Origin of the sequence: Pseudomonas benzenivorans, assembly GCF_024397895.1 — a bacterium.
Lineage (GTDB): Bacteria > Pseudomonadota > Gammaproteobacteria > Pseudomonadales > Pseudomonadaceae > Aquipseudomonas > Aquipseudomonas benzenivorans_A.
Genome location: NZ_CP073346.1, coordinates 288358 through 346028 on the forward strand (window position 1 = coordinate 288358; position 57671 = coordinate 346028).

At 55.5% G+C, this 57671-nt stretch carries 48 protein-coding genes and 3 pseudogenes (2 of these 51 only partly in view); 27 read left to right on the plus strand and 24 right to left on the minus strand.

All coding sequences use genetic code 11. The features are described 5' to 3' along the window. The 5 genes and pseudogenes from KDW96_RS01235 to KDW96_RS01255 form a co-directional block, all read left to right on the plus strand. On the plus strand, positions 1–597 hold the 3' portion of the coding sequence (locus tag KDW96_RS01235) for a site-specific integrase (RefSeq protein WP_255838583.1). Its footprint begins 615 nt before the window's first position; only the last 597 of its 1212 coding nucleotides appear in the window; its start codon lies off the left edge, out of view; the stop codon is at positions 595–597. Continuing rightward, positions 594–2258: a site-specific integrase gene (locus KDW96_RS01240; protein WP_255838584.1), complete on the plus strand. Its 1665-nt coding sequence runs from the start codon at positions 594–596 to the stop codon at positions 2256–2258. The genes KDW96_RS01235 and KDW96_RS01240 overlap by 4 nt, the downstream gene beginning before the upstream one ends. A 4-nt stretch (positions 2259–2262) precedes the next feature. Next, positions 2263–4323: an integrase gene (locus KDW96_RS01245; RefSeq protein WP_255838585.1), complete on the plus strand. Its 2061-nt coding sequence runs from the start codon at positions 2263–2265 to the stop codon at positions 4321–4323. Next, positions 4316–4756: a hypothetical protein gene (locus tag KDW96_RS01250; RefSeq protein WP_255838586.1), complete on the plus strand. Its 441-nt coding sequence runs from the start codon at positions 4316–4318 to the stop codon at positions 4754–4756. Before KDW96_RS01245 ends, KDW96_RS01250 begins: the two co-directional genes overlap by 8 nt. A gap of 45 nt (positions 4757–4801) precedes the next feature. Beyond that, positions 4802–5241, plus strand: a pseudogene (locus KDW96_RS01255) (hypothetical protein). A gap of 48 nt (positions 5242–5289) precedes the next feature. On the opposite strand, the gene KDW96_RS01260 reads toward KDW96_RS01255, so the two are convergent. After that, positions 5290–5595, minus strand: coding sequence for a helix-turn-helix domain-containing protein (locus KDW96_RS01260; protein WP_255838587.1), 306 nt, complete (start codon positions 5593–5595; stop codon positions 5290–5292). 926 nt (positions 5596–6521) lie between these two features. Here KDW96_RS01260 and KDW96_RS01265 point away from each other — a divergent pair. Both KDW96_RS01265 and KDW96_RS01270 read left to right on the plus strand, forming a co-directional pair. Continuing rightward, entirely contained in the window at positions 6522–6785 is a 264-nt protein-coding gene (locus KDW96_RS01265) for a BPSL0761 family protein (protein ID WP_255838588.1), read from the plus strand. A gap of 14 nt (positions 6786–6799) precedes the next feature. Further along, positions 6800–7504 (plus strand): DUF6088 family protein, encoded by a 705-nt coding sequence (locus tag KDW96_RS01270; RefSeq protein WP_255838589.1) that lies wholly within the window; start codon positions 6800–6802, stop codon positions 7502–7504. 72 nt (positions 7505–7576) lie between these two features. Here the strand turns inward: KDW96_RS01270 and KDW96_RS01275 are convergent, their stop codons facing one another. Next, entirely contained in the window at positions 7577–8059 is a 483-nt protein-coding gene (locus tag KDW96_RS01275) for a hypothetical protein (RefSeq protein WP_255838590.1), read from the minus strand. Positions 8060–8300: 241 nt separating this feature from the next. Here KDW96_RS01275 and KDW96_RS01280 point away from each other — a divergent pair, with 241 nt between their 5' ends. The 9 genes from KDW96_RS01280 to KDW96_RS01325 all read left to right on the plus strand — a co-directional run bounded on the left by KDW96_RS01280 (position 8301) and on the right by KDW96_RS01325 (position 18296). Beyond that, the gene (locus KDW96_RS01280; protein ID WP_255838591.1) at positions 8301–9809 is read left to right on the plus strand and encodes a DddA-like double-stranded DNA deaminase toxin; all 1509 of its coding nucleotides are present in this window, start codon (positions 8301–8303) and stop codon (positions 9807–9809) included. After that, on the plus strand, positions 9806–10291 hold the full coding sequence (locus tag KDW96_RS01285) for a hypothetical protein (RefSeq protein WP_255838592.1): 486 nt from the start codon (positions 9806–9808) through the stop codon (positions 10289–10291). The genes KDW96_RS01280 and KDW96_RS01285 overlap by 4 nt, the downstream gene beginning before the upstream one ends. Positions 10292–10863: 572 nt before the next feature. After that, on the plus strand, positions 10864–11103 hold the full coding sequence (locus KDW96_RS01290) for a carbon storage regulator (RefSeq protein WP_255838593.1): 240 nt from the start codon (positions 10864–10866) through the stop codon (positions 11101–11103). A gap of 57 nt (positions 11104–11160) precedes the next feature. Beyond that, positions 11161–11598 (plus strand): S24 family peptidase, encoded by a 438-nt coding sequence (locus tag KDW96_RS01295; protein WP_255838594.1) that lies wholly within the window; start codon positions 11161–11163, stop codon positions 11596–11598. Between the two features lie 14 nt (positions 11599–11612). Further along, the gene (umuC, locus tag KDW96_RS01300; RefSeq protein ID WP_255838596.1) at positions 11613–12869 is read left to right on the plus strand and encodes a translesion error-prone DNA polymerase V subunit UmuC; all 1257 of its coding nucleotides are present in this window, start codon (positions 11613–11615) and stop codon (positions 12867–12869) included. A 517-nt stretch (positions 12870–13386) separates the two neighbouring features. Next, the gene (locus tag KDW96_RS01305; protein ID WP_255838597.1) at positions 13387–14556 is read left to right on the plus strand and encodes a restriction endonuclease; all 1170 of its coding nucleotides are present in this window, start codon (positions 13387–13389) and stop codon (positions 14554–14556) included. 490 nt (positions 14557–15046) lie between these two features. After that, entirely contained in the window at positions 15047–15706 is a 660-nt protein-coding gene (locus KDW96_RS01310; RefSeq protein WP_255838598.1) for a P-loop NTPase family protein, read from the plus strand. Between the two features lie 445 nt (positions 15707–16151). Then, positions 16152–16703 carry a hypothetical protein gene (locus KDW96_RS01315; RefSeq protein WP_255838599.1) on the plus strand — a complete coding sequence of 184 codons (552 nt, stop codon included), beginning with the start codon at positions 16152–16154 and terminating at the stop codon, positions 16701–16703. A gap of 1095 nt (positions 16704–17798) precedes the next feature. Continuing rightward, entirely contained in the window at positions 17799–18296 is a 498-nt protein-coding gene (locus KDW96_RS01325) for a topoisomerase DNA-binding C4 zinc finger domain-containing protein (RefSeq protein WP_255838600.1), read from the plus strand. 39 nt (positions 18297–18335) lie between these two features. Here the strand turns inward: KDW96_RS01325 and KDW96_RS01330 are convergent, their stop codons facing one another. Continuing rightward, on the minus strand, positions 18336–21047 hold the full coding sequence (locus KDW96_RS01330) for a UvrD-helicase domain-containing protein (RefSeq protein WP_255838601.1): 2712 nt from the start codon (positions 21045–21047) through the stop codon (positions 18336–18338). A 385-nt stretch (positions 21048–21432) separates the two neighbouring features. Between KDW96_RS01330 and KDW96_RS01335 the strand changes: the two are divergent. Then, positions 21433–22862 (plus strand): annotated as a pseudogene (locus tag KDW96_RS01335) (IS1182 family transposase). 302 nt (positions 22863–23164) lie between these two features. Here KDW96_RS01335 and KDW96_RS01340 read toward each other — a convergent pair. From KDW96_RS01340 to epsC, 10 genes are all read right to left on the minus strand, one after another. Next, on the minus strand, positions 23165–24550 hold the full coding sequence (locus tag KDW96_RS01340; protein WP_255838602.1) for an FAD-binding oxidoreductase: 1386 nt from the start codon (positions 24548–24550) through the stop codon (positions 23165–23167). 619 nt (positions 24551–25169) lie between these two features. Beyond that, positions 25170–25790 carry a tyrosine-type recombinase/integrase gene (locus KDW96_RS01345; RefSeq protein WP_255838603.1) on the minus strand — a complete coding sequence of 207 codons (621 nt, stop codon included), beginning with the start codon at positions 25788–25790 and terminating at the stop codon, positions 25170–25172. Between the two features lie 285 nt (positions 25791–26075). Further along, entirely contained in the window at positions 26076–27371 is a 1296-nt protein-coding gene (locus KDW96_RS01350; protein WP_255838604.1) for a TRAP transporter large permease, read from the minus strand. 5 nt (positions 27372–27376) lie between these two features. Beyond that, positions 27377–27910 carry a TRAP transporter small permease gene (locus tag KDW96_RS01355; RefSeq protein ID WP_255838605.1) on the minus strand — a complete coding sequence of 178 codons (534 nt, stop codon included), beginning with the start codon at positions 27908–27910 and terminating at the stop codon, positions 27377–27379. A 67-nt stretch (positions 27911–27977) separates the two neighbouring features. Further along, positions 27978–29003, minus strand: coding sequence for a TRAP transporter substrate-binding protein DctP (gene dctP, locus KDW96_RS01360; RefSeq protein WP_255838606.1), 1026 nt, complete (start codon positions 29001–29003; stop codon positions 27978–27980). 378 nt (positions 29004–29381) lie between these two features. Beyond that, positions 29382–30536 (minus strand): M20 aminoacylase family protein, encoded by a 1155-nt coding sequence (locus KDW96_RS01365; RefSeq protein ID WP_255838607.1) that lies wholly within the window; start codon positions 30534–30536, stop codon positions 29382–29384. Between the two features lie 4 nt (positions 30537–30540). Then, positions 30541–32058 (minus strand): aldehyde dehydrogenase family protein, encoded by a 1518-nt coding sequence (locus KDW96_RS01370; protein WP_255838608.1) that lies wholly within the window; start codon positions 32056–32058, stop codon positions 30541–30543. Positions 32059–32062: 4 nt separating this feature from the next. After that, complete coding sequence (locus KDW96_RS01375) at positions 32063–32953, minus strand: NAD(P)-dependent oxidoreductase (RefSeq protein ID WP_255838609.1); 891 nt, start codon at positions 32951–32953, stop codon at positions 32063–32065. Positions 32954–32966: 13 nt separating this feature from the next. After that, positions 32967–33854, minus strand: coding sequence for a VOC family protein (locus tag KDW96_RS01380; RefSeq protein WP_255838610.1), 888 nt, complete (start codon positions 33852–33854; stop codon positions 32967–32969). Between the two features lie 13 nt (positions 33855–33867). After that, a complete protein-coding gene (epsC, locus tag KDW96_RS01385; protein WP_255838611.1) occupies positions 33868–34635 on the minus strand; it encodes a serine O-acetyltransferase EpsC in 768 nt (255 codons plus the stop codon). 106 nt (positions 34636–34741) lie between these two features. Here epsC and KDW96_RS01390 point away from each other — a divergent pair, with 106 nt between their 5' ends. Both KDW96_RS01390 and KDW96_RS01395 read left to right on the plus strand, forming a co-directional pair. Further along, entirely contained in the window at positions 34742–35650 is a 909-nt protein-coding gene (locus tag KDW96_RS01390; RefSeq protein ID WP_255838612.1) for a LysR family transcriptional regulator, read from the plus strand. Between the two features lie 76 nt (positions 35651–35726). Continuing rightward, a complete protein-coding gene (locus KDW96_RS01395) occupies positions 35727–35825 on the plus strand; it encodes a helix-turn-helix transcriptional regulator (protein WP_370295486.1) in 99 nt (32 codons plus the stop codon). A gap of 581 nt (positions 35826–36406) precedes the next feature. On the opposite strand, the gene KDW96_RS01400 is transcribed toward KDW96_RS01395, so the two are convergent. The 4 genes from KDW96_RS01400 to KDW96_RS01415 form a co-directional block, all read right to left on the minus strand. Then, on the minus strand, positions 36407–38119 hold the full coding sequence (locus KDW96_RS01400; RefSeq protein WP_255838613.1) for a hypothetical protein: 1713 nt from the start codon (positions 38117–38119) through the stop codon (positions 36407–36409). 29 nt (positions 38120–38148) lie between these two features. After that, positions 38149–39099, minus strand: coding sequence for an abortive infection family protein (locus tag KDW96_RS01405; RefSeq protein WP_255838614.1), 951 nt, complete (start codon positions 39097–39099; stop codon positions 38149–38151). A gap of 277 nt (positions 39100–39376) precedes the next feature. Beyond that, positions 39377–39949, minus strand: a complete 573-nt coding sequence (locus tag KDW96_RS01410; RefSeq protein WP_255838615.1) for a CFI-box-CTERM domain-containing protein — start codon at positions 39947–39949, stop codon at positions 39377–39379. Then, positions 39942–40763, minus strand: coding sequence for a CFI-box-CTERM domain-containing protein (locus tag KDW96_RS01415; RefSeq protein ID WP_255838616.1), 822 nt, complete (start codon positions 40761–40763; stop codon positions 39942–39944). The genes KDW96_RS01410 and KDW96_RS01415 overlap by 8 nt, the downstream gene beginning before the upstream one ends. A gap of 285 nt (positions 40764–41048) precedes the next feature. Between KDW96_RS01415 and KDW96_RS22120 the strand changes: the two genes are divergently transcribed. From KDW96_RS22120 to KDW96_RS01430, 3 genes and pseudogenes are all read left to right on the plus strand, one after another. Next, entirely contained in the window at positions 41049–41648 is a 600-nt protein-coding gene (locus KDW96_RS22120; RefSeq protein WP_370295487.1) for a thermonuclease family protein, read from the plus strand. Positions 41649–41679: 31 nt separating this feature from the next. Further along, positions 41680–41784 (plus strand): annotated as a pseudogene (locus KDW96_RS01425) (NADPH:quinone oxidoreductase); the annotation flags it as partial. Between the two features lie 178 nt (positions 41785–41962). After that, entirely contained in the window at positions 41963–42328 is a 366-nt protein-coding gene (locus KDW96_RS01430) for a hypothetical protein (RefSeq protein ID WP_255838617.1), read from the plus strand. Positions 42329–42706: 378 nt separating this feature from the next. On the opposite strand, the gene KDW96_RS01435 is transcribed toward KDW96_RS01430, so the two are convergent. The 3 genes from KDW96_RS01435 to KDW96_RS01445 all read right to left on the minus strand — a co-directional run bounded on the left by KDW96_RS01435 (position 42707) and on the right by KDW96_RS01445 (position 47503). Beyond that, positions 42707–43669 carry a hypothetical protein gene (locus KDW96_RS01435; protein ID WP_255838618.1) on the minus strand — a complete coding sequence of 321 codons (963 nt, stop codon included), beginning with the start codon at positions 43667–43669 and terminating at the stop codon, positions 42707–42709. 790 nt (positions 43670–44459) lie between these two features. Continuing rightward, positions 44460–45719, minus strand: a complete 1260-nt coding sequence (locus KDW96_RS01440) for an ATP-binding domain-containing protein (protein WP_255838619.1) — start codon at positions 45717–45719, stop codon at positions 44460–44462. Continuing rightward, on the minus strand, positions 45716–47503 hold the full coding sequence (locus tag KDW96_RS01445) for an ATP-dependent nuclease (protein ID WP_255838620.1): 1788 nt from the start codon (positions 47501–47503) through the stop codon (positions 45716–45718). The genes KDW96_RS01440 and KDW96_RS01445 overlap by 4 nt, the downstream gene beginning before the upstream one ends. 362 nt (positions 47504–47865) lie before the next feature. On the opposite strand from KDW96_RS01445, the gene KDW96_RS01450 reads away from it, so the two are divergent. Both KDW96_RS01450 and KDW96_RS01455 read left to right on the plus strand, forming a co-directional pair. Continuing rightward, the gene (locus tag KDW96_RS01450; protein WP_255838621.1) at positions 47866–49350 is read left to right on the plus strand and encodes a hypothetical protein; all 1485 of its coding nucleotides are present in this window, start codon (positions 47866–47868) and stop codon (positions 49348–49350) included. 122 nt (positions 49351–49472) lie between these two features. After that, a complete protein-coding gene (locus KDW96_RS01455; protein WP_255838622.1) occupies positions 49473–50345 on the plus strand; it encodes a hypothetical protein in 873 nt (290 codons plus the stop codon). 460 nt (positions 50346–50805) lie between these two features. On the opposite strand, the gene KDW96_RS01460 is transcribed toward KDW96_RS01455, so the two are convergent. From KDW96_RS01460 to KDW96_RS01470, 3 genes are all read right to left on the minus strand, one after another. Then, on the minus strand, positions 50806–51048 hold the full coding sequence (locus KDW96_RS01460) for an AbrB/MazE/SpoVT family DNA-binding domain-containing protein (protein WP_255838623.1): 243 nt from the start codon (positions 51046–51048) through the stop codon (positions 50806–50808). A gap of 443 nt (positions 51049–51491) precedes the next feature. Next, positions 51492–51944 carry a ribonuclease HI gene (rnhA, locus tag KDW96_RS01465; protein ID WP_370295279.1) on the minus strand — a complete coding sequence of 151 codons (453 nt, stop codon included), beginning with the start codon at positions 51942–51944 and terminating at the stop codon, positions 51492–51494. A 180-nt stretch (positions 51945–52124) separates the two neighbouring features. Then, positions 52125–52886: a class I SAM-dependent methyltransferase gene (locus KDW96_RS01470; RefSeq protein WP_255838624.1), complete on the minus strand. Its 762-nt coding sequence runs from the start codon at positions 52884–52886 to the stop codon at positions 52125–52127. A 75-nt stretch (positions 52887–52961) separates the two neighbouring features. Here KDW96_RS01470 and gloB point away from each other — a divergent pair, with 75 nt between their 5' ends. Beyond that, complete coding sequence (gene gloB / locus KDW96_RS01475; protein ID WP_255838625.1) at positions 52962–53735, plus strand: hydroxyacylglutathione hydrolase; 774 nt, start codon at positions 52962–52964, stop codon at positions 53733–53735. A gap of 100 nt (positions 53736–53835) precedes the next feature. Next, positions 53836–55392, plus strand: coding sequence for a lytic transglycosylase domain-containing protein (locus KDW96_RS01480; protein WP_255838626.1), 1557 nt, complete (start codon positions 53836–53838; stop codon positions 55390–55392). Here KDW96_RS01480 and KDW96_RS01485 read toward each other — a convergent pair whose 3' ends face one another. Then, positions 55393–56832, minus strand: coding sequence for an HDOD domain-containing protein (locus KDW96_RS01485; protein WP_370295489.1), 1440 nt, complete (start codon positions 56830–56832; stop codon positions 55393–55395). Positions 56833–56984: 152 nt separating this feature from the next. Between KDW96_RS01485 and KDW96_RS01490 the strand changes: the two genes are divergently transcribed. Continuing rightward, positions 56985–57671, plus strand: partial view of an extracellular solute-binding protein gene (locus tag KDW96_RS01490; RefSeq protein ID WP_255840608.1) — the 5' end (the start) only. 1143 nt of this gene lie beyond the right edge of the window; 687 of the gene's 1830 nt are visible here — the first part of the coding sequence; its start codon is at positions 56985–56987; its stop codon lies beyond the right edge, outside the window.

Consider the following 57671-nt stretch of genomic DNA (forward strand, 5'->3'; position numbering starts at 1 on the left):
CGTGTTCTTTACGAAACTGGCATGCGGGCCGGCGAGCTACTCAGCCTGAAACTCAGGAACATCATCGAAGCCGGCGGCGGTGACAGCGCCTATCTGGACATCGAGCGCAACCATCATGACGCGATCGATACCCGCCTGCATCAACCGGTCGCCAAAACGCTGGGACGTAAGGTTCCGATATCGGAACACCTTGAGGAGCAACTGCGGAACTACCGAGACAACTGGCGAGCAGATATTCCAATGGCCGGATTCTCCGATGAGAACTTCATTTTCATCGTCCATCGTGGAGGACGGAGCCAAGGTCGAGCTCTTCCCATAACGGCATTTGGTAGCGGGCTTGCCAACCTCAGGCAATCCTTTTGCGCCCTATCGCAAGTACGCCCTCACCTGCTGCGACACGACTGGAATTATCGCTTCTCGATAATTGCAGATCGAGAAGACATGTCCTTTGAGGACGAGTGCACGCTAAGGGAACAACTGATGGGCTGGGTGCCAGGCTCACCTATGTCAAGACGCTACAACCTACGACATATTGAAGAAAAATCGCAGGAAATCGGCCGAAAAATTGCTACCGATACAGCGAGGATCACGAAATGAATAAAAAGGACTCCTTTCCAAGCAACGCAATATCGCAAGATATTGATCTCAAGCGAACTGAGCGACCCCACCCAAAAGGTGAGAACACTTATTGGGATGGAGATACTCTTGTTTATGTAGGCATTAAACCAATAAGAATGAACAGAGCTCTGTCGCATTTCAGCCCCACCATGAAGGAGTCATTCAAACAGAACACCTCCTCTTTCTTAAAACAAGGAAAATACTCACTCTACAGCCATATTGCGTACTTCGAAAGACTGAGAACACAACTAAACACATACCCAACCACTACTTTTAATGCCAAATGGATAGCTCTGGCGCTGACCAACTCTTCGTTCCTTAGAGTCAAGAGCGGAATCCTGCAATTTTTTCTCTACTGGCACGAGCGTGACAGTGCCGCTATCAGCAAGGACGCCTTACGCTTACTGGATGATAGTGCTTCAACTAAAATGAAGCGGCGCAGTGTACTCTCGGATGACCCGGAGAAAAGTTGGCTCTCCGATGAAGAATACGAGCACTTATTGCGAGCAACCTGGAATAACTATGACTGCGGGGCCTGCTCCACACAAGTGACACTAATTAGACTGATGTCAATGCAATATGCTCGCAGGCCAGTACAGATTGCATATCTTAAGGTCGGCGATGTTCATGAAAATGATGATTCAGATACCCAAGGACTCATCGGGCGCGTCGTAAACTTTCCTGGTGTCAAGGATAGAACCACCGAGCACGACTTTCGTGACAGCAAGTTCGAAACTCACCCCCTAGCCGATCACTTGTGGGATCTATGTACTATCCAACGCAGAGAAGTCAAGGCGCTGTATGAGCACACTTTGGGTCTAGTGCTAACAGACGACCAACTGAAACAAATGCCTCTTTTTTGCAGCAAAACGCAAATCAAGGCAGCACAACAACTCATTAATGAGCATTATCAGATTAATCTCCTTGAAAACTTGGACAGCAGACTATTTCATATCAAAAGAACCCGTATTACTCGGATTCTCACATGGAGTGAGAACACTCCGAATTGCAATTTTATTGCGGACAAGCCTCTAGGGTGGTTACGAACGAAGCCACCAATTACCCACCGTACCGGCCGGACAATGATTGTCAACGCGACACGGATGCGCCATACCCGGATACGCCAGTTAGCCCGACAGGGCGTGCCCAAGCACATGCTATCTCACTGGCTCGGCCATACATCTGAGAGGTCGCTGGAGTCCTATTACAACGATCCCCCCGAGATTGCGCGCCAACTCGACGATGCAATGGCTCCAGCATTGCTACCACTGGCCATGGCTTTTGCCGGAACGCTGATTGATTCAGAGGATCAAGCCAGTAGGGCCAACGATCCGAACAGCAAGCTAGAGTTCGCTAGGGGCAGTGAACTCAGGAGTGTCGGTCGCTGTGGTAAGCATAGTTTTTGCGCCATAACCTCAGTACCTATTCCCTGCTATCGCTGCAAGCATTTCGAACCACTGGTCGATGCACCACATCAGGAGGTACTGGAAGCACTGGTGCAGCGTCAGGCCGCGGAGAAACAGCCGCTCAAGATTGGCGGCCAACGAAACCTGCTGATGCCTATTGATCTCTCGGCTGACATTCGCGCCGTCGAAAATTGCATTGCTCGCTGCAACGCCCGCAAAGCTGAACGGGAATGACCTCATGAGCCATGTTATCCAGTTCACTCCTAAGCGTGAGTTGTCTTCCCAGCAAAACCTCAACGACTTCATTGTTCTTGCCCGAGACAACCTGACTCTATGGTCTGATCTTGAGGGTTTTTCCTGGGACGCGGCCAAATGGGTTACGACGCACAAAAACATTCGATTTACCAACTTTGAGCACGTCGTTGTGGCCTCGAGGACGGCCCCCAATACTAATCAACTCATGCACCCTGCCTTTGCCGAGTCTGCCAAGGCCTACCTGCGCTACCAGCACACGCTGCGCCCAAACAAGAGAATCGCAAGGGAAATGACCGCGCTACGGGCGATGGAGTTTGCCTTGCGCCAAGATATGGCAGTGCCGGATATCACCAAATTCGAACATCGGCACTGGTGTACGGCCGTCAGCGCCATGGAGCCTGCCACTTCCCGCCAATTAGTTTGCGAAGTAATGCTGGGCATACTGAAAAGGCTAGCGGACCTTGGCATCCTCACCGTCGATCCTTGGTTCTGGCGACATCCCTACGTGGGCCGACATGGCTACGACGCTACAAATGGTGCCGGGGCACCGGCTGAAGTCAAGGCAAAGAAAGCCCCTGACCAAGACGCGCTACTCGCCGTTGCCGACGTGTTTTCACGAGGCGAGAGTGAAACGCTGGATGACTCAGATATCATGGTGACCTGCATCACTGCGCTGTTGCTGAGCGCACCTATGCGTATTGGCGAGTTCCTGCGCTTTCGCCTCGATTGTCTGCGGGAAGACACCGACAGGAATGGAGAACTCCAGTGTTACTTAGCGTATTGGGTACCAAAGACCCATCAGTTCGAGCGCAAACCCATTCCCATGACCATGGGTGATGTTGCAAAAGAAGCGATCAAGCGGCTAGGCGCAATCACCGAAGAGGGTCGTCGCCTCGCATGCTACATGGAAACCAATCCTACAAAGTTTTACCGCCACGCGAATTGCCCTTCGATTCCTGACGACCAAGAACTGACACCTGATCAGGTGGTGCAAGCATTAGGGTTCGCCAACCGAGAAAGTTGCGCAAGCTTCGTCAGGAAACACACCAGCAGTTATGCGATGACGGGTTTTACGCTGAACGCTCTGTGGCAACTGGTGCTGACCGAACACCTCGCACGTAACCCGCATTTCCCCTACCAAGAAGCGCCAGAGAGCTCGACGCAAGCACCGTTGAAAATGTCTGATTCCCTTCTTTGTTTTCGTCGTCTTCAACTAGCAACGACGCTGAGCACAAGCCCTGTACTATTGGCACCTTTCAACGGGCACTATTACTCCGGGCGCTTGAAAATAGGTAAAAGACTGGAAGCCATGAACTTCTTCACCCGGCACGCCTTCGAGACCAACAAGCTTAAATCCCACAGCCTTCGTCACCTGCTCAACAGGCAAGCACGCAGTAGCGGCGTCTCCTTGGAAATGCTAACCGAATGGAGCAGTCGCACCACTACTCGGCAGACTCGTACTTACCTGCACGACGACCCAGCAAAAGCGGCCGCTAAGGGAGCATTAGCGCTCGGGACAACCCAGGAACAAGAACATCAAAAGCCGGTGACAAATGAAGAAGCAGCCCTTTACGGTCATGGCCCGTTCCACCGCAGCCGCTACGGCATTTGCCGCCGTAGCTGGCGAGCCGGACCGTGCAACAAGTTCGCCGCCTGCCTCAATTGCTCTGAACTGCTGATGTGCAAGGGCGACAAGCTCGCTGCCGAGATCATCCAGCAGGATCGGGACGATCTCGTGCGGACGTATAACGCTGCTCAACAGGAAATAGCGAATGGTGAACGAGCAGCATCACTTTGGACCGAAAAAGCAGGTCCACAGATCGAGCGTCTCGATCAACTGCTGGACATCTTGCACAACCCCGACATTCCGGACGGGAGTCCTATCGAAATGGCGGGAGCAGACTTCAGCCATGAAAAGGTAATTGTATCCGAGAAGGCCAAAGCGGCCGGGGTGCAGTTGTTGGATCGAAAAGAACTTGGCCTCTCCTACGGCGAAGAGCTACTCGCCTGCCTGGATCTACTGCGGGAACCAGACGATGCCTAAAGTGATCACCGATCAGCATGAACGCAAAATAGCCCAGATGATCCGAAACTGGCCGGTCGAGCATGCGCTGGACTGGAATGCGGCCTGCATCGGCGCGCAAAGCATTCTGGGGTGGGACAAGCCGCCGACGCGCCAGGCTCTCGACAAGAAGGTAGCGGTAAAGGTCGCTTATAAGGCCAAGAAAGAGCAGCTAAAACTTGAGAAACAGAAGCTGCAGGGCATGCCAAAGCCCCGAAGTACACTGGATGCCATGAAGAGAATCAATCGGCTCCAGGCAGAAAATGACGCTTTGAGAGCGGAGCTGAGCAAAATGGCAGAGATGGCAAACCGGCTGATCTACAACGCAACCCTGGCTGGTCTCTCCCGTGAGCGACTGATGTCCCCTCTTCTGACTGTTCGTGAGCCGCAGAAAAGGCCCGCAAAGGTTAGGTAAACAATCAGATTCAGTTTGGCAGCGTAGATTTCATGCAGGCCCCTTATGTTGAACTTGGTTTTTTTGCACGTACTCAGAGCCCCGGTATTGTCTAAAGATCAGGCCAACGCTGTCTTGAGGACCGCGCTCAACATTCTGATGAGATGGACCGCTTCAACAGAGCAATCATGCAAAATCTTGCGAGTTTCTCGCTGCACTATTACTCGCGCACTTCGGGGCAAGAGAGTGGATCTGGACATTGATCAACTGCAGCGGGCCAGCATCATTCTGAACTGCCATGCTGCTCTGCGATTGATGTTCGATTCCCCGAAGAACGTCTATGGTTTCCCCAGCATGAAAAACCACAACGACTTCTTCAATGGTGCACGCCACTGGAAATCATGGCACAAGGCAACCTCATGTCTCTGTTAGAGGCATACAAGCGCATCGATGCCTTGCTGGAGATGGTGAATCCCCCTCTGCCCATTCTGACGAATGGTTGCTGATCTTCAAGTTGCCGAGCCAAGCAAACCTGCCCTGTGATCCCCCTACACTCACTTCGCTTTGCATTCTGGTGTCGTTTTTTTCAGAGCTTTCAGCTCAGTACCAATCCGCTTAATGAGCTCCTGGTAGCTCTCTTCGCAGTCTTTGGTTAGGTAGGCTGAGATGAGGATAGTTGCTGGATGCACATCCAGCACGCTCGCTAGCTGCTCAAGCTTCTCAATCGTCGCCCCCTTCATTCCCCGCTCTAAGGTGCTCAGATACGTCCGGCTGCTGACACTTGAGAAGTCTTCCTGCTTGAGCCCCTTCTGCTGGCGAAGCTCTTTGAGTGCTAGCCCGAATGCTGTATTCAGTTCCATTTGCCAATCTCGCAAAAGGAACGATAAGACCTTTACGCGTCCTATAGGGCTACAATCTATAGGACTCATTTTCGGTACTAATTAATGTTTACTACCTACCGCGGTGCTGAGATACATCTCGCAGTGGCAGAACCCACTGGAACGCAGCTATGGAGCCACGTCGAGCAGGAGCTTGCCTGGCCATGGTTCTATCTGCAGATCGTCCGACGGCATGGTCGGAAGGCGTATCGAAGCATGCTAATGGTTCACCACGCTCACGACCTACGAAAGATTGTCGATGATCAATCGAACCTGGCCTGGGTGGAGCAAGTACAACTGGTAACTCCGCCTCATTTAAATGGCCAGCCCAGGTGGCTCATGGAGCCTCTAGAAGAGGTCTGTGTGGTTCGAGATGGTCCGGATGGCAATCCTGGTTATTTGTATAAGGTCGCTAACGGAGTTAGCTATTCAATGCATTGCTCAGACAACAGAGAGTCGTTGGTCGAAACCAACGTGGTCTTTTCAGCTGAATTACACCTTCGGCACGACTGATCAGGGGCCCAAGAAAAGAGCGATCGGATGCAAACTGGAGATGGAGAGGCCTTATGTCAGGTTCGATGGGCCTATTCGCTCATCAGCAGCAGAAGTCACTGCTGTCCTCATCCATTTTGGCATCCAGCAAGCACGAAGCTCTTCCCTGAGCTGGACACCGAAAAAACTGCCAGGATGGTTCCCAGCATCACCAAACTCTTGCCGGAAGATTATCGCGATTGAAATGATCAGCGAAGGCACGGACATCCCCCGCCTCCAGGTGTGCTTCTACCTCAATCGCATCCGCTCCGATTTAAGCACTACCGGCAGCAGCTGTTGGCTTGCTTTTGATGTTTGTATGGAGATCAGAGCTCAGACGTCAGCTGACGTGGCTGAGTGAATCAGGAGGTAACGCATTGACCCTTCCACGCGAAAGAACCCGCAGCGTCATCAAGACCGAAGAATTCCTGCGAGAGCTCGCTCGCAACACTGAGCTGCCACAGGATATCCGCAGCTATGCGAAAAGCCTGCTCAGGCACTACCCCTCGTCCGACCAGATTTACTCACTGGGCCGCCTCGAAGAGTGCCTGGCAAGCGATGCGCCAGATGATGAATATCGACGGAGGGTGATCGCTTTCCATCAGCCGCTGTTCAGCTCGTCATTGGACTTCACACAATAGACGTTGGAGCCGCAATGTTCCGCAATGATCAAGCCCTGTCGGTATCCACCCGCATTGCGCAACAGGTCAAGCACCTACCCAAAGGTCAGCCCTTCAGCATCAGACGCTTCGCGGAACTTGGAACGAGAAACGCCGTATCCAAGGCAATAGCGCGACTGATCAACCGAGGCGAACTTGAGCGTGTGTATCGAGGGATTTACATGCGCCGGAAAGCCGGGCAGTACGTTGCACGGATTCGCCCAAGCGCATGGGAAGTGGTGAGCCTGATTGCCAGGCAGAGCCGTCAGGTTCTGCAGCCCCAAGGTGCCGATGCAGTCAGAAGGTTTGGGCTGAGCACCCAAATGCCGCTTATCCCGATCTATTACACCAGCGGCCACAGCCGATCACTATTTATCGGTAGGGCTGAGGTCCGGCTGATACATGCGGCCCCAGTGGTCATGCAGCATGCCGGGACCGAGGTAGGACTGGCTATCAGCGCACTATTTTATCTCGGTAAAGACGGCTCTACCCCGGAATGCACTGCAGCAATCAAGAAGGCGCTCAAGCACAGCTCCGTAGCGAGAACTGCCTTTTTCCGAGCCGGCAAATATCTCAGACCATCTATCCACTCGTCTCCTTTCCGCTTCAAGCACCGCTCGCGCTCTATCAGCACGCTCACCGCGCAGCTTGAGGCCGAAAAGCTGCGCGGGAGAAGGGGTATGAAGTATGGGTCGTGTTAGGTATTAGGCAGGTTTCAACATAGCGATGCCTGAATAGATTCCGGTCAGCGTGACTCGAACGGCGTACCTCATCTAAACCGGATCGCCTACCAGGACAGCCGCGGTCATATCCCCCTCGCAGTCTTCGCCGGGCAACCATTTCATGGTCGCGCCCTGCCCTACCAGGTCGATGTAAAGCGCACGGTCACATCCGGCCATGGCGCCCTTGGCCACCGCCTCCAATTGCGTTTCGCTCCAGGAAATCACTTCGTAGCTGAACACTTCGGCCACAAGATCCAAGCCGGTATCGTGTTGCAGGAGCGAGGCATAGGCCTCGGTGCATGTGTTTTGCGTGCGTACGCAGCGAATCTCCACAGCGTTGGTGCCGGGCGGCTCGTAGCCGGCCACTGTTCGCCAGCCGCCCCACAGCAGCAAACCGTCAGGCTGCTCAAGTACCGACAAAGGCGGCAGCGTGACTGTGTTTTCGAGGGGCGTTGGATGGATGAACCAAAGAACCGCGTAGGTCGCGACCAGGGCGGAGGCGAGAGAGACAACTGCATAGTTGAGGTAACGCATGATCGAATCCTTTCGAAGTGGGCCATCTTGGCAAAACCAAGGATAGCCAACAGTGCGTACATGTCGAGTTGACCTACTTGATCAGGCCCCGAGCATTTTTTCGTGCACCGTTCACAAAGTCCACGCGCAGTTCTGTACTGCGCAAGACTTAGCACAGGGGTTGTTGGTTATGATCGCGACTCAGACCATGGAGCCGGTCGCCGCCTAGACATCAGAGGCTGTCCGGCAAGGATCACGGACGATGAGCGGCTACGTACCCAACAACCGCAATGAACGCATCCCGCCCCCGAAAGAACCCTACAACGGCGATTTCAGCAACCAGCAGACCCGCGCCGTGGAAGGTACCACCGTCCAGCCGGTCAACAGCCTGGTCGGCCTACGCTTTATGTGGGACAACGGCGAATGCCTCGGCGCTAACATCCCCTACAGCCTTACCCCCGCCGGCGCCAACGTTATTCGTGGCGGCCTGGACGCCCGCGGCTGCCTGACCCAAACGATTCAGGGCCGCGAATACGACGCCCAACTGCTGGCCGACGCCGATGTCGACAACGACGTCGCCAAGGCCCGCACCGAACTGCAAAGCGCGCTGGACGAGATCCTCAGCGCCGAACGCGCCGAGGCCGCAGAGCTGCAAACCATCCAGGATCAGCGCAGCAGCTTTATGAATGGCGTGCACAAAAGCCTGGCCTTCGGCAAAGGCCTGTTTATGGCGGGTGTGGGCCTGGTCGACTCGGCCAAGCAACTCAACGACCTGATCAGCCCACACACCTACCTGAGCAACGCACTGCGCGCCGCCTGGAACGCCAAACCGGCTGGCGGCAGCCGCTGGGTCGACTCCTTCCTGGAAAACTTCAGCGACGAACAACACCGAGAACTGGTCGAGGCCCTGGGCTTCGATCCGAGCAGCATCACCCGTGAGCAGCTCGCCGACGCCTATGAGATCGCCAACTTCATCTACGACGACGGCCCTAGCAAAGGCATGCTCGGCCGCTTCGCCGTCGACTACGCCCAGGCGCAGAACATCGAAGAAATGGCCGAATTCGGCGGCGGCGCGGCTTTCGAAATTATCCTTACCGCCATCCTCGCGGTATTTACCGGTGGCGTATTTATCGGCATCAAAGCCGCTACTTCCATGCGCCACCTCGCCAAACTGAAACGCCTGGGCAACGCCCTAACCAAGCTCAGCGCAGCCCTGAAACGTGCCAGAATCAAAGCCAAGGGTAGGGTCAGGGGAGCTGGAACTGGAGCGCAAACGGTAGAGGTGCCGAGACCAGCAGGAGTCAAAGCGGAAAAGATTGAAGCGCCGAAGGATCCAGCAAATGACCAGGTGCCTAAAGCCGAGGCACCGAAAAAGCGAGTTCACCAAGATCCCAATACAACCTGGAACCCCCAGGATTACCCTGAGACGCCAGCTAATCAGCTCCCTGACTATGACGGCAAGAACACGCTAGGGAAAATGGAAATTGATGGCGAGACCTATTACGTTAAAAATGGCAAAGGTCAGCCGGGTGAAACTTTAAAAACCGATCCATCTGTCAAAGCCGGCGCAGTGTCCCCTACCCATGCCGAAGGCCATGCCGTTGCGATCATGAGAGAAACGGGAACCAAAGAAGCAGTGCTGGACATTAACCATCCCACCGGGCCATGCGGCTTCTGCGACAAAGTCATGGAAAATATGCTGCCAGAAGGATCGAAGCTAACCGTCAACTGGCCGAACGGCAGTCAAATTTTCACAGGGAACTCAAAATGATTTCGTTGACACTATTTCCCAAACTGGGCGGCACTCGCTTCGTCGAGCTAGAGATCAAGAGCCTGAAGCAAGGCATTGATTTTCTGCTTTTCTCGATGGAAAACTTGTCGGGCTCGGACAGCGAAGGGGTGTCGCTTGCTATTACCGAACGAGGTAATGAGCAGTTTCCGAGCATTCATTTCCAGCAGGTGGGTGCCCACTACTTTTTTCAGCTGTATGTCGGCGATCAAACAGAGGGGACCGATGAGGGTTGGCATTGCTTGGTGGATCAACAACCTGAGCAGGAGGTTGATGATTTGATCTCTACTGTCTGGGATGAGCCAGGGAGCAGCTTCTTTCAAGCCCGATTTGCCGATGGCTTGATGCTTCACGAGTCGCTTCTGGTTTCCAGAGGGAACCTTACCCAATTTCTTTCCCAATTTTCGGAAAACTTCAGCAAGTGGCACCAACAGGGGAAGTGGGTAAATCTGGGTACGGTCTGAACGCCCTTTGCGGAGTTGAGCCTGCCCTACCTGGCCAATACCAAATGAGGCCACCGGTCATGAATCCACGCGTACTCTGCTGGCGGATCGGTGGTCACTACATAGACTTGCCGTGCGTCACCCTCCCCAAGCACCAAGCATTCCAGGGCATACCCCTCCGGTACGTCGAACCAGTGTGATTGCCGGTGTTTGTCACCCCTGCTGCCCTCCTTTTCCATGTAGCGCTGCACCATGCCGAAGCCGCGGCGCGGGTGAAATCTCTCCCAGCCACCGGCCTGCACTGTGGCGAGTCTGGCCCAGCCGCCTATCGGCCCACCACCAGGTTGATGCTCGCGACGCCCCCAAGCAATCCAGTCAATCTGACCCGTATCTTCAAGCATGACTGGGAAAGCCGCCTTGTCGTATGGGAAGAAGATCTTCCAGACTTTGTCCGCCTCTCGGGCCTCTACGCCTCCACACATGCTGTGACCTCTGTTGCTGCTGTCTATGCGACTTCGCGCCCAAGCCGCGTCGAATAGTATGGTCTAGACTACGGCCTGCAGGATGCAACCCACCACGAAAGGAGTTCGACCATGGGCTACCTGAGCCTAACTCGCCAAGAAGGCGACCTAGTTCACCTGACGATTGATCCCGCCGTTAACACCGAGGCACTGCTGCACCACCTACTGCGCGACGGCATTACTGTGCATGTAGGCGAAATCCAGAATGGCCGGGTTCGTGTGAGCATTGATGCACCGAAGCAGGTTCTGATCCTGCGGGGGGAGCTGGCCGATAGGCCGCCTCCTGTCGGTGCTGCCGTGATTGCCGATTGACCGGCAGCAGGCTTTCTAAAATACTGTAAAGATATACAGTATTACGGAAGTGTTCTGATGTCTCTTTCCATCCTTGCTCGAGGCGCCCGCCTGCGCGAGCGCATGCTCACCGAAATCGCTGATCTGCGCATCACCGGCTTTCAGTCACCCGCGGAGGATGAAAAGGAGGATGGGCTTTCCCTCGATCGTCTGACCGGGTTGGGCGCGCCACACATCTGGGGCGTGCGTGTGCTGGATGACACGCTGCTGGGCTTCGGTATCTTCCCAGGCGACCGGCTGATCGTCGATCGCTCCGCCGGTATTCAGTCCAACCGGCTGGTTGTGGTGGACCTTGGTGGTGAGGGTTACCGCGTGCGCCTGGTGGCAACTGATCTGTTCAATGGGCTGTGGCTGAAGGCACCTGACCCCATCGTGCCGGACGTGCAGCTGGATGGCAGTGAGCCGGTTGAGGTGTGGGGCGTAGTGAGCTGGGTAGTCAGCCAGGTGTTGCGGTGAGCAGATCCCGACCTGTGTTCGCGCTAATCGATTGCAACTCCTTCTATTGCAGCTGCGAGCGCATCTGCCAGCCGGCGTTAAAGCGTGTGCCGGTGGTCGTGCTATCGAACAACGATGGCTGTGTTATCGCCCGCACCGCCGAAGCCAAATCCTTGGGCATTCCCATGGGGGCCGCTTACTATCAGGTGCGCGAACAACTCAAGCGGCATGGCGTGGTGGCGCGTTCGAGCAACTACACCCTTTACGCGGATATCAGCAATCGGGTGATGCGGGTGATGGCCGAAATGCTGCCGGGAATCGAGGTGTATTCCATCGATGAAGCCTGGGGCGACATGACCGGTGTCCCGGATGTGGAAGCCCTTGGACGTCGCATTCGTGCGCGCCTGGCGCGTGACGTGGGTATGCCAGTTGCAGTGGGCATCAGCACGACCAAGACCCTGGCCAAATTGGCGAACTGGGCGGCGAAAAAGTGGAAAGGAACCGGCGGTGTACTGGACCTCACCGATCCTGTGAGGCAGGAAAAGCTGCTGCGCCTTGCTCCGGTGAACGAGGTATGGGGGATTGGCCATCGATCCGCGGCCAAACTGTCGGCACTGAACATCTCGACCGCCTGGGAGCTGGCTCAATTCGATATTGGCACCTTGCGTAAGACTTTCGGCGTGACCATGGAGCGCACCGCCCGTGAACTGCGAGGCATCAGTTGCCTGGGTTACAGCGAAGGGCCTCCTCCGAAGCAGGCCATCTGTACGAGCAAAATGTTTGGCGTGCGCCAAACAGAGCTGCCGCCAATCCGCGAGGCGCTAGCCACCTATGTGAGCAGAGCGGCCGAGAAGCTGCGTGGTCAGGATTCAGTGTGCAGCACTATTCAGGTGGGCCTGCAGACACAGCTGGCAGACCGAGAGGGAGCGCGCTATGCCAATTCGATAACCCTGGCCCTGCTAACCCCGACCGACGACACCCGCGAAATCTTGGCGCTTGCCCAGCGAGGGCTCGGGCGGATCTATAGACCTGGGTACCGCTATTCGAAGTGCAGCATTCTGCTGATGGATCTGAGCCTGCGTGGCGAGGTGACGTCAGATTTATTTGCGCCGGCGCCTCGACGGGGCGCCGACCGGCTTATGACCGTGATGGACGCGATCAACAAACGGGAGGGTCGCGGCACTGTCCGTCTAGGACGGGTACCGGTGACACCGGCCTGGGGCACGCGGAGGGAGATGCTCAGTCCCTGCTACACCACACGCTGGCAAGAGGTGATTGAGGTGCGAGGTTGACTTAGGCCGCTTTCGGCCGATTCTGTTGAAAAAGTCAGCCTTGGTTTCCGCGGCGGAAAAGTTGGCGCCTGAGATTGAAATCGTAAAATTCGGCAGAGGTTTGTGGGTTCAGATTTCACGTAGCGACGTACAGAAAAGGGCTTTTCATTGGTCACTATTGAGACAATTCGGGAAAAGCGACTTTTTCAACAGAATCGGCCGATGGCTGTCGGTGGCAAGCGCTCCCTCAGGCCAAGAGCAGCAAGTCGTAGGTAGGTGAGTGTCTGGCAACGCTTACAGCTCGAAATGAACCCAATCGAAGGCGTCCGTTGCAACGGAGGTAGACCTTCTATTTCAGATGGCTGCTGCTCACCTGCCATAGCCAGGCAGTTCAATAGACGCAGCAGTGGCTCTAGGCTATCGTCCGACTTTCTGTTCTGGCGTCTTCCGTGGAGGTGCGCCGTCACTTGTCACGCCGACCAGGGCCTCCTTACGATTCGGTGGTCGTACGACTTATCCTCATCTGGAAAGGACATCCATGATCTATCAATGCAGCGGATGTAACAGGACAACCTTCGAGACAGCTTGCCCATGGTGTAACAGTTCCCAGGCCCCGTCCTCAGTGGAACTACACGCTCAGCACCTTACGCCCCTCGATCCATCTTTCTATCCGGATTTCCAGTACCAATCCAAAGGCCTTATCAAGGACTTTCTAGGCAAGAAGAAAGAGCAGGCGCAGTTGAATGACCTGCTAAACAACGTGCTAAGAAAGTACGCACAGCTCAAGCAACCATATTTCACGAACTTCATTCACACCACTCGCGAGACCGCCTCCAGCAGTAGCGATGTTGGGGTGCCAGGGCCAAGACACGACGGGGTGTACACGGAGCGTGAGCTATTTCGGGAGGTGCTAATTCGTAGGGGGTTTGATGAGCTTGAAGGCCTGCCCTCATTGCTAGATAAGCTGCTCCTGACCACCGCTTTCAATTCGGTTTATCTGGGTTTTTCACGGGAGCTAAGCAGGCACATCAAAGCTGATCTGGCTGAGACACTGCGCTCATGGATCGAAGAGGCAGGAACCACGTTTCGCTCTGACTTGGCCCTGTTCTACTTCTACTTGTGGGAGAACGATATCTCGTTCCCAGACATCCAATTCAATTCGCAAGCTCCTTCCACAGCAGGTGCTCCACTACTGCCATTACCTGCCTTTCGCAGCGGGCTCAGCCTCTGCGAGGGAATCTATTTCGACATACTGGTGCAGCGCCTCGGGAGCCAGCTGGAGCATTTCAACCCAAACCGGTTCATCACTATGTACTTAGTCGATGCCATGGACGGCTTCCAATTCGAAGCCTTCCTAGTCGAAATATTCCAGACCATCGGCTTTGACGTGAGAGAAACCGCGAAGACTGCCGACCAAGGAGCCGATCTTTTCGTCAGCAGATTCGGAAAAAATATGGTCATCCAGGCCAAAAACTACACAGGGTCGGTGGGCAACGCTGCCGTGCAGCAGGCTATCTCAGCCAAAGCATTTTATGGCTGTGATGAGGCCATGGTGGTAACCAATTCGTACTACACGAAGTCCGCTAAGGAGCTCGCTACAACGGCAGGCGTGAGGCTTGTGGATCGAGAGGGACTTCAGAGTTATCTGGATGACTACAATCAGAAGCTCATCGAGGTGTTTCAGGCTGAAGCTGATGAAGAGGCCTAAGCGGATTTTTTGTTAATCGAGTTCTACCCCGTTACCACAGACTCCTGAGAGTAAGCTTGTATCGAGTTGACGGCATCGCCGGGAGTGCAATGGGTCTGTAGCTGCCGGTCACGAAGACCGGAACCGGCCACAAGCGGGCATTCAATACGGTTAAGTCACGCGCAGGGGTGAGGTCTAATTTGTCGTTCGTGCCAGCGTCCACATCACGCCCTGAGGAGGTCAGTCAACCTAAGCCGAGGGACTTGAGCAGCAGTGACCGGCCTACGATGGGGTGACTTCAGCTATACCGTAGCCATCTCGACCTTCAAATAGCTAGCGCATCGCAATTTCAAGAATGTACTATCGACTCACGCGCACATCGACGCGTGCTGCCCACCTACGGCTCACCTGGTTCGCCGGGACGATGAAGCTTCACCTTTGCGTTGATTCCATAGTTAGCGGAATTCAGCAGTGGGCACTGGATTGATCCGCTGCAACTTTTGGAGCACGCATGGACCACCCTCAGATCACCGCTACCGCTGTCGAGAAACTCAAGCGCGCAGCAAAGTCTCTTCGAAACGCCTCTGGTTGCAATCTAGCAACCGCGCTCGACCACGTTGCAGCGCAGGCGGGTTACTCGAACTGGAAGCGGGTCACCGAACTCGCTGTTAAGCCTTCCCTCCCAGATAGCCAATTGCTGCCGGCCAAACACCGGGGTCGGCTTACTTGGGTGTGTACCAGGGACCAGAAGCTAAAGAAGGTACATACCGTTTCTGAACTCTGCGAAGCGTTAGGTGGCGCGACCCCATTTTTTATTCGTCAGCCCTGCGAATGGTCCACTCCGGAAAACCCTTGCTTCTGCCAGCTGGACCCGTTCGCCACCGCAATGCAGGCGGGAGTAAAACTAGACATCGGTGACAAGCACGACTTTTGGAACTACTTGCTTGATCTGAACAAGCCTGCTCGCGAATTCCCCGCTTGGGAAAAGCGCGTGGTTGTCGGCCTGGCGACCTGGGACCATTACCCCAACGAGCATCTGACAACGCAGAGCAATGATGATCGGAGCAATACGCTCAACCCCAATAACTCTGCGTACACAGCAACAGCCAACAACCGGGCCACTCAGCTGAACCCAAACAACTCTAGATATCAGGGCCACAAGCATGACTGACAGCGATGAGGGGGTGGTCCTTCAGCTGGGAGTTGGCATAAGCCCCATTGCCCCGGTGTGACGGCTCTTGGCCAGTTTCTACCTACCTCGACCGGCAGCTATGGGTCCAGGCTGTATGAAAACGCGCTAAATACGTCGGAAACTGAGAGTCGCGAAGATTGCCTGTGGAATCAGCGGGTGGAAGCGCGAATCACCTTAGTCAGCTACATAGACGTTCGTAATACCGTTTGGGCCGCGTCAGCGGCCCAAACGGCTACTAACGGGCGAGCCGGTAATCCCCCCATTTTTAGCACTCGCCAAAAGTAGGGGGCAGGCCGCCCAGATTCGCGCCATGGAGGTTACAAACCTGCGTGCGAACAGACGGGGGCTCATGCCATAGTGCGTACGAATCGCAGGCTTACTCACATAGGGCTGACTTTCACGCCCAGTTTCAAGGAGAGAACATATGTTCGCAGGAGCTACGCCCGGGGAAGTCTATAAGAAAACCTTTGAGCTGCTGTCTGAAGAGAATGATCGAGGTGCAGTGCTGCTCAGCGGAGTGATAACCGACGGAATTTTGGATGAGATGATCAAACGAAGACTCATTGACTTGCCCGTAGCTCGTAAGGGAAGGCTCAGATTCCAGTATGCAGCCAAGATAGACATAGCTTTCTCACTAGGCTCGATTTCGTTGGAAACGCTAACCCTGCTGCATAGCCTGCGTGATGCAAGAAATACCTTCGCCCATGAGGTAGTGAACAGTCTCAACGACACTGCTATCTCTGGAGCTATCAAATCAGTGTTTGATGCGGTACCCAGCCTCTATGAAGGCTTCATGAGTGAATGGATTGCCAATCTACAACACACTCTACGAGACGTGGGCGTTGTAGACGAGTCGTTGATAGCTCAGGTCTCTCCCGGTGCCAGGGCCAGGTTCAACAACTATTTGGCATTGGTCGCAGCTCGACTTCATGAAGCATCAACCAAGATCGAAAAGCTCAGTTTCTCCGGTATTTAACTTAGCCCTGACCTCGTAACAGCCGGGGCGAACGAGTCACGCCATGGCAGTTGCGAACCTTGTATGCGAACCACCTACGCGAACTGGCCCAGCACAAGTACCAGAATGCGTACGGGCAGCGCGTACCTGGCTGCGTCCCCCTACAAGGTTGCGCACTGCGCCTGCGTGACGATCGTGAAGTAAAGGGGGGATTTCCTATCGAGGAACGAAGAACCTGAGGGTAGTCCAACTACTGCTCTGCCATGCGAAGTTTGAAAGCACTGTCAGATGCCTGGGAATTGAAGTTGATGATGCCCTAGATATGGCGGAGCCGACCGAGGTCTAACCACGCATAGCGGCGGTCGGTGCTAGACCGTCGCTATGCGGCCAGGAGGGGACGTTCGCAGTCTTTTTGAAGGCAGAATTCAGTTGAATCCGGAATGCGCTAATGACAAGAGTGATCGCGATAGGGCATATTCGATATGTTAACGTCGGAAATCATATTATTGAACAGGTGTGAGTCCGTGAGTGCCACCCGACCGATATGATACAGTGAAGTAGTACATGCATCTTTCTATTTAAAATTGCGCAGAAGCGGAGTGAGCCGCATGAATACCCCCCCCTTGGCAATCGCAGCATGTGTATGCCTAGTATCATTTTCAGCGTTCGCAGAAAAGACAGATGAAATTACCAAAAAAAGCAGAAATGCCTACTGCCATTACAAAACAAGCAGTTATTATGAAAAAGTAAAAAACTTCCAGGCATTCAAGACTCTGCAAAGCTGCTTAAATTCTGGCGGGACGATACCCCCGGGACCTGATTCAAAATTTTCGGCGCCACCTAGAGTCAAATTCAGCAGATCAGGCATCTGCCACGACGAGTCTAGTGAATGGTTTACCAAGACAAATACATTTGTCCCTATGAATTCCATGGATGACTGCCTCGAGCAAGGCGGGCGAAAGCCTTTAGCGCCCAGCAATTAAGACCCTAACCAAATGGGCTTTGCCACACCATAATAGATCATCTCTTAACTTTAATTAGTCCTTGAGCTGAGCGCAGGCGCCTAGTGCCTCCTTACAGAAAAATAAATAAATTACTTGCTCTAAGACCATAAATATGCCGATGAAAATTGTTAAAATATTAATCGCAAATGCTAAGGGTTTCTTGGCCGCTTGGGCTGTGGTGGTAATTGCCAACCAGCTTTTTATCTTCGGGGCCTGCTTTGCTCCTTATTGTTTAATCGCTGCCATTCCTCATACTTTTGTGATTACTGCAATAGGGATGTATTATTATATTAAGGCAAACACAAGCGAAGAAAAAGGAGAGCTTGCAAGCAAGCAAATCAGTCGTGATCTTGCAGATTTAAGAAATTTATCTTATGAGGGCGAGCATGAACCAAGTAACCTGAAGCCTGACATCATAAAAAAATCACCTCGTTTCTTGGACTTAAGCTCGACAGATACATTAGGTACTGTAAACACGGAAATAGTGCGCTGCCCGAAGTGCGCTTCTGGAATGACTCTAAGGACGGCCAAGAAAGGACGATATTCCGGCCAAAAATTCTGGGGATGCACCAAGTACCCAGAGTGTAACGGAATAATAAATATAGACTAATAGCAGTCTCGCCAGGTCAGGTTTAGTCGCCAACAGGCATCACACAAGGTGCAATCTCTCTATGTTCTCCTTCCAATCGCATTTCGGGTACAGCGAGCATCCGTAAAAGGGGCCGTACTGGCTGTTCCTTTGGGTCTTCATCCCAGCTCCACACTTAGGACACGGAATCAACTCGAGCGTCTCGCCGCTGGCGTCCTGAATGGAGATCGCGCCGGTCTGCTGGAGTTCTGTAAGGAAGATTGAGGGCCTGCCGGCGACGGTGTAGATGAAAACGCCCCGCTTCGCCCTGGTCAGGGCTACGTAGAACAACCGGCGCTCCTCGGCAAAGGGGTAAGCCTCCGGCTCAGGCATTGCGATCTGCAAGATAGGGTCATCTTGTATCTCGCTCGGGAAGCCCTTCACTCCCTTGATTACATTGACCAGCAGTACATAGTCAGCTTCAGCACCTTTGCTGCTGTGCACGGTCGCGTATAGCAGATCCACAACGCCCTTGCACATCGCCTGAAGCATGCCCCAGTTTTCTGGACGATCACTGCGATACCGCCCGAGCACCATAATTGTTGGCAGTACCTTTCCCTTCCAATGGGCGGCCATCTTATTAACGATGCGGCCGATATCGCGCTCGACCAGTCCGGGGATTTCATCCAGGCGCTTGGCGGCAAAGCACTGGATGGCCTTGCCCTCAACCGTCGACGTGGTCTCGACTTCTTTTGGCAGCTGCATTGGGTTGGCCTGAACGAACGAGCTGGAGACGGTGCAAATCTGTTGCGGACAACGAAATGTACGGCTCAGATATTTGATCGTGCCGCCGTCGAAAAAGTAGCTGAACTTGCGCATGACGCCGATATCGGCGCCGGCGAATCGGTTGATGCTCTGCCAGTCATCTCCCACCACGCACAGATACACGTCAGGTTCCTTAACGACGGCCCTCAGCAAACGCGCACGTGCGAATGACGAGTCCTGGTACTCATCTGCAATCACCAGCTTGTATGGACTTTGGTAGGCCCCCTCCTCCGTGTAGCGAATGGCCAAGTTAATCATGTCGTCGAAGTCGACAGTCTTGGTCTCGCGCAGCTCGTTTTCCCACTGTTCGAGCACCATCTCGTAGATGTCGACGAATAAGGGACCACGCAGCGCATCCTGCTGGCGGGCGTTGACCCGCAGACGTTCCACGGAGAGCTGATTGCTCTTGGCATGCTGCATCAAGCTACGCAGGATGCTGGCCACCGCATCAGTTTCCATCATTGGGAAGTCGACCAGGTCTTCCTCACGCCTGGGCTTTAGTGTCACGCCTCGGCTGGTGAGCGCCTCTGCTAGATCCAAGAGCCCCTGCCCAGATCGCAGGGTGTGACTCGTGGTCTCGAACATCTCAGTTTTCTTCTCAGCGTGCAGGACCCGCTTCCACTTCACACCCGCTGCATAGTCTTTGAAATGTTCTGGCGGGTTGCCGTGTTGATCGAGGGCGAAATGCTCGTGATAAAGGTCAATGTCCGGGTAGTAGAAGTCCGGATGGTACTGAGTCTTACCTCGGGTTGCCGTATTGTGCTTATACCGGGGCTCGTACTGGTATCTGACCCCATGGAAGAAGAGCCAATTGGCGATGAGCAACTCTTCCTGGCTTTTCACTACCTCACCGTTGAGAGTCCGAAAGCCGCGACTTGTAGGATCATCCTCGAAGGTTGGGGCCGGCTCCTTCACGCCGAATTTAGCCAACGGCTTACCGAAGACCGCGCGCAAAAGCGTTAGGTTGGCGTGAAACTGCGGGGCGGATTCGGACAGACTGCGCATGATCGAAAGTACCTTCTCGACATCCTTGCCACCTTCTAGCCATGACGCCGGCCGTGGTTTTTCACCGGCGGCCTGACCGATGACATCGAGTCCGAACTTGTGGAACGTCCAACTTACGACTTTCTCGTATCCGGGCATGTGGGCCAGACGCTTATCGAGGCGCTCTCGCAGCTCCTCAGCCGCAGCGCTGTTGAATGCCAGCATCAGGATTTCGTGTGGCTCCACGAGCCCGCTCTCAATGGCATAGGCCGCTTTGGCGACCATGGTGGCCGTCTTGCCCGACCCAGCAGCAGCGACCAGCATCAGGCGGTGATCGAAACAGACCACACCTTGGCGCTGCTCATCGGTCAGAGGTGATGACTCGAGTGTGTCGAACAGCGGTCGCTTGACCTCAGCCTCCAGGAAGGTTTGGTTCAACGGGGCCAACTTCTGGAGAAAGGCCGCTTCCGCAGTGGGCAGTAGCCTGGGCAATAGTAATGGATGCGAGGCTGCCGCAGCTGCTATCGCCGGGTGGCTAGCGATCTGATCGTACTCGTGCCCGGTACTGGCCCGAGGTGGCGAAGCTTCCTTCAGATGCAGGCGCGGGAGCCAATTCGAATGCCATTTTCTGGGGAACTGCTCGACTACGTGCTCTAGCCAGCGGCCAAAGTCCTGCTGAACGCTTGAGGCTACCCCGGCTAGGCGCAGCGTGTGCGCATCTTGAAAGCGTTTTGACCAGGCGCGGACGTGACTTGGGTCAGCACCTCCAAGGGTTATTTTCGTGCCCTCCAGAGTCTTAACGAGAAGCGACGACCAAATCAGACCTTCGTTCACGGTTATCGAACCGATGTCGATTAGGTCCCATTCACTGGTACTGCCGTCACGCATCCTGACCTTCAGGCGCTCTTCGTCCATGATAGCCAGAAACTTGCGCCCCCTGGCCCAAAGTCCACCCCAGATGGTGGATCGCAGCGTATGAATCAAATCCGCTCCTAGAGATGCCTGAATTCGAAAGAACCTTTAAGGTTATGCCTGCGGGTGATGGTGCGCCCTGGGGCGTAGCTTGGTGCGATAGATGATCAACCCGACCGAGGCAGCACAACAACTGCCGGTCAATCATGCGTACTTCCCACCCTAGAAGCCATTGCATATTGCCAGGCTTGGGATAATTAGGCCCTTCAGATCAATGACTTGTTGGAGCAACCCATGCAGATCACGACCGAAAAGATCTGTCCCAAGGCTTCAGTGAGTGGCCGCAAGGGCTCGACAGTTGCCGGTCGCAGTCGACCGGTTTCGGCCCAGACTGTGTAAAAACGTTAGCATCGACCTTGCTGTGATTTGATGGATTCAAATCAGCGTGGGGGCGCCAATGAAGCGTTTTATCCAGGGAGAGCACCGAGGGCAAAGCACACTGCTTCCCGAGAGCTTGGATGACTATGTGGCGGACACCAACCCGGTGCGGGTGGTCGATGTTTTCGTCGATGAACTCGACCTTGGCCAACTGGGTTTCGAGGGTGTCGTCCCGGCTGAAACAGGTCGGCCCGCCTACCATCCTGCTGACCTCCTGAAGATCTACATCTACGGTTACCTCAATCGTATCCAGTCCAGTCGTCGTCTCGAGCGTGAGGCTCAACGCAACGTCGAGTTGATGTGGCTGACCGGACGTTTGATGCCGGACTTCAAGACCATCGCCAACTTCCGCAAGGACAACGGCAAGGCAATCCGCGGCGTCTGTCGGCAGTTCGTGGTGCTGTGTCAGCAGCTTGGCCTGTTCTCGGAAGCGCTGGTGGCCATCGACGGCAGCAAGTTCAAGGCGGTCAACAATCGCGACCGCAACTTCACCAGCGCCAAGCTTCAGCGGCGAATGGAGGAGATCGAGTCCAGCATCAACCGCTACCTGACTGCGCTCGATACCGCAGATCGTCAGGAACCTGCCGTAGCGCAGGTCAAATCCGAACGCCTCCACGAAAAGATCGCGACCTTGAAAACTAAGCTGCAAGAACTCAAGGAAATCGAGGTTCAGCTCAACGAAACACCGGATAAACAGATCTCGCTGACCGATCCCGATGCCCGCTCAATGAAGACCCGGGGCAGCGGCATGGTCGGCTACAACGTGCAGGCGGCGGTCGATGCGAAGCACCACCTGATCGTCACGCACGAGGTCACCAACAATGGAGTTGATCGAGATCAGCTGAGTTCGATGGCCAAGCAGGCGCGAGAGGCCATGGGTGTTGAGGAACTCTCGGCGGCCGCAGACAGAGGGTATTTCAAAGGTGAAGAAATCCTGGCGTGCCATGAGGCTGAACCACTGTTTTCGTGCCCAAGACGCTGACCTCGGGAGCGACAGCGGCTGGCCGCTTCGGCAAAGGTGATTTCATCTATGACCCAGCTAAGAACGAGTACCGATGCCCTGCTGGGCAAAGTCTGATCTGGCGGTACTCAAGCGTCGAGAAAGGGCTAAAGCTGCATCGCTACTGGAGTTCGCACTGCCAAGGTTGTGCGTTGAAAGAGCAGTGCACACCGAGCCCACAGCGCCGGGTGAGCCGCTGGGAGCATGAGGCAGTGCTTGAGGCGATGCAGAGTCGCTTGGATCAAGCGCCCGAGATGATGCGGATCCGCCGCCAAACGGTTGAACACCCGTTCGGCACGCTGAAGTCTTGGATGGGCGCCACCCACTTCCTCACCAAGACTCTCGATCGGGTAAGCACCGAGATGAGCCTGCATGTACTCGCCTACAATCTCAAACGCGTGTTGAACTTGCTGGGCAGCAGTGCCCTGATGGCAGCGATGAAGGCCTGAGGCCTGTTTTACGACTCTTGCCGCCCTCCAGCAGGCGCGCCGAAGCCGAAAGTGCCATAGCAACCAGAATCACCGAATGCGCCTGATTGGGCCTGATTGGGCCTCTTACGGCCTCCTGGACACTGAGAAAACTCCCCGGCAGTTGATTGCCATCGCTTGCTGCGTTTTTACACGGCCTGGGCCAGGAGCAGTCGTTGGCTAGCACACTGCTTCACCTGCCGCCTCGGGCCAGCAGCCCGAGAGAACCACAAGCTCGCTTGCAGCAGTCAGGTGCATGCGGTTGTTAGGCCTATGGCCTCGACTCAGACCGGCTTGATGTTTTGGTTCATCCGGAAGAGGTTCGTCGGGTCGTATTTTTTCTTGAGCTCCACCAGCCGTGTGTACGTCTCACCGTAGGCGAACGCAATGCGCTCCGTCTCATCTTGGGTGAGGAAATTTATGTACGCGCCCGCGCTGGCGAACGGCTGCGACTTGGCGAAGAACTCGCGCGCCCAGGCAATGCAGCGCTCGTCCTCGGCGGCCGATTCCCAGCGGCCGTGTACGTTCATTACATAGTTTGCGTCTCGGCTCGAGTAGGCCATGGCATCGGGCGCTATGCGGGCCGTCTGGCCGCCGATCGTGCCGACGAAGATCTCGCACTGGGGAGACGGGAGCTTACCGGCATATTCGATGATGGCGTCGATCGCACCGTCGCTGAGTCGCGAGAAATTGTGCGACTTCCAGTAGTTACGAGCACCCTTCGTCAAGAGGGGGTCGAAGGCCTGCTGCCAAGCAGTGTAGGGCTGTACGCCGATGTGCTCACCAAGCGCCGTACCGAAACCGCGGAGAGGCTCGATGAGCTTTTGGCCCTGCGTGGGATCGCCCGCATAACACAGGGCAAGTGCGACCATCTCTTTACCGTGGGCGTCCGCGGACAGGAAGGGTAGCGGGGGTGCTTTCCGAGTGACTGCCCAGACGTTGAGGTCATCCGGCATTGTCTCGGTGAAACGAGCGAACTGAGTGAGCACCGATTTTGCTTGGTCGAATGGAAAGACGATGAGCCCGCTCAGCACATCCGGCCCGACGGGATGAAGTCGAAACTCGAAGCGGGTGACGATACCGAAGTTCCCACCGCCACCACGCAGCCCCCAGAAGAGGTCTGCATTTTCCGTTTCGCTGGCATGCACCTGACCGCCATCTGCCGTAACAACATCAGCGGAGAGCAGGTTGTCGATGGTCATGCCGTACTTCCGGCTCAGCCAGCCGAAACCGCCACCGAGGGTTAGACCAGCCACACCCGTGGTCGAGTTGATGCCCAGCGGCGTGGCGAGGCCATGCGCTTGTAGGGCCGCGTCGAACTCACCGAGGGTACAACCTGGCTCGACGGTTGCCCGGCGGGCATTCGCGTCCACCTGGACGCCCTTCATCAGCGCGAGGTCGATCATGAGGCCGTCGTCGCAAACGGCATTGCCAGCGATGTTGTGCCCGCCTCCTCGGATTGAGACGAGTAGGTTTTGCGTGCGTGCGAGCTTGACGGCCTGGACGACATCTTCTGGCGACGTGCAGCGGGCGATCAGCGCAGGCCTACGGTCGATCGTGGCATTCCAGATTTGCCGCACCTCGTCGTAGTCCCCGTCGCCAGGGAAGAGTACATCCCCTCGGAAGTCCACTTTGAACTGGTCGATCATCGACTTTTCTAACTGCTTCATGCTTGCCTCCTAGGCTACAGGCTATGTAGACGACATACCTGTCGCACAACATCCGTGCCTATGCCGGACAACATTCCTTGCAGGTATCTAGGAGACTGCTGCTTTAGAGACGCTTTCGGAAACTACGACATGAAAGAAGACTAGACCGGAAACTACGGCTAGCCGAATGACGAGGCAGAAGAACTAACACCGCAGGTCGGAAATAGGTCGACTGCTGCCGGTCGTGACAGGCCAATGGAGGGGCGGAGTTGACTCTGCCAATCGGGTAATCAGCCATACTCAGTTTCCGACCTTTCATAGAGGTGCAGATCGATGGACCAGGAGAAAGACCAGGAACAAGAAAGCGCTGCCGCTTGGGATAGAAAAGTCCGGGTGGACAAAATCCACTGCCGCGAGTGCCAGCAGTGCATCTCATATGAAGACAGAAGGATTTATTCCAGAACTGGGAAGTGCGGCTTTTGTGCACATCTCGCGGAACGAAAACGCTGAGTGAAGCCTGCGATCTACATCGTAGAGCAAACTCGCTGTGAATCGCCCACGGTTCGGTAGTTATCGTTAAGCGGCTGCTTCAGGCCGGTTAGCGACGGCCTGGCCTCGACCGTCGCTATGCATTGCATGGTCAAACTTCGGTCTGTTCCGCCATCTCCAAGGCGTCATCGACCTCAATCCCGAGGTATCGAACGGTGCTCTCCAGCTTCGTATGGCCTAGCAGCAGTTGAACCGCCCGCAGGTTCTTCGTCCTGCGATAGATCAGTGATGCCTTTGTTCGCCTCATTGTGTGAGTGCCATACATGGCTGGATCAAGGCCAATGACTTTCACCCAGCCTTTGACGATACGAGCGTATTGACGAGTGGATAGATGGTCTGAGGTATGCTGCCGGCTCGGAAAAAGGCAATCCTCGCCGTGGAGCTGGGCTTGATGTATCCAGGCCGCGAGAGCAAACCGAGTTTGCTCAGTGATCTCGAACTGTACTGGTCGCTGCGTCTTTTGCTGCATCACCATGGCTCGTGATGACACCTGCTCGCCATGGGCAACGTCGCGCACACGGAGCTTGGTTAAGTCGCAGGCTCGAAGTTTGCTGTCGATGGCCAGATCGAAGAGAGCCAGATCCCGGGTTCTTTCTGCAATTTGAAGCCTTACTCGGATGGCCCAGATATCTCTCAGTCGGAGCGGGGTTTTCTGCCCGACCAATTTTCCTTTGTTCCACGGCTGACGGCTGCAGGTAGCGATGATGTTCATGGCAAGTCCTCCACGTGTGGGAGGACAAGGATGGCTAGCCAGAGGAGTGGTTGCTAACCGGCCAAAAGCTGCCATTCGCCCCATCATCTGACTCAGGGCAAAGAAAACAAATGGGCGTTCCCTTACCTCATAAACAAAAGGCAAGACCTGTCCCCCAGACCATCTAGAAACCCAAGGCGACTGACTCGTAGTTGTCCACCGGTAGTAGGGGGCGATTGATTGAGTCAGGGCCAATGGCCACCCGGCAGCCCTCTTTTTCAATAGCATTTTGGATTCCGCCCCCTGCTACATGAGCAACCTCGGAAGAAACAGTGCCAAATCCGGGATAAATGTTACGGCAAACACTATTGGCAAGTGACCGAGCAGGATGAATCTTAGTGTTGGAGCCATATATTCATTGAATGTTGATTTGCCGACCGACCCGGCCATATAGAGAAGCGGCGCGCACGGGGGAGTAATATTGCCCAGCCCCAAGTTAGTTCCGACGATTGCCGCAAAATGAATAGGGTCCACACCCAAATTCGTAGCCACGGGCATCAGAATAATAGAGGCTAGGATACTGCCGGACACATCATCAACGAGCATGCCGATACCGATAAGAATCACGTTAATCAGTAGCAGCAGAACAATCTTGTTGTCTGAAAGGCCAGTCATGAAGTTTGACAAGTTTTGCGGTACTTGTTCCATGATCATGACCCGGCTCATGACGAACAGAAAAAAGATCATTGCGATAATTGAGCCCGTGCTTACAGCACCACTAATGATCGCGTGACCAGCGGCTCGCAGATTAAGCCCTTTATATACCAAGAAACCGACCGGAAGAGTATAAGCGAGGGCAACAGCTGCTGCTTCAGTAGGGGTAAAAATCCCACCATAGATACCGCCAAGCATAATAATCGGCATCAAAATCGCCCAACTCGCATCCTTAGTTGCCTTGGCGATAACCTTAGTACGCTCTGGAAATGAAATCTTTTCTTCCACCTGCAAGAATTTTACATTTCGCAAATACACATAGTTAATAACACAATAAATCGCCGCAATTAAAACGCCGGGGACAATGGTTGAAAGAAAAGCCGCCGCAACCGAGATCCCACTGGTCAGGGAAAATATAATCATCGGGACACTAGGTGGGATTAACAAGGCGAGAACGGATGAGCAACCAACCAATGCTGTGGCGTACCCACGCGGGTAGCCATTTTGGAGCATCTTCGGAATCATTATTGAGCCAATGGCCGCAATTGCCGACGCGCCTGACCCGGCAATTGCACCGAATATCGCGCATGTAACAATCGTTACCGCCCCCAAACCACCGCGGACAGGTCCAACAAAAGCATTAACAAAGCGTACCAAGCGATCAGAGATGCCACTCGCCCCCATCAAGGAGCCAGCAATAATAAACAAAGGCAAGGACAGCAGTGTAAAACTACTGAGTTGCCAGAATGCGTGTGGCACCAAGTAGCTCATGCTCTTACCCGTGAGGAGAACAAAGCCGAGGGCACTGGCACCGAATACATAAGCAACGGGCATACCAATCAACAAAAAAATAATAATCAGCAGCATCGCAACAGTTATCGCAGTCATAATACCTACCCCTTAACTTCGGAACCCACAGGCCGACTCAAACCGTCGCATTCCGCGACCGCATTCTCACAAAAAAATAGATCGCGAATCTTATATGCAAACATAAAGAAAAACCCAACAACCGCAGCTGCCACCCAAACCGTAGTTGATAGATTCATGTTCGTGCTTTTCCGGCCGATCTTATACACAAACAGCAAGTATTCTATTGTGTAAAACAAAAAAACGCCCATAACGAGCAAACCGATAAGGTCATTAATAAACCGGATAGCCCGACGTCCGCCATTGCCAATATCAAGTAACTCCAGGACACCACCAGTAAGGTGACCACGATCACGTGTAACAACAATCATTGAAATAAAATAAATCCACACCCCCAGTAAAATACTGACCTCCTCCACCGCCGGCAAAGACTGATCAGTGAAATACCGGAGAAATGCAGCCGCGACCATAACTGCGCTCAGAACTAATGCCAGCAACACCAAACAGAAACGGAAAACCGCATTGAGACGCCGATCAAAGCGCACCAGTAAGTCTTTCATGGGGGAATGTCCCTTCAACGATTGAAAGGCCGCAACACATATGTTGCAGCCTTTACTTGAGGTGAATTTATTTGGATTTAGTGGTGGCGCGAATTTGATCAACTAGATCCTTACCAACAGTAGCTTCCATCCAGCTCCACTCTTTTTCTTGAATGATACTGCTCATCTTTTCTTGTTGGGCTGGATTCAACTCAACGACATTAATGCCATGGTTCTTAATATTCGCGATCAGCCCGCTACTGATCGACTCCGCTTCCTTCCAAGCCCAGGCCGCGGCCTCGTCAGCAGCACCTTGGACTTTTGCCTGCTGATCGGCATCGAGGCCTTCCCACCAGTCTTTATTAACCAAGAATGCACCTTGCTCGAAATAATCGCGGGTAAATACGTAGGTTTCCAACACATCACGCATTTGCCAGATTTCCGAAGGCGGGCCAAAGGAACGTCCGTCCACCGCACCCAGTTGTAATGCGGTATAAAGTTCCGAGAATGGCATCGGCACGGGATTAAAGCCCAGGTATTCGAACCGCTTAATTGCTGTTTGCATCGGCGGCACACGTACCTTAATACCTGCACCGTCTTCAGGGAAATTAACGGGTACTTTGCCAGAGCCCTTACGCATTGCAACTCCGCCGAAATCGATTGGCAGAATGGCAAGAAGCTTCATGTTGAGGCCGCTGTAGATTTCGTCATAAACCTTGACCATTGAACCGCCAGGTCCATAAATATTTGCAGCTTCTTCCCAGGAGTTGGCCACCATACCCATGATGGATATATTCAAGCGCGGGTCAAAGTCTGTGGCGGGAAAGGTCATTGTCATGCCTATCTCACCAGATATTGTCTGCTCAAACTGCGAAGTCCAGTCGCCTAGATCACCGCCCGGATGATATTCCACGTCGAATTGCCCAGGAGCATTCTTGTCGAGCGACGCCAGAAATTTATCGGCCACCTGGTTGAAAATATGTTCTTTAGACATGGCGTGAGCCAGAACAACTTTCTCACTCGCGACCGCCGAAGGAGCAATGACGGCAGCAGCCATTAGAACTGCACCGGCAATTGCCAAAGTAGACTTCTCAATTGAGCGTGTTATTTTCATTTGCAAAGCTCCATTTATTTTTAGATCGCTTGCTTAAAATTCACCGCTAAAAATACCGAACTAAATACCGATCAGACCATTACCACCTCCTTACCTCGTAAAACACCTGCCAACTTCGCTGCGCACGCACAAAATCAATTACGCATATACAGCTCCCGCTATGTAAGCGTTGCAAACAGCCAAGCCAATTTGAAAATAAACAGTCAAAATCACAAAATTCAAGCCAGTAGAGATTTAGCGCTTCTAATTAGAGTCAAGCGCTAACGGGCTCACTATATATTTAGGCTTAAATTACCAGTTCCCTGCGCACGCCATGTCCACGTTAAAAACCATTTCGATGAAAACCTAGGCTCAGGCGGTTCGCTAAGTGCCTCTTATTTACTTCGCCAGTTCCATTTCCACCAACGCCGTCCACAGACGAACAGCCGGCTCGATTACGTGGTCGTTGAAGTCGTAGTAAGGGTTGTGCAACGCCGCAGAAGGCTTCTCGCCGTCGACCCCCATCCATAAATAGGCACCAGGGCACGCTTGCAGCATGAAAGAAAAGTCTTCTGAGGCCATCGAGGGGCTGCAGCCCCATTGAACATTGGACTCGCCCACAGCACGCACCGCAGCACGACGAACAACTTCTGCCGCCTGATGGTTGTTTAGGGTCACCGGATAGCTTTTTTGGTAGGCAAGCTTCCCGCTCACCCCAAATGCCTTGGGCAATTGCTCGACAAACTCGCCGATGAGGCATTCAACCTTGTCACGCACATCCGACTGTAGGCAGCGCACGGTGCCACGCAATACCGCAATCTCAGGGATCACATTGATCGCTTCGCCCGCCTGCAGTTGCGTCACACTGATAACCGCCGAATCGAGCGGTGACAAACGCCGGGATGGAATGGTCTGCAAAGCCAGTATCAGCTCCGCAGCGGCGACCACAGGATCAGCACCACGCTCAGGCATCGCCGCATGACAGCCTTTACCCGTGAGCACAACCTCGAAGGTGTCCAGCGAGGCCATCATCGGCCCAGGATTGATGGCAACATTACCGGCGGCAAGGCCTGGCCAGTTGTGTAGGCCATAGATGGACGTCATCGGGAACCGCTCAAACAGTCCGTCCTCGATCATTTTCCGAGCACCTGCCAATCCCTCCTCGGCAGGCTGGAAAACAAAGTGCACGGTACCGCTGAAACAACGCGTTTCGCTAAGGTGTTTTGCCGTCGCCAGCAGGATGGATGTGTGGCCATCATGGCCGCAGGCGTGCATACAGCCTTGGTGGGTCGATTGGTGGTCACGGCAACCCAGCTCCTGCATTGGCAGTGCATCCATATCGGCACGCAGGCCAATGCTCGGCCCTTCGCCATTTTGCAGGATGCCCACGACCCCCGTACCAGCCAGGCCGCGATGCACCTCTATCCCGAAGGACTCAAGCAGATGCGCAACATGCTCAGATGTCTGAAATTCCTGATAGCCCAACTCGGGCTTGGCATGGAACTGACGACGCCAGGTGATGGCCTCTTCGATGAGCGACTTCGGGATACTCATGGTATTACTCCAGGCTGGCGCCGTAACCAAAGCTAGCGGCCGGCTGAGCAGCGGTTTCTACCCAAACGCTTTTGACTTCGCTGTATTCGCGCAGTGCATCCAGACCCGAGGAACGGCCATAGCCACTCTCGCCGTAACCACCGAAAGGGGAGCTAACGTGGATCGTCTTGTAGCCGTTGATCCAGAAGGTACCAGCGCGTACCTGGGCGGCAACACGGTGGGCACGCCCGACATCGCGCGTCCACACACCACCGGCAAGGCCGAAGCGGCTGTCGTTGGCGATACGGATGGCATCCTCTTCATCCTTGAACGGTATGGCGACCACTACTGGGCCGAAGATTTCTTCCTGGGCGCAGTACATGGCGTTGTTGCCAGCCAGCACAGTGGGATGGACGTAGTAACCAGGAACGTCCGGTAGAGGGGTAACGTCTTGCCCCACCAGCGTAGCGCCGTCCCGCAGAGCACCTTCAACCATGTTGCGCACGTGAGCGTACTGCTTGGCGTTGTTGATCGGGCCAATCTGGGTTTCGGTATCGCTCGGGTCACCCACCTTGAAGTTCTTGGCTGCTTTGGCAAGTGCCTCGGTGAAGCGTTCGAAGATCGATTCCTGAACCAATAGACGAGAGCCGGATACGCAGCTCTGTCCTGACCCCGAGAAGATGGCGGCTTGAGCACCGCGCAGCGCGAACTCAAGATTGGCATCCTCAAATACGATGTTCGCAGACTTCCCACCGAGTTCCAGCACACAGGGGATGCAGCGTTGCGCACAGGCTGTGGCAATGTGCCGTCCGGTTGCCGGCGAGCCCACAAATACGACCTTGCGGATGTCTGCCTTGGCGATCAGAGCCTGGCCAATTGTGTGGCCATAACCGGCAATCACGTTGACCAGTCCTTTCGGAATGCCGGCCCGTTCGATCAGTACCGCAACCATCAGCGAGCTGACCGGAGTCAATTCGGATGGTTTCAAAATAACGGCGTTGCCTGCCGCAATGGCCGGGGCAATCTGCCAGCCGCAGGTAAAGATAGGGGCATTCCAAGGGGTAATTTGTAGAACGGTGCCCAACGGTTCATAGCGGACATAGTTCAGGTGGCTGGTCGGCACCGGGATGACTTCGCCGTGAAGCTTGTCGGCCCAGCCGGCGTAGTACTCGAACATTTCAGCGACTTTAGCCACCTCAACCAAGGCATCGCGGATAGGCTTGTTACCGGTTAGGGCCTCGATTAACGCCAGGCTTTCCGATTCTTTACGGATCAGTGCGCCAATCTGGTACATCAAGCGACCCCGCGCCTGGGCGGTCATCGCACTCCACTGTGCCTGGGCGGATTTGGCAGCGTTATTGGCCAGCTCGACCAGACTCTCGTCGGCGTCTGGGTACGAAAGCAACGGCGTGTCATCGTGAGCGTTGCGAATTTCGACTGTTTCGCCGTGCCCCTGAACAAACTCACCGCCAACATAGCTGGCAATCACGCTGCGCTCGCCCCAGAACGAGTGGAGAGTGCTCAGGATTTCCTCTGTAATCATGATCTTATTCCTCGTGACCAAACAATTTGGCATCGGTGCGCATCACGATGCAGTTGAAATCTTCGCCATCGGCAAGTGTTTCGCGGCTGGATTGCCACAGCTGACTGACCAGGCTGGCGACCGGTAGATCCAGATCAAGCTCGCCGGCAAGAGCGCTGGCCAGGCCAACGTCTTTGCGCATTAGCCCCATGGTGAAACCCGAGTTGTAAGCCTTGTTCAGTACCCAGGTAGGGAACATCACCTGGCTTGCAGCGCTGCGACCCGAGCCGGCATTCAGACCTTCGATCAGCTTTTCGGGGGCAACACCAGCCTTCGCCGCCAGACTTACAGCCTCGGCAGTAGTGATCAGGTGAGCGGCAGCCAGCAGGTTGTTGGCGATTTTCACGACGTTACCAGTGCCATAGCCGCCTACATGCACGCGGTTGCCACTCATGGCTTCCAGCACGGGCATGGCCCGCTCCAGCACCCCAGGTTCGGCACCGATCACCATCGTCATGCTGCCCGCAGCTGCGCCGGCAGGGCCACCGGAAACCGGCGCGTCGAGGAAGCCGATAGACTTTTCGGCGAGTGCAGCGGCCACCTTGCGGCTGGCTACGGGAGTAGAAGTGGTAGTGTCAATGATGATCTGCCCCGCATGGCCCAGCTCCAGAATGCCATTGGCCCCAAGGCAAACAGCCTCCACGTGCTCGGCTTTAGGCAGCGACAGCACCAGCACATCGACACTCCGAATCAGCTCTGCCCTGTCTTTGACCGGCTTGACGCCCTTGGCGGCGACCTGCTCGAGCGCGGCCTCGGAAAGATCAAAACCGCTCACATCAAATCCATTACGAGCCAGAGTGGCCGCCATGCCGCCACCCATGTTGCCGAGCCCGATCACACCTACTTTGGTTGTCATTTCAGAGTCTCACTTAAATGGTTTGTACAAATTCCAGAATCACGTTGCCAGCCGCACTTGGCTCAACCAGCACACGCTCTGCAGCGTCCACATGCGCAACCGCGTTGCGCTTGAGGATCGTGCGAACGTCATCAAGGCTCTTGGTGTTAAGGCGAATGGCAATGGCATGGGGGCGTTCAGCGTTAGCCTTCGGTAACGAAATGCCCGCGAACTCTTTGGCGGCAGTCTCGGCGCTAATGGCGCGAAACACACCGCACCCGGTATCGGCTTCGAGTGCGTCACCGTTAAACCTGACCTGATCGCCATAAAATGCACGCCAGCGCGATTCGAGTCGTTTCGGATCGGCCAGATAGGTCACCGCTAGGATGCCGTCAGCGCCATTGGTATGGTTCTGCCAGCCTTTAACCCAGATGAGTTCAGGGCGGTGTTGGTGGCAGATGAAATTCGAGGCATCGGGCAATTCGGGATCGATGAACAAACCCAGCGATACCACCGCCTCATCATGCTTACCGTTCGGCAACGTCATCCGTCGGCGAAAGTCGATAAGCCCCTGGCTCGTCAGGCCGTTCTCAGTCAGACGCACGTGATCGGCGCGGGCATCCTTGCTGTGCAGCGCAACCAACGAGACGCCTTCTTCGTGCTCGAGGAATGCCCCTAGCTGACGACCGAAGCAGAAACCATTGGTCGAGTTGGTGCCGAACTTCGACAGATCGTCAACGCCGATCAACTCGATAAAATTGCTGGGGAACATCATCAATGTGGTGACGGTTCCCCACGGATGAAAGCTAACTGGAGAAGGGGAGAACCCCATCTTGCAGTACATTTCCAGCGCGGCGGCGTGATCGTGGACAGTGACCAGGGGATGATCGATGCCCAGGGGATATTGTGCTTCGGCGGACATACTCAACTCTCCGTTATTGGCCTTGGCTTTGGGGTTTCAACGTTTCGAGAACGGCTGGTACGTTGCTAACAACCTTGGCGGGGGTCCCAGCGACCACAACACCCGCGAGAACTGGCTTGAGCACGACGGCGTTGGCCGCGACGATCGCGCGCTCCCCGACCTCGATGTTGCCAAGCACCGTTGACCCGGCACACAAAAGCGCGCCACGACGAATCTTCGGATGCCGGTCTCCGGACTCGTTCAAGGTGCTGCCCAGCGTGACGCCGTGCCACAAGCTGACATCGTCCTCGACTACAGCGGTTTCGCCGATAACCAGACCGATACCGTGATCAACAAACAGACGTATGCCGAGGCGAGCGGCTGGATGGATATCGATACTCCAGTGATTGGCTGCCCAGTTCTGCAATAGCACTGCACTTTGAATATCGCCTTCTTGCCAAAGCGTGTGGGCGAGTCGATAGGCCTGGACGGCCTGAATGCCACGAAAGGACAGAAACGCCGTCAGCTCATCAGGGCAGGCGGGGTTCACGGCCACCAGGTGCTGGATATCTGCCGCTGCGCCCGTGGCAATTGCCGGATTGGCTTTGATCAGCGAAAGAAACCAAGCGTTGAGGTCGACGTTGCTCGCCTGAGCCGATAGTTCCTGAGCCAGGTTTGCAGCAAGTGCCTGCTCGAATCCCGCATGCGCATGGACGCGAGTCTCCAGATACTGGCGCAACACCGGATTGCACTCAGTGGCTTTCCGGCCTTGATCACAAATAAGATGCCAAAGCGCTTGCATAACGGGTCTCCCATTTCTTGTGAACCGAGTATGGACAGGCGTCTGGCTTGCCTACAATAATCACAAATAGAAATTTTGTTGCGTTCAAGGCAACACTGGAGACAGCTTGAGTTCGCTACAAGATCATCGAATCCGCTACTTCTTCGAAGCTGTTCGATTGGGCAGTGTCAGGGCCGCTGCTGATTTTCTGGATGTAGCACCGTCAGCGGTGAGCAGGCAGATATCCCAGCTGGAGCATGAGCTGGCGACGTCCTTGCTAGAGCGGCATCGCCGGGGAGTAAGACCCACGGAGTCAGGTGAGCGCGTGCTGGCTTACTACCGGCAGCGCCTGGCCCAGCAAGAATTGCTGATGGACTCATTGCAGTCCTTGAGAGGGCTTCACAGTGGCTCGATCACCCTCGCTGCGGGAGAGGGTTTCATCGAGGATCTGGTCGTTCCGCTCACAAGTTTTTCGTTGGCCTATCCCAAGATCGAGCTTAAGGTGAATGTCTGCGGGAGCAACGAGGTGATACGCCAGGTCGTGGAGGACGAAGCACATATTGGCTTGGTCTTCAACCCAGCGAGCGATCCGAAGATCCGATCGCTCGCCCACCACCCTCAACCAGTCTGCGCGATCGTCAATCCCGAACACCCATTGGCAATACATCAAGCTTCTGTCTCGCTGGCTGATCTCGATCAATACCGCTTGGCTCTACCAGAAGTTTCCTACGGTATTCGCCAAATCGTTACTCAAGCTGAGCATCAACAGGGGATCAGTCTTGCGCCGACACTGACTTGCAATACCATCGCGATGCTAAGGCGCTATGCCTTGCTGGGGGGAGTTGCATTGCTGCCCACCTTCGTTGTGGCAGATGACATCAGGTGCAAGGAATTGGTCGCTCTCTCACTACAAAACGCGGTTTTTGCTAGTACCCAGACACACCTTATTACTCGCCTTGGGCGTCAGCTGAGTATCGGTGCCAACCGACTGCTGAACCAGATGCTCGCGGAAATGACTGCATTCCAGCCCCATTAGTTGAACTTCACCAGATGTGACGGATTACCGCACCATTGCCTTTGAGTGTTTGAGCAACGCTGACCAAAGTGTCGCGGTGATAGCCGAGCAGGCCGGCTTCCGCGAAACCAGCGCGTTTCACTGCACTTTCAAGCAGTGGGCGGGAGAGAGTCCGGGCAACTATCGGCTGAAGTAGCGCTCAATTGTGCACCGTTCTGGTGGCTGTTAATGAAAACAGCTAGACGTATAACCGTTAGCCTTGCTTGACTAGGCCAAATCAAGCAGAGCCAGCCATAGAGGCTATAGCTCCAACGCCCCTCCCTCTCAAACCCGGAAGGTCGTCAGTGCTAACCGCCAGGTCGCAGTCGATCAACATGGCCTTGAGGAACCAATCATATGTCAGCACGCTCGCGTCCTGTGGTATTTCCTCGGCACGCTCGGCCCAATTACGATCGACAAAGACCTTCCAAGGATAATCGGGGACGAACCAAAATATTGATGCTGCCGATCAGCTCCAGGATTCGACACTGCCTGTCGTAAATGACTGCTTTTGGCCGTTCTCTGCCGATCGCCAGTCCGGCGTACTTGTGCTGGTCAACTCGAATGCAAACGCTTGGTCAGCACGGATGCAATTGACTGGTCAGTGGCAATGCAAACGGGTGATCAGGTCCACGCAAATTCGCACTAAATGCTCGCAACAGCTAAACGGATGGCGTAGCGGATTGCTGACCTCCCTCAACAGCTCGCTGGCGCGAGCTGTTGAGGCTATTCCGTTGCTCATTCGTCGATATCAATCTCGAGAGCTCTCAACACTGCGACAAGAGCGTGATCACAACCTTCGGCCAGGTGGAAGAAGTGCGTACGGAAATTTCCATGGGTGGTACGGGCTTCACGAATAGCGACAGCTTTCTTTTCGTTAGTCGCATGTCCCCGGATCTCATTACGAAGCTCATGGAGCTTTCTCATCGGCGCTAAGATCTGCTTAGCGTCCTCTGCGCTGATTGAGCTTCCCACGAGAATTTCATACAACAACTTGAGCGAGCGCCAGGTTGGCTCCAGGACCCGTCCTTTTGCCTCAGCCATCTTACGCAGTGGCTTGTCGAGAAAGCCTTCTACCAGACATTGATCGAGAGCCATGACTTCATCACCCCACTCCTTAGGCGAGTCTGTGGCTGGAGCAAGCACGCTATCGATCAGCTCCTCACCGCGAGGGTTCCACCAGGCAGGCTTTCTCTTGTCGAGTGTTCGGATCTTGCGCTTGAGCGCATCTAATGGATGATATTCGGTGTACCAGTTGCCCTCGATGTCCGTTCGATGCGCGCGCTCGGAGATGGGGGCCTTAGGCCATTCGTTGAAGGCCTTCCAGTACAGTTGTTCATCGTAAGGGAGCTGCGATAGGTCCCAGATGTAGGCATGAACCTGGCCGGCCTCATTGATATCGTAAGATTTAAGGTACCAAGCTCCTCTGCACGAAATGCTCCGGTCCTCCAGCGTGTACTTCTCAGGATCGCCCTTGAAGCGATTTAGAACCTCTGCCCTGAAAAAAGCGGGAGATATCTGCCAGGGAAGATCGCTATCTTCAAAATAGCTGACGATGTGCTCGGGGCTGCAAGAAGTCTCTACCTGGCGGTCATTCTTACGGTCAAAGATTTTGAAGACCGCGTACTCACGATCTGGATCACCGTCGAAGTCTTTGCGCCACACCTCTTCTTGTTCTTCAACGGTGGTCTTAGGCCTAACCACCATGGCTCCATGCGCGAAGCTCGCCTTACTGGTCGATCCACCATGATAGAACAGATCTGACTCGTCTCGGTTGTACCGACTGGCGCCATCCCAGCCATTGAAGCTGCCCGTCACATAACGAGTAAAATCAAATTTCATGAGCAGCGCCATGTCCGCTAGGGCCATATAATTGTCCAGGTCCTTACGAAGGATCGTGACCATATCCCGCCCTTCTATTTGGTCGGGAATTTGGAGCCTCAGTATTCTGATGACATCCTCGATATCGCCATTGTCATTCAAGCGGCAATACGCCTTTCGCTCATCCACATAGTGAATGTCGAGGCAATGTACGAGTTTTTGACTAATTTCGATCGGCGTTGGCCCGGTATGAACCCCCTCAAGACGTCGCCGAATGACCAGAGGTTCACCCCCTGCTAAAGCAGACCCGCTGTCCTCTGGAAAGGGTGCCTCAATGTAGACACGATGTCCTTCATTGGAGCACCAGGACTTCTCGATGCGCCAGGTGGTATCGGTAAACAGTGAGAGGTTTTGAAGCGCTTCACCATCGGGGGGAGTGACATTATCGGTTGGAGCGAGTGCCCCGACGATGAGAAGGAAAGGAGCGCTAACGTAAATCACAATCTCGTCTGATTCCGAGTTTGCTGTCATGTACTGAACAGCCTGCTCGGCATCTTTGTACCAAGGATCATCCTGGTCCTCTGGGGCTGTCGCAAACGCAATCAAAGGTTTGGTATCGAAACGACGCATTTCCACTCCCGCAAGCCCAATTGAAGATTTCAGGGGTTGGCCCGGTAAGCCTGATCGTGCAAAAAGATGATCGCAGAGGCCGTCATATTCAGGGTGTACTTCGCCACATGCTCTGGCACTACCTTCTGCACCTCGCCGGCACCATGCGAGGAGCTCAGTTTGTTGCGAAGCGTGCCGACAGTCATCAGTGGCTGCTCCCAGAAAGTATCCATCTCAGTTTTCTGCATGATGGTCCGAATGAGCTTGGAGGTTGTGTCCCCTTGGGCATACCCGAAGCCTTTCTGTCCGCAGATCACCTTCATGACGCTTTCGTAGCTGCTGTTGCACTTGGTGACGCAGTCGCCGAATTTTCCGTGCCGAAAGTCTTCCAGAGCTGCCATGAACTCGGAGTTTGCATTGAGGAATGCAGGCTGACGCAATAGCTTCAGAGCGGGCTCGATAGCCGTCTCGTGGATAGCTTGGCTTTCCTTTGGAATGACCCTCGCATGCTCACGAATTCCGGTGAATTGAGTGAGGGAGCCTCGGTACATTTCTTCCGTGGTTTCCCATACCGGTTTGGTGACGAAGTAGGGAAGATCATCTACGTTTAAAAACTCGTTCAAGCGATCAATTACGAGTTCATGCTGACCGCCTATGTAACGCCATCCTCCCTGATGGACCAGGTATTCAATGGCATCAAGAAAGTGGGGGTCGCTGCAGGTATGCAGAAACTCGAAAGCGTCATCAGCGTAGGAAAGATTTTTCTTCCCTGAGAGGTTTTGGTGCCCGAGAAGGTAGGAAAGCCGGTCGTGAAGAAACTCTAGGGTTTCGACCATGCCCGGACCAACGTCCCGAATGAGCATGAACGTCCTTTGCCGGAACTGCTGAGTGAGCTGCTTTTTCGGCTTAGTCTGGTTTTCCCTACGTCGTGAAAAAACGTTGAAGATATTCCCTATCACTACTACACCTTGAAGCCGTTCAAAGAATGGCATCATAGTCATGAAGGTGTCGTATAGCCATCGCCTGGGCATCGCCGCCAACCGTTAGCTTTGTTCTTTTCCCGCAGTAGGCCGAAAGGATGTTAGTCGGTCTGTCGGCGTCGCCTCATCGTCGTTGGATCATTTCCAGCCATATGGGTAGTGAGCGGGAAGCGTCTGCTTTTGGCCGACAGCTGCCAAAATCATGAAAGGCAGAAATCGGCCAGAAGTGGTCAATCTGTCCTATAAATAAATCCGTCCCCTTTTGCTCAATCACTGGGCCCGAGCAATCATGCACGAACTATCGAATTAGCTTGATGGCCTTGATGATCATTCCGATGGAAAACTTGGCAAGAGACCTAATTACCGGCTTGTCCTCGACGAACTTTGCCAGCTTAGGCCCTGTATGCCAGTACCAATCAATAAATGAACGACCCACCGCGCTTTTCGATAGCGTTTCATCCCTAAATACGCGTAGATAATTTACATCCGGGTGATGCTCATCCTGATACGCAGCGGTTGCAACGAAGCACTTAGCACCCGACTTACTCTCGATGCGCATCGTACTATTACCGCTCTTCACATCGGTAGTAACCTTCTGCGTCGTCAGCCGCCCGCTTTTTTCGAGCATGTTGAACGTGTCGACGTGGTCTTCAACAGTTTTCTTGGCGTGCACGTATTCGATGTTGAGTTCGTGTTGCTTAGACTCAAGCCGTAAAGCCTCATCCCCAGCCTTCTGCATCAGGTTATCAGCCTGTTCTTTTGACAGTCTGGACACGGCCTGGCCGATCAACGACCCAGCTTTCAGGCCGTTATCATGAAGCCCCACATTGCGATTTCCGGACGCGGATGGAATGTTTTTATTGTCACTCATGTCGTTCTCCATAGCGCTTCGCAAGCCCTGCAATAGCGCCAACAGCAAGCTTACTGGCCACTTTTAGCGGTTTATATTTCTGGATTACGTTGGCGATGGCCTCGCCGTGGGTGTAGTACCACACAATGAAGTCACGACCAGCAGGCCTGTGGATCAAGTAATCATCCCTCCATACCCGCAATGCACTCGTCTCCGGAGCATCTACTCCGAAGCAAACGGTTGCCACGAAACATTTCGACGGCGTGTACGCGACCACCGAGAGGGTGCTAACAGGCGTTTTCACTGAGTAGTTTGCAGACTTGACTTGACCGCTACTGATCGTGCGTTTCAGTAAGCTGACCTCCTTGATTGCATTTGCTCTCAAAAGGTCGGTTTCAGCTCGCGTAGCTTCCGCCAGCATTGCCCGCGCCGCTGTCATATCATCGTCATAGAGCCACTTCGCGGCCTCCATGACATGCTCTGGGATGAATGCCAGTGGATCTTCAGAGCGGAGGCTTTCAAGGGCGTCGTCGATCTGCCTGAAGCCTTCAGCCGGTTCTTTGATGTTGACCCTGATCGACTTGTACCCCCCGCTGCGCTTGTGCTTGCTCAGCACCTTCAGAAGGATGTCATGACGCTGTTCAGGCTCAAGGTAGGGCTGAATAAGCTCAACCAGGCGCTCGAGTGTCTGGCCCGACAGCTTCGTTGATCCTGATTTCCAGCTAGAGTAAGTCTTCCTAGCATAGCGCTCAGCAGCATCACCATGGATTGAGCCGTAATCGGACATCAGGCTATCGAGAGCATCTTTATCAAGCGCCAGGAATGCCTTACGCATGTCAGCTACAGCCCCGCCGAACAGGCCGGTTAGCGCGTCGTACCTAGTGGGTTTGCTGCTGTATCCGCGCCCCCTCCAGCTTCTGTATCTCCTGCCGTATCGCGCCATGCCTCTCCCCTTTCGGCAAACTGCCACAAGCTACCAAATTTGGATGCCAATGTGCCAGCAAGACAGATAGAATCCAGTGAGGTTTGATATTTCAAATGAATACCGGAATTGTCAATGTTAATTAGATATATCAGCTACATAGCTTTAGTATTTTCCGCCAACGCACTTTCCAGTGAAATGAACTGTAAGGTCATTGCGATAAGTGATGGAGACACTTTCACCTGCTTAACGGACGCAAAGAAAAGCATAAAGGTTAGACTGGCAGAAATTGACACGCCAGAAAAAGCTCAGCCGTATGGCCAAAAATCAAAATCCGCACTAGCAAACTTTATATTTAAAAAGATAGTAACTGTATCTAGCCAAGGCAATGACAGATACAACCGAACTATTGGAGCCGTCTACTTAGATGGCCTTTATGTAAATAGAGAAATGGTAAAGATCGGGGCGGCTTGGGTGTACAGACAGTACAACCGAGACAAATCGCTTCTCAAGGACGAAGAATGGGCACGAGCAGCCCGACTGGGGATTTGGTCTCAACCAGAAACCCAGATCGTGCCGCCGTGGGAATGGAGGAAAGCTGGTAAGGCATTGCAGCAGGCAGTGCAAGACTCAAAGTCGTCGTTAGCAGCTACCGCTTCCAGTTCTTGCGGAGCGAAGCGATATTGCACCCAGATGTCATCGTGTGAGGAGGCGAAATTTCATCTCAAGTCGTGCGGGCTTAACTCACTCGACCGCGATGGCGATGGAGTGCCTTGCGAAAATCTTTGCGCTCGGTAAATAGGGCTTCACCTTTCTCGACCCCAGCGCTAAGGAAACCGGCGGCCACGGTATGGATGCGGTGTTCGACGCTATCGGCGGCAACACACTGACGCGTAGCCCCGATGCGCTCGCACAACTGGGCCGCGTGACCTCGTGAGGACCGCAAGCCCCGTAAGAAAAGACCGACCACCTCAGCTGCTAGGCGAGGCATCTCCACCCCTGGGCATTCCCGGCTGCATCTGCCGAATGATTGTCGTTTTGGCGGCTGCTGTAGAATCCACGATCCGGGGGATTCCCAAACAGTGTAGACGTCGAGTCACAAGGAATTTTTGATGCTGAGCAAAGGGCAACGGCTTGAACTCTTTTACGAGGCGCTGAAGAAGGCACCTCGTCCATCCAGCCCTCAGGAGTCGAGAGCTACTGCTGCGAGGGTCCTGGAGCAGATAGAGAATGAGCACGCTCCCGACGGCGAGAGGAAAATGACGGTTCCGGAGTTAGAGCACAGGTTTAATGTTCCGTATGGCAGAGGTGGCGTCTACATCCCGCTTATCGACGGCGAGATCCACATCAACGCCACTGGCGCGACCGGCTATCACGACTCCAACAATGGTATACCCTTGTATCGACTGGTGCTGGAGTCTGCCGACGGCACTCCTTTCGAGCCGATCCCTGACTTCAAATATCCATTCCCCTCTTGAAGTCTGAGTCCTCCTGCCGCACAGCGCCGCCAACGGCGGTGCCTATCTGATCAACGCCACAGACCAGCCCCCCAGGCTCACCTCGAAGGCCATACGGCTTCACGACATTCACCGTGGTCATGCGTTTCCGGCGCTTCTCGTTACCAGCACTGTGCTCGGCAAGCTCCTGCAGCGCCTGAGGCTCCAGCAGTTCCCGCAACGGGGTCAGATCGTAGAGATTGGTTTCACTTCGATCGTGAGTGCGATGCGCTGTTGAGTGCATGCATGGCGATTGACGAGTCTCTGACCCTGCTGTCGGGTCTCGAGGCCTGGGGGCTGGTCCCTGTCGTTACGGCCTGATGAGCAACGGTGCTCAGTTGCTGCGCCTCCGCAAAACCGTCAGGTAAAGTGGAAATACTGCGGGTAGACGGTGTTCAGATAGCCCTTGCACCGGCCGGCGATGAAGGCGTGAGCCTCCTGCAGGCTCATGGCCGTTTCAGTGTTCTCACGCTCGCTCAGCGCCTTCAGACCGTGACGCGCGTCGTAGCCCACGAGCGAGAAATTGTTGGCGTTGTTGGTGAATCTGCCTCTTTCGGCCTTTGTTCCAGGGATCTCCTTCCCCTTGAGCTTTGCATGGGTTTCCATCGTTTCAAGCAACTTGTAATAGTTGGACCAGCTTGCCTCGAATCCGAGGTACTTCAGCATCATGTAGATGTCCTCATTTTCGGTGGCGAGGACCAGCAACCCCAGGCGAGGTGACATCTGCAGGGCCTTGCCCAGCTGTTCTTCCCACTTGTGCTGATGCATGCGTGGCCGGCCCAACAGTGCAATCACCCGTGCCTGCTGCCTACGACTTACCCTCTTTCCGAGAAAGTAGATCTCACGAATAGATTGTTTCCTTGCCTGGAAGGAGAACAGCTCGTTGGCACCGTTGAAGATGTTCACCAGCTCATAGGCCAGCTGCCAAATTACCTCTGGGTCCCGCTGATCATTGAAGTACAGCGAGTTGAAGCTGTAGTCATTGCTTGGGCAGTCATTCACGTGATCTATCCCACCCCAGATTCTGAAGTAGTCCGGTGAACCACCACGGCCAGTCATGCCGTAGAGATCCTGGCCATCACCGGTTAACTCAACCTCCCAGTCTTCTTGCTTGAAAGGCGCTTCGTAGCCAGCCTTGGCATCGGCAAAGGCATCACTTGTAGTATCCAACTGGGTAAGCGGCGTCCCGTGCACTGCTAACTCCTGACCACGCAGAAACATCTTTGTAGCCGCGTCCTTTGCATCACACACAGTCATTCGCACACCGTCACGAACAACGAAATCTTCTTGGCTATCGGTCGCCGCGTGTGGGTTTTCGATCATTCAGTCACCAGTCTTGCGGCATCTGTCATTGAGTTAGGGAAAAGGGCCATATGCTGCAGGTAACGTTCCTGCTAGGACGGCTGACTTAGCTGAGTATGATGGCATCTTTGGACGGACTCACGCGACGCTTCCACCTACCCAAGCAATTGCTGGTGGGCCCACCGATCCAACCTTCGGAGCTTTCGACGCGGGAGACGATCAACATCATATTCAGGGCCTGCGGGGCAAATTCGTCATGGCCGGCACAAAAACTCAAAACCCAGTAAGGGTCAAACCGCGACTGGTGAGCCTAGCGACCAAGTCACCGGCCGACGGGGCGTGGCGCTGGGAGATCAAAATCGATGGTTTTCGATTTTAGGCACGCATCGATGGCCGGGTCGTGCAGCTGTTCACCAAGAATGGCCATGATTGGACGAACAAGGTGCCCCGCCTCGCACTTAGCCTGGCCCGGCTGGCAGTGCACTCAGCCTGCTTGGACGGCGAAATTGTGTTTCAGCAAGAGGATGGTCGGCCTTCGATTCCGGCCAGACCCTCTATTGGTTCTGGCCGACTCCGGGCTTTCATGACCGGTAGCTGTCGGCCAATTGCGGTCGGTCGGTGTCGAGTGGAACTGATAAGGAGGGTAACAACCCCGAATCACAAGTCGACAGCCCCCGGCCGTCGATGCATCGGTACGCAATGTCCTCTTATTATCCAATCAACCATAACCCCCACGCCTCTAGGGAGTCCTGCTCCGAAATGCGCACCAGGGGGCTTTCTGCCCAGCGGTCCTCGAACTAGAGGCGCCGATCTAGGTGAACGGAGGCGCAGCCATAGCTCGCGCGCTCTGAACCAGGACCAAACACTGTCCTTTCGCTCGCGTGATCGCATTGTAAAGAAGTCGCCTTTTTTGGATCTCGTCGCCCCCAATCGCTGCAGGCCAAAGTACAAGCACCAAATCAAACTCACGATTTTTTGCGCCATGTACCGTCAGGGCTCGAATCCCAGCACCATCATTGCCTGCAAGCCGCCGCTGATTAGAAAACGCCTGGCGGATCGTTTCTTCCATTTCCTGGCGGGAAAATGTGGTCCGCCCTTTGGTTCTTCGTTGCCGATCGACCCAGCGGATAAAATCTTGAGCAATGCCTCGCGGTTTCCCATCCATCAACGCTAGGGCTTCAATGACGCTAGCATGATCGGGCAACGCCAACTCTTCGATGAAGGCTTCAGAACGAACCGACTCCGACTGCTCCAAGATTACATGGTGCGGGCCATTTCCTTTTTTGGTGATGCGAGTCTCTACCCACTCGCGTACTGCGTGAGCGAAGGTGCCCATTGTCGGAGTGATGATCGCAATTCTATTGCCGACTCTGTTCCAACTGATCGCATTAGATATCCAGGTGCCCGCTAACCTAGCGTTCGCAGTTGCTACCACCTTGAATTGGCCGGAGCTTCGAGGCGCCTGCCCAGATCTGAGCGCCCTTGCAGCAGCAAGTAGATCACGGTCGTTCGTACGCCTAGGTTGATCCAAGGTGACCTCGTTTCCAACGGCGGCGAGCCATTCACACGCTAAATTTGGACGAAGCTCCTCCATCAGACACTGAAACTCATCGGACGCAACAAGCAACTCCACATGCGCTGCGAGCGATTGAACAATGGCAAGTCGACTGGGGGTTAGGTCTTGCGCCTCATCAACCACCACGACAGGGAATGCGCCGGCGACCCAACGGGCAACTTCGTCACGGGCGATCAGCTCTGACGCCAAGCCGCAAATTCGTTCGTATTCACCGACCTCAGGAAACTCCGCACCCAAGTGATTAATCAGCGCTCTCCACCGACTTACCACCCGCCATGCGAAGCTGTCGAGGGTGCTGCATTCGTAGCGACGATTAAGCCCGACGACTCCTGCCAAGCGATCATCCAGCCGTCGCCTTGAACCATGCATGAATGTGAGGGCAAGAACTCTTTGGCCCTCACGCAGCGGTTCATCTGCCAACTGTGCCGTGAGCGAGGACATAAGTTGAAAGGTTTTGCCACAACCCGCAGGTCCTGAAAAAGATCTGACGGTCATCGGTGGAATACCCAGGCACCATCGTCGCCTTGGGTGAAATGGCGGTTCGGACTAGCGGCACAGGTCAGTGCCAATGTACTAAACAGGTCAGCGGCTCTAAGACGGCATTCCACAGAGTTAACGATAGCGTCCGCTAATGCCTCATAGCAGATCACATCCATTTTCTTCAGTTTCAGATGTACCACGATATCTTCAGCGGATGTCGGTGGGACGTTAGGCACATCGCTTAGCATATGCACCATTTGCTCTTCGTCGGCCTCAAGGATCCATCCGATGACATCTTCGATCATCTCGCCATCTGCCCAGCGAATGATCACTGGTGGGGGAGTTTGTGTTTCTCGTAGCCCCCTTGTGTAACGGTGCCCATCTGCGTCGCCATCGACAAGGCAGCAGACGCGCTGATGCGTGGTAGACAGAAGCTGGTAGGTTTCGACTACTTTTGCATCTTCCGTTGGCACGACCCCAACCTGGAGGCCGAACATCGCATCCATACCCGTTGACCATCCCTCGCTCAGCATCAATGGGCGAAGCACCGTTTTCAATAACTGAAAGTCCGCTCGCCCCTCGGGCACAAGTACGCAAGGGTGCATGAGCGCCGAAAGTACATCCACACGGCTCTGCTGGAAGAACTTGCGCTTCCAGTTTGGCGCTTGGGGCGGGAGTTTTTCAGGTAAGAATGGCAGTGCCGATAGCTGCCCGTCCACGTTACGGAGGATCAACACCGATGTGGGATCGGACACCGCAGCGATAAGCGGTGAATGAGTGGTAACAAAAGTCTGAGTGGAAAGCGCTTGGACGCGCTGAACCAACTGTTGCTGGCCTGCTGGCGGTAGGTGTAGCTCAGGCTCCTCCAAAGCCATCAGAAAACCTTCACCAGCAGCGGCTCGACCTCTGCCGAGCTCTAGTAGCAACAACAACCCTTGGAGCGATATTAGGCCACTGCCTTGCCGGGCCGCAGGCACCCCCAGTCCTTCGCCGACCGCGAAATGCGCCGCGACGGAGTCCAGCAGGGATCGACTGTCGGTACTGGTTACCCTCAACTGAACAGAAGGCGCATTGGGAATGCACTTTGCCAACTCAGAGTTGACGTTCTCGATGAGCGTAGCAATTTGCCGATCATTTTCGATTGGAATTGCCGGTCTTCTCAGCCGATCCCGCTCTGAAAGTATTGCGGATGAAGGTTGCGCCGCCGCTGCCTGCAAGGTTCGGCGGAACAACTCGCTACCCCATGAGAAAACCTTGTCCCAAGTCCGGCTAGCCCTCACAAGATAAAAGCCCATTTCCTTGATGAGCTTGGGCGGCACGCCCACAGGCGCATCGTCTGCAAATGGGTCCATAGGGTTATCATGGTCATGGAAATACCTGACCATTTCGACGCTCAGCGAATCGCGGTCGAAGTACGCTTGAGCGCCGATTTGGCAACACAACATCGAAGCCTGGTCGGTCCGTACGGGACTCACAGTACCGGTGGTCTCATCAATCCATTTTGGAACGCCCCGGCCGTCTCGAAACCAGTCCAGGTGATCACCTGGATCCTGGGAGGGAAACCCCATGACAGTCGCGACAAGCTTGACCCGATCCTCAGGTTGGGGATCCGAGCCGAAGAAATCGTGTTCGGTAAGCTCTCGTATCATCCGCTCTCGGCCGAATAGCAACGTGAGCGCTTCGATTACGGTGGTTTTCCCGGTGTTGTTAGCGCCGATCAACACGGTGTGCTGCTTGAAATGAACAGTTCCTTGGCGAATACCCCGGAAATTTGAAATCTCAAGGATTGCAACTCTCATCCCAACTCCTTTTATCAGATAACTACCAGGGCTTTACATTCCATTAGCGAGTGTATCGCTTGCGCTGGAGCGAGTGCGGAGCCTATCGGTTCCGAACATCTCTTCAGGGCCTTCAAATTTGCGCGAGCAATGGCAATGGGCTATTAGATTAAGCTCAATGACACATGGCAGATCGTCACAGAGGTACAGGAAGTTCGATCTGACAGAGACAACAGGGAGAGCAAAATATGGTCCGGCACATTTCATCACTACTCATCGCAAGCGCTGCACTTCTAACAACCGGGTGTGAAGGTATCTCTGTAACCAAAGCACAGACCATTGACTCAACGACCGCTACAAAGGGGCATGCGTGGAACCTTGCCATGACTCGTTTTACGGTCACCATTGCTCGGCATGTGGTTAAGTGTGGCGATCAGATGGTGGCCGAGGTAGAGACACTCGCAACGGCCGGCACCGCCCCCGATGAGGAACAGCGCTACATGCTGTACTCAAATGGTTGGTTCTCCACCAGCGACATCAAATCGACCTATGATCCTGCCTCTAACCTGAGCACTGGTCTTAATGCTTCAAGCGTAGGCCAGGGCCCCGCGATCGTTGCGAATATTGTCGGTACCGCGGCGAAGCTGGCACTAACAGCTGCCGCAATGGGCGTAGCCCCTCCAGAGGCCTGCTCGCCTGACGTAGCTAACGCAGTTAAGGCGCTCTATCCAGATGGCCAACCCTCCTTGAAGAAGTCGGTGGATAATGCCACCGCTCTGCTCGCCCAACACACTGCAACTCTCGCCTCGCTTAACGCTCAACTGGCAGCGGCCAAGACTGACAAGACGCTCCAGGGAAAGGTCGTCCAAGCCATTCAACAGCAAAAAAGCGCCAGTGATAGTTTGGAACAATTGCAGACCCAGTTGGCTACCAGCTTGAAGGTCACGACTGACATCCAGACCGTTACCTGGCCTAACCGGTCATCAGAGGCCAGCACAACTGCACCGTTCAAAATTAACCCAGACTTGTTGAAGAAGTGGATGGCAAGCTCGGTGGACAAAGCCACGTTTGACGCGGCCTCCAAGAGCCTCAGTGTTTACTTGGCTTTATACAGCCAGCCAACCAACAACGCATGGGAGCCATTACAGTCACTAAAAACCGATGGTCTCAAGATAGAAGGTGTACCTGTTCGGCAAGCAAGAAGCGCCCGGCTCTTGATGTGCATTACAGATGCCTGTCCTGCCAAGCTGCCGGAGGGGGTCAACTTAACCGACAAACAGTATGCGGCTGATTTCCCTGTACTACAGGCCGGACCAACTTACTGGCTACCTGCCGAGGGCGGCGCATTCAGGTCTCAGTCTTTGGCAGTCACACTCAATGCTAACGGCAACCCCTCCGAGATCCACACAATGGAAAAGGTCGCCGTCGCAGAAAGCATGTCCGGCACTGCCAAAAGCGTAGCAACCCTACTGTCTGAGCTGCCTGCTGCCCTAGATGCCGCAAAACTTGCCCAGATCAAGGCTGAAACAGACCAGCTAAACGCGGATATTGCACAACAGTCTGCACAAGCGACGGCAGGTATGCAGACGCAAACCAATACCGTCACGGCGCAAAAGAACCTAGTTGAAGCGAAGAAGGCCTACGACGCAGCCGTATCCAGTGTATCTCTCCAAGGCCAACAGCAAGAAAAGGCCAGCCTGAGCGCCCAGAGCGATGTCCTCGAAGCTCAAGCAGTCCTTGCGACAGCTCAAGCCAAATCTCAGGTGGTGAATGAAACCAGTGTGCTGGCTGCGCAGACCTCTCTCCTAACCGCCCAGACTGTGCAAATCAATGCGGCCAAAGCCCTCGTAGCGGCCCAGCAGCAGTGAGTTGGCGGTGGAGAGCGATGGCGGCAGATGTTCAGAGATGCAGTGTGAGAGTAGGTTGGCGGAAAAGCGGTCGTTACACTCAGATCACCGGCCGACGAACCGCCCTAGCAAAGGAGTAGCTGATGGCCCTAAGAGCCAGTTCTTATTTCCCGTTCCTCATGCTTGCCACCCTCACGACGACATTGCAGGGGTGCGCCAGCGGAACCGGTTATACATCTGGTTTCCAGTCTATGGAAACCTTCGAAAAGGGAGGTCACTTCTATACCGTCTACTACGTCGCAGTGGTCTCGGATAGCGCCGGTATTGACCGAGATAGAGCGCGCCGGCTCACTTGCTACGCTCAGGCGCCCGACGATGTATCTGCCTATAACGCTATTCCGGTTTCAATCAAAAATACCTTCTATGACCACACCTACCGACACGATGTTGTGAACTCGCTCCACTCGCTACACGGCGGGGACACCAAAGCGGTAAACCATCGACGCGAAACCCTCCAAAAACTCACCGTCGAATCGTTGAAAGAGGGGCCAGAGTCAGATTGGAAAACTGGGTTCATAATTCACGCGCTGGGCGATAGCTACGCTCATGTTCACGGCGACTTCGACGCGCCCGAAGCGTATGGGGAAAAGGTGGGGCACTTCTTCGCCACCATTAGCGGAAACGATCCTGATGATGTGTATGCTGGCGACAATTACAAAGAGTTCGATGCATACATTCAGGCGCTTTACGTCGCTTTGGCCAACCCTAGCGACCCAGTGTACGAGGCGAATCGCAAGAATCTCGAGTCAGTGGTCAGTCAGATCAAGGACAACACTGGGATCGCGAACAAGAGCGATAAAGCGTTCATAAAGCTGCTTATGAAACTTACAAAAAATCCCATCACACCGTCTGAATGCGGGCAACTCAACTCAGAATTGGACGACGTCCAAGTGAGGGCCTTCCTTTCGAAGCTGACGGGAGAGCTTTTATATGTGGAAACCTCCAACGATAAATAAGCAAACTCAGCGCGCTCGACGTGAGCGATTGGCTCGAAGGTAGCTGGAAAAGGGGACAAATTTTATTGACGAGTTCATCGTCCGCCTCTGGTCGTAAACAGCCTTTCGCGACCGGCAGCTTTGGGTCGACTTCAGTCGGATCCCACAGGCTGCTTCTGGCCGATTCTGTTGAAAAAGTCAGCCTTGGTTTCCGCGGCGGAAAAGTTGGCGCCTGAGATTGAAATCGTAAAATTCGGCAGAGGTTTGTGGGCTCAGATTTCACGTAGCGACGTACAGAAAAGGGCTTTTCATTGGTCACTATTGAGACAATTCGGGAAAAGCGACTTTTTCAACAGAATCGGCCGAAAGGAGGCATTAGCAATGTGCCGGTAATTCGCCAATAGTTGCAACACTATCGGCTGAATTAGCTGATGACTGAGGCTTCTCTAGGAGCTTTAGTCACGGTACTAATACCGCAAACCTATGGTGCCGAGAGGCAATTTTTTTGCTTTATTGCAGAGTCTATGCTCTCAAACAGATCATCAACTCGGTCTGGAACGCGGGGAGTCTTACTCAGGACAATGCAGCGGGTTGTTCCGACGTACTCTTCTATGAGGTAGAGGCTATCCCCGACATCAACCCCCATTGTTTGGAGAACTTCGTCGGGAACCCGGATGATGCCATCGCCATCCCAATCTTCAATCACAACCTGCGTTGCAGTCATCTATTGAGCCCCTGATGGCAGAGCTAACGCTCTGGAATGACGGAGAACCTGAAAGTCTATCCAATATAGTCGGCGGCCGGAATCAGATCGTCGTCACTTGCAGCTTGGCCGGAAGTGGACGCTGCCATGACTGTTATCGAGGGGAATGCGTCCATGGCTCGTAGCTTAAGTTTCAGGGAGATACCTTCCTCCCCTCTCCTCACCTCGGGTGAATCCGCCTCTTCTCTCCGAGCATGGCGGACACTGCTCTTGATCTTAAGATGTAAACGATGGAGGTCCGAAATAGCTCATCATTTACACTTCAGCCCCTTGAGGGACGAAAACCCAAGCACCAGCACCATGCAGCATGATTGCAAGACCCTGCCCCATAAGGATTTTAAGCTAGCCAGCAACACACTTGATGGCCGTTTACACCGCTGGCAAGTGGGTAGAAGCGAGAGATGCTACGCACGCTTCAATCCCCTCACTTCATCGACGCCACGGTTGGCCAGCTGGTCGGCCCGCTCGTTGCCCGGATGGCCGGTATGGCCGCGCACCCACTGCCAGGTCACGTTGTGGCGATTGACCTGCTCATCCAGCTGCTGCCACAGATCGGCATTCTTCACCGGCTGTTTGGCGGCAGTTTTCCAGCCGCGCTTCTTCCAGTTCGGCATCCAGTCCTGAATGCCCTGCATGACGTACTGCGAGTCGGTGACCAGGCGCACCTCGCAGGCCCGCTTCAGCTCGGCCAGGGCGCGAATCGCCGCGGTCAGCTCCATGCGGTTGTTGGTGGTCTCGGCCTCGCCGCCCCAGAGTTCCTTCTCCACACCCTTGAAGACCAGCAAGGCACCCCAGCCACCGATGCCCGGATTGCCCTTGCAGGCGCCGTCGGTGTAGATCTCGACTTGTTCAGACATGCACAGCCTTTCTCTCGATAGATTTCGCCCCGCAGGCTTAGCAGGGCGTTGAAACAGGTAGCGAGCGACGGCCCGGCCGGGCGCGTTCAGCCGAAAAAGCCCAGCCCACTCGCAGTGAATAAGCATCTTGCGACTCGATTCAGCACCGCTCAGCCGAGCGCGGTGGTTGTTCGGCGCCTGCTAGCGCTGTTCGGAGTCGCGCCGACTGACCTTGGCCACCGGCATCGGCACCAGTTTGCCCATGGGCGCGCGCTGGCTCTGGCGCAAGGGCCGCAGGCCGACCACCAGCTTGCGCGCCACCAGCAGGTAGAAGCCGCCACCCGGCGATTGCCAGGCATCGCCCCAGGCTTCCAGGGACGCCAGGCGAGCCTGCCAGGCACTCGAAGCAAGCGGCGGACGATAGCACCCGAAGCGGCGTTTCTCCAGCGCGAAGCCGAGCAGGTGCAGCCAGTCGCTGACCCGGCTGGGGGCGATACAACGGGCCCGGCGCAACGCGTCGCGGCTGAACAGATGACGGACTCCCCAGGCGCTCAACGGGTTGATGCCGACCACCACCAGGTGGCCGCCGGGTCTGACGCTGCGCGCCGCCTCGCGCAGCAAGCCGTGGGGCGACAGGCTGAAGTCCAGGCCGTGCTGCAGCAGCACCAGGTCGGCGGCATGCTCGCTCAATGGCCAGGCCTGCTCCTCGCAGACGATCTCCACCCCCTTGAATGGCGCACCCAGGCGCACGCTGCGCTGGATCTGGGTGGCGCCGCTCGGCGTCTGCGCCGAGGGTCCGTAATGCACCAGGTAACCACCGAAGAACCGCGCCAGCTCGTCCCCCAGCAGCCGCTCCTCCTCGGCCAGCAGCAGCTGCCCGTGGGGGCCCTTTAACCAGTTGCGCGCCTCGCCGATCAGCGAGAGCCAATCGGCGTCGGCCTGAGCGAATGGATGATCCGACATTGGGATTACCTGCGTAGCCGTCATTGCCAATGAGGCCTAAGATGCACCTTTGTGAACCGCTATGCGACCCACCCCATGATAAAGATCGACGCCCTTCCCGCCTTTACCGACAACTATATCTGGTTGCTGCAGGATCCCCAGACGTGCCGCTGCGCGGTCGTCGACCCCGGTGATGCCGCCCCCGTGCTGGCCTGGCTCGATGCGCACCCCGACTGGACGCTGAGCGACATCCTGGTCACCCACCACCACCACGACCATGTCGGCGGCGTCGAGCAGCTGAAAGCGACGAGCGGCGCCCGCGTGCTCGGTCCGGCCAGGGAGCAGATCCCCGCCCGCGACCTGGCCCTTGGCGAAGGCCAGCAGGTCGAGGTGCTCGACCACACGTTTCAGATTCTCGAAGTACCGGGTCATACCCTCGGCCATATCGCCTACTACCAGGCCGAGCAACACTGGCTGTTCTGCGGCGACACCCTGTTCGCCGCCGGCTGCGGCCGCCTGTTCGAGGGCACACCGGCGCAGATGCATGACTCGCTCAGCCGCCTGGCGGCGCTGCCGGGCGAGACCCTGGTGTACTGCACCCATGAGTACACCCTGAGCAACCTGCGTTTCGCCCAGGCGGTCGAGCCCGAGAATCCACAGATCAGCCAGCGCCTGGAACAGGTCAGCCAATGGCGACAAACGGGGCAAATCAGCCTGCCCTCCAACCTGCAACTGGAACGTGCCACAAACCCTTTCCTGCGCAGCGACGAAACCCCGGTACAGGCCAGGATCGCCGAACGCGAAGGCGTCAAGGCGCGTCCGCCCGTGGAGGTTTTCGCCTGCCTGCGGGCCTGGAAGGACCAGTTCTAGAAAGTCGACGGTGGCGCAAAAGGACAGTCGAAAACTTGACCCCCCGGATGTCGGTTTCTAGAATCCCTCGCTCTTTTGCCTGGGAAGTACACGCCGACCAATGCCTATATCACCACGCAAGCCACTGATTTCTAAGGCATTGGCACAAAGCGCCGCGGCGCTCGTGGTGGTGTTCAGCGTGCTCCTGAGCGGTTGTCAGAGCCGCGGCGGCGCCGAAGACCCAGGCCGCGACACCGACCTGACGATCGGTCTGGAGCGCGAGCCGGAATGGTTGATGAGCGAGATCGAGCCGGACGAGCCAGAAGATATCTGGGAGCGGGTCCGCGACGGCTATCAACTGCAGGACCAGATCGGCATCAACCCGCGCATCGAACAGCAACGCCTGTGGTTCGCCAGCAACCCGGCCTTCGTCGAAAAGGTCGGCGAACGTAGCAACCCCTACATCCATTACATCGTCGAGCGTCTGGAAGAACGGGGCATGCCGATGGAGCTGGCGCTGCTGCCGATGATCGAAAGCGCCTACAACCCCTTCGCCTATTCGCCCGCCGATGCCGTCGGCCTGTGGCAGTTCATCCCCTCCACCGGCCGCCATTTCAACCTGCGTCAGACCAGCTGGTACGACGGCCGGCGTGACGTCCTCGCCTCCACCAACGCGGCGATGAACTACCTGTCGCGCCTGCATGAGATGTTCAACGGCGACTGGCTGCTGGCCCTGGCGGCCTACAACGCCGGCGAAGGCCGGGTCAGCCGGGCCATCGAGCGCAATCAGAAACTTGGCCTGCCGACCGACTACTGGAACCTGCCGCTGCCGGACGAGACGCGCAACTACGTGCCCAAGCTGCTGGCCCTGTCCCAGGTGATCATGACGCCCCAGGCCTATGGCGTCAGCCTGGCGCCCATTGCCAACCAACCCTATTTCGAGAAGGTCGAACTCAAGCAGCGCATGGACCTGTCGCGCGTCGCCGCCATGGCCGACCTCGACGAGGACGAGCTGTACCAGCTCAACCCGGCCTTCAAGCGGCGCATCACCCTGGATGGCCCGCAACATTTGCTGGTACCCACCGACAAGGCGGAGATGCTGACCGCCAATCTGGCCCTGATGAAGCCCCAGGAGCGGGTCGACTGGCAGCAATACCGCGTGCGCGCCGGCGACAGCTTGCACGCCATCGCCAACCGTCATCAGCTCACGGTGCGCACCCTCAAGGACATCAACCGACTCAGCAGCAACCGGCTGAGCGTCGGCCAGGTGCTGAGCATTCCCGCGCTGCCGGGCGTGCAGCCGCAAACGCCGCTGTTTGAGAACGTCGCAAGCCGCGCGGAGCCACCGCGCAGCTATCGGGTGAAGCGTGGCGACAACCTCTGGCAGATCGCCCAGGCCCACCGGGTCTCGGTCCAGGACGTGCAGCGCTGGAACAAGCTCAAGGGCAACAACCTGCGCGTCGGCCAGACGCTGGTGTTGCAGACTTCAAATGCGTCGGCGAACAGCGCCGCTGCCAGCACCGACGCCGCCACCTACTACAAGGTGCGCCGGGGCGACTCGCTGTACCTGATCGCCAAGCGCTTCAAGGTGCAGATGAAGCACCTGCAGCGCTGGAACCCGCGCACCGGCAGCGCCCTCAAGCCCGGCCAGACCCTGACCCTGTACTTGCCGCGCTGATCAGCCGCGCTTGCTCAACGCCTCCAGGCAGCGCCCGGTGAGCTGGGTAAAACGCTGAAAGGCGACGAACTGCTCATGGCTCAACGCCCGTCCGGATACCCGGCTATCGGCGTAGAGCACGCCGATTTCCCGCTTTCCCGCCAGCAGCGGGGCGATGAAGAACATGCCCTGGCCGAACCACTGGCGAATCGGCTCAGTGACCAGCTCACTCAGACCGTAGCTGGCGGGTACGCCCATCCACACCGCTTCCTTGTGCCGCAGCACGTAGCTGAAGATGTGGCTCTGGGCGGAAAGCTCGACCGGCAGCTCGAAGTCGCTGATCCAGTCGCTGGTACCCTCTCCCGACACCCGCTTGGCGCGAAAACAGCGTTGCCCATCGGCCAACACCGCCAGCATCACGCGCTCCAGCCCCGCCCCACGGTGCAGTCCCTCGAGCAGGGTATCGAGGATCAAGCCGACATCCCCTTTACTGGCCGCCATCTGACCAAGTTCCTGCAACGCCCGCTGCATCCGCGGCAAATCGGGTTGCAACAGCCGTACCTCGCGCTGTTGCTGTTGGCGGCGAATATGTTCGGGATCGGTACTGGGAATCAGCTGACACAGTTTGGACGCACCGAAAGTACCGACCACTTTGACGGCTTCATCGGCGCTGGCCAGCACCTGCTGCATGGCCTCCTCGCGGCTGATGCCGACGAGATCGGCCAGTTGCTCGACCAATTGCTCCATGGCCGGCGAGTCCCAGCCCTCCAGCGCCGCCTCGCTGATTCGCGTGCCCAGCGTGACCGCGTAACCGGCCGGGTCACTCTGATTGCTGCCGCCATGAGCCAGGCTGGCAATCTCGCCCAAGTTCCAGTTTTTCACCAAGCCCTGCGTCAATTGACGAAAACTGGTGCCCAGCACCGCGCGCACCGCGGCGTCGGCTTCGATTCCCGGCTGATCCAGAGCCAAGGCCAATTCGTCGGCCTGTTCGCCACCGCACCCCCAGAACGTGAGCTCACCCAAGTGAAACAACAGCGCGGCGATAAAAACCTCTTCCTGTCGCCGGGACAGCACATAGCCTGCGACATTGCGCGCCTGCACGGCGGCGTGAAAGGAGCGCGCCAGCAGCGCCTGCAGCTGCTCCCGGGGCGCCTGGGTGAGCAGGGTGTCGACCAGGCTCACCGCCAGGCTAATCAGGCGTACCTTGTCGAAACCGATCAGCACGATGGCCCGCGAGATAGTGCGGATATTCTCCTGCGAAGGGTTGTAGTATGCGCTGTTGCCGACGCGCAGGACCTTGGAGGTCAGTGAGGCATCGCGAAGCAGCACGTCTGCCAGTTGTTTGACCGAAGACTTTTCCGAGTGGGCCAGACGTTGCAGATCCTGTACCACCACGGCCAGGGCCGGCAGTTCGGCTTCGTTCAAACGCTCAATCCAGGACTGCAAACCATGGCTACGCATACTCAAGTTCAAGGCCTCGCTATGAGTTGTCCAACTGTCACCAACAGGCGCCCATGCCCGGCTACCGGGCCTGGTCTTTTTCCAGCGGATACAAGCTGTTACTGTACCGGACAAGAAGCCCAAAAGCCGCCACGGATCGGATATTTCAGTTGATACGTCCCCTCCTCTCGCTACTGCTAGGCCTGGCCCTCAGCCTGCCGACCTGGGCTGCCATCCGCGAAAGCCATGGCTACGCGCAATTCGGCCAACTCAAGTATCCCGCCAGCTTTACCCATTTCGACTGGGTCAACCCCGATGCCCCCAAGGGCGGCACCGTGCGGATGATGGCGCTGGGCTCGTTCGATACGCTTAACGCCTACGCGCTCAAGGGTACCAGCCCGATCGCCACGGCCAACTTCCTGCAATATGGCATCACCGGCCTGAACGAGCCGCTGATGGCCGGCACGGACTCCTACGACCCCTCCGGGGACGAACCGGCCTCGAGCTACGGGTTGATCGCCAAGTCGGTGGAGTACAGCGAGGACCGCAGCTGGGTGGTATTCAACCTGCGCCCGCAGGCGCGCTTCCACGACGGCAAATCTATCACCGCCTACGACGTGGCGTTTTCCTACCGCCTGCTGCTCAGGGATGGCCATCCGCAGTACCGCACCAACCTGCAGGAGGTCAAACGGGTCGACATCCTCAATCGCCATCGCATCCGTTTCGTCTTCAAGCGCGCCGGCAACCCGCTGCTGATCCTGCGCCTGGGCGAACTGCCGGTGCTGCCGCAGCACTACTGGAAGGACCGCGATTTCAAGGCCACCACCTTCGAGCCGCCCCTGGGCAGTGGGCCGTATCGC

Coding starts and splice junctions, on each gene's coding strand:
- KDW96_RS01240 (WP_255838584.1), top strand. CDS start 594: ATGAATAAAAAGGACTCCTTTCCAAGCAACGCAATATCGCAAGATATT.
- KDW96_RS01245 (WP_255838585.1), top strand. CDS start 2,263: ATGAGCCATGTTATCCAGTTCACTCCTAAGCGTGAGTTGTCTTCCCAG.
- KDW96_RS01250 (WP_255838586.1), top strand. CDS start 4,316: ATGCCTAAAGTGATCACCGATCAGCATGAACGCAAAATAGCCCAGATG.
- KDW96_RS01260 (WP_255838587.1), bottom strand. CDS start 5,595: ATGGAACTGAATACAGCATTCGGGCTAGCACTCAAAGAGCTTCGCCAG.
- KDW96_RS01270 (WP_255838589.1), top strand. CDS start 6,800: ATGTTCCGCAATGATCAAGCCCTGTCGGTATCCACCCGCATTGCGCAA.
- KDW96_RS01275 (WP_255838590.1), bottom strand. CDS start 8,059: ATGCGTTACCTCAACTATGCAGTTGTCTCTCTCGCCTCCGCCCTGGTC.
- KDW96_RS01280 (WP_255838591.1), top strand. CDS start 8,301: ATGAGCGGCTACGTACCCAACAACCGCAATGAACGCATCCCGCCCCCG.
- KDW96_RS01285 (WP_255838592.1), top strand. CDS start 9,806: ATGATTTCGTTGACACTATTTCCCAAACTGGGCGGCACTCGCTTCGTC.
- KDW96_RS01290 (WP_255838593.1), top strand. CDS start 10,864: ATGGGCTACCTGAGCCTAACTCGCCAAGAAGGCGACCTAGTTCACCTG.
- KDW96_RS01295 (WP_255838594.1), top strand. CDS start 11,161: ATGTCTCTTTCCATCCTTGCTCGAGGCGCCCGCCTGCGCGAGCGCATG.
- KDW96_RS01305 (WP_255838597.1), top strand. CDS start 13,387: ATGATCTATCAATGCAGCGGATGTAACAGGACAACCTTCGAGACAGCT.
- KDW96_RS01310 (WP_255838598.1), top strand. CDS start 15,047: ATGGACCACCCTCAGATCACCGCTACCGCTGTCGAGAAACTCAAGCGC.
- KDW96_RS01315 (WP_255838599.1), top strand. CDS start 16,152: ATGTTCGCAGGAGCTACGCCCGGGGAAGTCTATAAGAAAACCTTTGAG.
- KDW96_RS01325 (WP_255838600.1), top strand. CDS start 17,799: ATGCCGATGAAAATTGTTAAAATATTAATCGCAAATGCTAAGGGTTTC.
- KDW96_RS01340 (WP_255838602.1), bottom strand. CDS start 24,550: ATGAAGCAGTTAGAAAAGTCGATGATCGACCAGTTCAAAGTGGACTTC.
- KDW96_RS01345 (WP_255838603.1), bottom strand. CDS start 25,790: ATGAACATCATCGCTACCTGCAGCCGTCAGCCGTGGAACAAAGGAAAA.
- KDW96_RS01350 (WP_255838604.1), bottom strand. CDS start 27,371: ATGACTGCGATAACTGTTGCGATGCTGCTGATTATTATTTTTTTGTTG.
- KDW96_RS01355 (WP_255838605.1), bottom strand. CDS start 27,910: ATGAAAGACTTACTGGTGCGCTTTGATCGGCGTCTCAATGCGGTTTTC.
- dctP (WP_255838606.1), bottom strand. CDS start 29,003: ATGAAAATAACACGCTCAATTGAGAAGTCTACTTTGGCAATTGCCGGT.
- KDW96_RS01365 (WP_255838607.1), bottom strand. CDS start 30,536: ATGAGTATCCCGAAGTCGCTCATCGAAGAGGCCATCACCTGGCGTCGT.
- KDW96_RS01370 (WP_255838608.1), bottom strand. CDS start 32,058: ATGATTACAGAGGAAATCCTGAGCACTCTCCACTCGTTCTGGGGCGAG.
- KDW96_RS01375 (WP_255838609.1), bottom strand. CDS start 32,953: ATGACAACCAAAGTAGGTGTGATCGGGCTCGGCAACATGGGTGGCGGC.
- KDW96_RS01380 (WP_255838610.1), bottom strand. CDS start 33,854: ATGTCCGCCGAAGCACAATATCCCCTGGGCATCGATCATCCCCTGGTC.
- epsC (WP_255838611.1), bottom strand. CDS start 34,635: ATGCAAGCGCTTTGGCATCTTATTTGTGATCAAGGCCGGAAAGCCACT.
- KDW96_RS01400 (WP_255838613.1), bottom strand. CDS start 38,119: ATGCGTCGTTTCGATACCAAACCTTTGATTGCGTTTGCGACAGCCCCA.
- KDW96_RS01405 (WP_255838614.1), bottom strand. CDS start 39,099: ATGACTATGATGCCATTCTTTGAACGGCTTCAAGGTGTAGTAGTGATA.
- KDW96_RS01410 (WP_255838615.1), bottom strand. CDS start 39,949: ATGAGTGACAATAAAAACATTCCATCCGCGTCCGGAAATCGCAATGTG.
- KDW96_RS01415 (WP_255838616.1), bottom strand. CDS start 40,763: ATGCGTAAGGCATTCCTGGCGCTTGATAAAGATGCTCTCGATAGCCTG.
- KDW96_RS22120 (WP_370295487.1), top strand. CDS start 41,049: ATGAACTGTAAGGTCATTGCGATAAGTGATGGAGACACTTTCACCTGC.
- KDW96_RS01430 (WP_255838617.1), top strand. CDS start 41,963: ATGCTGAGCAAAGGGCAACGGCTTGAACTCTTTTACGAGGCGCTGAAG.
- KDW96_RS01435 (WP_255838618.1), bottom strand. CDS start 43,669: ATGATCGAAAACCCACACGCGGCGACCGATAGCCAAGAAGATTTCGTT.
- KDW96_RS01440 (WP_255838619.1), bottom strand. CDS start 45,719: ATGACCGTCAGATCTTTTTCAGGACCTGCGGGTTGTGGCAAAACCTTT.
- KDW96_RS01445 (WP_255838620.1), bottom strand. CDS start 47,503: ATGAGAGTTGCAATCCTTGAGATTTCAAATTTCCGGGGTATTCGCCAA.
- KDW96_RS01450 (WP_255838621.1), top strand. CDS start 47,866: ATGACTCGTTTTACGGTCACCATTGCTCGGCATGTGGTTAAGTGTGGC.
- KDW96_RS01455 (WP_255838622.1), top strand. CDS start 49,473: ATGGCCCTAAGAGCCAGTTCTTATTTCCCGTTCCTCATGCTTGCCACC.
- KDW96_RS01460 (WP_255838623.1), bottom strand. CDS start 51,048: ATGACTGCAACGCAGGTTGTGATTGAAGATTGGGATGGCGATGGCATC.
- rnhA (WP_370295279.1), bottom strand. CDS start 51,944: ATGTCTGAACAAGTCGAGATCTACACCGACGGCGCCTGCAAGGGCAAT.
- KDW96_RS01470 (WP_255838624.1), bottom strand. CDS start 52,886: ATGTCGGATCATCCATTCGCTCAGGCCGACGCCGATTGGCTCTCGCTG.
- gloB (WP_255838625.1), top strand. CDS start 52,962: ATGATAAAGATCGACGCCCTTCCCGCCTTTACCGACAACTATATCTGG.
- KDW96_RS01480 (WP_255838626.1), top strand. CDS start 53,836: ATGCCTATATCACCACGCAAGCCACTGATTTCTAAGGCATTGGCACAA.
- KDW96_RS01485 (WP_370295489.1), bottom strand. CDS start 56,832: ATGCGTAGCCATGGTTTGCAGTCCTGGATTGAGCGTTTGAACGAAGCC.